Below are 57,671 nucleotides of genomic sequence, written 5' to 3'. Positions count from 1 at the left end.
TGGCGGCGCAGCCCCCGGCTTCTCGTCGGGCCAGGCGGTTGCCGCGATGGAACGGGCCGCCGCCACCGCTTTGCCCAGGGATTTCGGTTTCGAATGGACCGGCATCACCTTCCAGGAGCTCAAGGCAGGATCGATCGCGTCGGTCGTCTTCGGCCTCGCCATCGTCTTCGTCTTCCTGATCCTGGCGATGCAGTATGAGAGCTGGGCGATGCCGTTCATGGTGCTGCTGGCGGTGCCACTGGCCCTGTTCGGCGCCTTCGCAGCCCTGTTCTTGCGCGGCATGCAGATCGACGTCTACTCGCAGATCGGCTTCGTCATGCTGATCGGCCTCGCCGCCAAGAACGCGATCCTGATCGTCGAGTTTGCAAGGCGGCGGCGCGAGGAGGGACTGAGCATTGTCGACGCGGCAATGGAAGCTGCGCGGCTGAGGCTGCGGCCGATCCTGATGACGGCCTTCGCCTTCATCCTCGGCGTGCTGCCGCTGATGTTTGCGACGGGTGCGGGTGCGGCAAGCCGGCAGTCGATCGGCACCACCGTGTTTGGCGGCATGGTCGCGGCGACCATCCTGTCGCTGGTGTTCGTGCCAGTCTTCTACGCGGTCATCGAACAGCTGCGCGAACGCCGCGTGCGCAGCGAACCCAACGCTGCTCATGACCAGGACAATAATGAACCGACTGCCGAACCAGCGCCGATGCGCCTGGCCGAAGCAGCCGAATAGAATTGGAGACCAAAATGCGTAAATGGAAAATAGCTTTGGGAACGGCCGTCGCCCTGGGAGCGATCTCGGTGGCAAGCGTCCACTTCCTCGACATGGGCAATCTCAGCCTCAATGCCGGCACGGCGGCAGCGACGGCAGCACCTGCGGCATTCGTCATGCCGGTGCCGGTGACGAGCGTGGTCAAGAAGACGATCCCGATCTACCTTGACTACGCCGCCCGCATCGAGGCTATCCGCAGCGTCACCTTGCAGGCCCGCGTGCCCGGCTATCTGCAGGAGCAGACGGCTAAGGACGGCGCGGATGTGCGCCAGGGTGATCTGCTCTACAAGATCTCGCCTGACGACTTCAAGGCGGCTCTCGACCAGGCCAAGGCCGAAGTGCAGCGCGACCAGGCGAGCCTCGACTATGCGCGCTCCAATCTCGGCCGCGGCTCCGAACTCGCCAAGAGCGGTTATCTGGCCAAGGATGGGTTCGACCAGCGCACGAGCACCTTGCGTCAGGCCGAAGCGTCGCTTGCCGTCAACCAGGCGGCGGTGCGGACGGCCGAGCTTAATTTGAGCTACGCCGAAATCCACGCTCCGTTTGCCGGCCGCGTCGGCCGCAACCAGGCTTCGGTCGGCACGCTGGTCAGCGTCGCCGGCACGGTGCTGAACACGCTGGTGCAGCTCGACCCGATCTACGTCACCTTCAATCCGAGCGAGACGGATCTGGCCGAAATCGAACAGGCCCGGGCCGCCGGCCCGATCGAGGTCGAGGTGCTGCTGCCCGGCGAGACCGAAGCCAGCCAGAAGGGCGAACTCACCTTCATCGACAACACGGTCGACCACTCGACCGGCACGATTACGGCGCGCGCCACCATCGGCAATGCGAAGTTCTCGCTGCTGCCGGGCCAGTATGTCCGCGTGCGGCTGCACATCAAGCAGCTGCCCGACGCGCTGATGGTGCCGCAGGTGGCGCTGGGTTCGAGCCAGCTCGGCAAATATGTCTATGTCGTCGGCAAGGGCAACACGGTCGACCAGCGCATCGTCTCGCTCGGCGCGACCAGCGGCGACCTTGTGGCGGTGCTCAGCGGCGTTGCCGAAGGCGACCAGGTGATAACCGGCAATCTGCAGAAGATCGGACCAGGAATGCCGATCTCGCCGTTGCCCCAGGAGAAACCGGCCAGCTGATAACCCCCATCAGCCCCGGTCCTGCGGCGCCTTCGGCTTCCACGCCGAGGGCGCCGTTTTTTATGGAGCGCCGCACGCCGTTTTTGGAGTAACCGCAAGGCACAAGAATCCGGAACAGACATATTGTAGGATTGTCGACAATCTGCTTGTCTGTTTCCGGCTCTCACTGGAGTGACGGAATGGCCAAGCTGGACTTCAATCCGATCGCGGATACGACACGCCGAGCCGAGATCGTTGCGCTGTTGCGGCGGGCGATCCTGACCGGCCAGCTGGAACCCGGCCAAAAGCTGAACGAGCTGAGGATCGCTGAGCAGATGCGGGTCAGCCGTGCGCCGTTGCGCGAGGCGATGCGCGAGCTGGTGCAGGAAGGCATCCTGACCAGCATTCCCTATGCCGGCACCTTCGTCATCGATGTCACCGCCAAAGATATCGACGACGCCTATTCGCTGAACAAGGTGCTCGATGAATTCGCCATCGAGCGGACATGGAAGCTGCGCGACCAGCGCTTCTTCGATGAACTCGACCGCCGGCACGAAGCGGTGAAGCAGGCAACGCGCGCGCGCGACACCACCCGCCAGATCGAGACCGCACTGCAATTGCACGGGCTGATCTATGAATGGGCCGACAATTCGGTGCTGCTGGAAACCTGGCAGCGGCTGACCAGCCGGCTGCAAATGTACTTTGCCCTGCACCAGCGGGCCCGCAACGAGCCGGTGCCGGCCGAAGATCTCCACGAAACCTATGTGCGGCTCTTGAAGGGCGCCGACATGCGCGCTGCCCAGCGCCATGCGCGCGAGCATATCGACCTCGATTTCGAAGAGCTGCTTGCCTATGCGCGTGGCCTCGAGCAGCGGAACATCGAAGGGCTGACCCTCCTCAACGCCTAGAGACAACGGACAGACAAGTGCAGATCAAAACCATCAAGGCCTATCGCGTCGTGCAGCCCTTCGTGGACGGGCCCTACCGCATGTCCAAGGGGCGGGTTGCAGACTGCTTCGATGCGGTGATCGTCGCCATCACCTCCGACAGCGGCGTAACCGGCTGGGGCGAGATGGCGCCGCTCGGCAATTTCTATTCGGCCGCCTTTCCGGCGGGAACGCGTGCGGGCGTGGTCGAGATCGCGCCGCACCTGATCGGCCAGGACCCGCGTGGCCTCGCCGGCATCGGCCGATTGATGGATACGGTGTTCAAGGGCCATCCCTACATCAAGTCGGCGCTCGACATGGCCTGCTGGGATCTGGCGGCCCGGGCCGCCGACGTGCCGCTGGTGACCATGCTTGGCGGCCGCGAGAGCGACATGGCGGAGACCTACCGCGTCGTCACCCACGGCACGCTCGACCAGATGGCGGCACTGGCCAAAAGGATCATCGCGGAAGGCTGCCGGCGGCTGCAGGTCAAGGTCGGCGGCAATGTGCATGACGACATCGACAGGGTGAGCGCAGTCGCTTCGGCCGTGCCGAAAGGCACGGTGATTTTCTGCGACGCCAATGCCGGCTGGACACCCTACCAGGCGCGGCAGTTCGCCGATGCCACGCGCGGCATCGATTACACGTTCGAGCAGCCCTGCACGACGATCGAGGAGAACATGTCGGTGCGCCGCATGCTCGACAAGCCGATGGTGCTGGACGAGAGCGTCATCTCGCTCGAGGCGATGGTGGAAATCCACCGCCTGGGCGCCGCCGACGGGCTGACGCTGAAGATCTCGCGGCTTGGCGGCGTAACCAGGACAAGGCAAATCCGCGACGTCGCCGTCGATCTCGGTTTCATGATCACCGTCGAGGATACGGGCGGCGCCGAGATCGACACGGCGGCGATGGCGCATCTGTCGCTGTCGACGCCGGAAGAACGCCGGCTGCACGCCATCGCCTTCCATGAGTGGGTGACGGTGCGCACGGCCTCCAACGCCCCACCGGTCACCGGCAGCCACATGGGCATTCCCGACGGGCCCGGCCTCGGCATCGATGTCGTGCCCGACCTGCTCGGCAAGCCTTTCCTAGAGATCGGCTGAGATCAAGCGCAGCATGAACCTGTCACCCCACGAATCCTCCGTGGGAGATTTGGTCCTGCAGCCATTCTCCGATTTGCGGGTTGAAATATTTTTCAAATGGAAATAGGAATGTTCAAAATGATGATTTGACGCTGCGGCGCGTCATGACTGGAGGAAGCGATATGGCCCATCCGCAATTTGCAGCGGAACTTCTGCAGCGCGCTGAAGCCCAAGGGCCCATCACCATCGGACTCGCCGGCGCCGGGCAGATGGGCACCGACATCGTCGTCCAGGTGGCGCTGATGCCGGGCATGCGGATCGGTGCCATTTCCGAGGTGCGGCCGCAAGCGGCGATCGATGCCGCACTGCTCGCCGGCCATGACCGCTCCGACATCGTCCAGGCTGCGAACGCCTCTGCCATCGACCGCGCCATCGAGGCCGGCAAGATCGCTGTCACCGAAGATCTGCATGCGCTGGCCGCGGCCGGCCGCATTGATGTCATCATCGACGCGACAGGCAATCCCAACATCGGCACGCTGTTTGCGCTCGAAGTGATGAAGAACGGCAAGCACATCGTTATGCTCAATGTCGAGGCGGACATTACGATCGGCCGCTTCCTCAAGGAGGAAGCGCGCAAGGCCGGCGTGGTCTACACCGGTGCGGCCGGCGACGAACCCGCCTGCACGCTGGAGATCATCGGCTTCGCCAAGAGCCTCGGCTTCAACATCATCGCCGCCGGCAAGGGCAAAAACAACCCGCTCAAGATCGACGCCATGCCCGCCGACTACGAGAAGGAAGCGGCCGAGCGCAACATGAATGCGCGCATGCTGGTCGAGTTCGTCGACGGTTCCAAGACGGCGATCGAGATGGTGGCTATCGCCAACGCCACCGGGCTGGTGCCCGACGTGCCGGGCATGCACGGCCCGACGGCGACGCTGGAGGAACTGGCCAGCGTGCTTTGCCCGCGCGAGGATGGCGGCGTGCTGCACCGCAAGGGCGTGGTGGACTATTCTATCGGCAAGGGCGTGGCGCCCGGCGTGTTCTGCATCATCGAAACGAGGCATCCGCGCGTGCTGGAGCGCATGGTCGACCTCAAGGTCGGCAAGGGCCCCTATTTCACGATCTACCGTCCCTATCACCTGACAAGCCTTGAAGTGCCACTGTCGGCGGCGCGCGCCGTTGTCTACAAACGCGCCGACATGGAGCCCCTCGACCATCCGGTCGCCGAAGCGGTGGCGGTGGCCAAGAGCGATCTCGGCGCGGGCCAATCGCTCGGCATGATCGGCGAGAACGACTATCGCGGCTTCGCCATGACCTGGGAGGACGCCCGCGCCAAGGGCGCGCTGCCGCTCGGGATTGCCGAACGCGCCAAGGTGGTCAAGCCGGTCAAGACCGGCGACTTCCTTACCTATGAAAATTGTGTACCCGACGATTCGATGGTGATAACGCAGATCCGCCGCCGTCTAGACCAGTCGGATGGACAGTTTGTGACCAACGCCGCCTGAACCTTCGGGATCTCCCTGTGATGGACGATGTCGTTATCGGGATCGATGCCTCGACGACGGCGGTGAAGGCGATCGCCTTCACCGGCGACGGCGCGGAGCTGTTCCAGGCGCGCGAGGCCTATCCGCTGGCCAATCCTAAGCCCGGCCATTTCGAGCAGGATGCCGAACATTGGTGGGCAGCCCTTATCAGTGCGCTGAAGCAGGTTGCCGACAAGGTCGGCGCCGCGCGCGTGGCGGCAATTGCCATGGCCCATCAGCGCGAGACCTTCACCCTGATCGATCAGGCCGGCACGCCGCTCATCCCGGCGATCCTGTGGCTTGACGAGCGCGCCCGGCCTCAAGTCGCCAGGCTGTCGGCCGAGCTTGGCCGCGAGACGATCCGCGACTGGAGCGGCAAGCCGCCGGATCCGACGCCGGCGCTCTATGCCATCGCCTGGCTGGCCGAACACCAGCCGCAGGTGCTGGCCAACGCCGCCGCCCTGGTCGATGTTCATGGCTTCTTCGTTCACCGGCTGACCGCACGGCTGGTTACCAGCACGGCAAGTGCCGACCCGCTCGGCTTGCTCGATGTCGCGACAGGCGAATGGCACCCTGAGCTTGTCGCGGCTGCAGGGCTGCAGCCACGGCAGTTGCCGGCGCTGATCGGCCCAGGCGAAATCTGCGGCGGCCTTGCCGAAAGCATTGCCCAGCTGACTGGCCTCAAAGCGGGCACGCCAATTGTCGCCGGCGCCGGCGATGGCCAGGCCATGGGTCTCGGCATGGGCGTCTATGGTGCCGGCAGGAGCTATCTCTCGCTCGGCTCCGGCGTCGTCAGCGGCTGCTATTCCGGCACGGTCACCACATCGGACGCGTTTCGCACGCTGGTCTCGCCGACCGGCTCCGGCTTCATGCTGGAAACCGTGCTGCGCTCGGGCATGCAACTGGTCGACTGGATCGTGCGCACCACCGGCGCGTCTTCCGCGGCAGAACTGGAGAAGGGTGCGGTCGATGTTGCGGCCGGCGGCGACGGTCTTTTGGTCATGCCCTATTGGGCCGGCGTCATGAGCCCCTATTGGGATGGCGCGGCGCGCGGCGCCGTTGTTGGCCTGTCGCTCGACCATGAGCCCAGGCATCTCTTCCGCGCCACGCTGGAAGGCATCGCTTTGGAGCAGGCCATCGCCAGCGAGGCGATGGAGGCCGAACGCGGCGGCAAGCCGGGAGAGATGATTGCCGCCGGCGGCGGCACCAATTCGGCGCTGCTGATGAAGATCATGGCCAGCGTGCTGGAGCGGCCGCTGTTCGTGTCGCCGGTCAACGAGGCGGCGGCCCTTGGCGCGGCCATGCTGGCGGCTTCGGCGATCGGCTGGTTCGCCTCGGCGGAAGACGCCGCCAAGGCAATGGCGGCGGCGCCGGCCAGGCGTGTCGATCCGGATATGACGCTGGTGCCGGCTTACCGGGCGCGCAAGGCGATCTACCGCGACCTCTATCACGCGACACGCGACATCCACGCGCGGCTCGGTGCGATCTGAGTTCAAGCGCAGTTTGCCTGCGTGAGGCTCCCATGCCCAACCTGCCCAGCTTGCCGATTTTGCGTCCTGCCCGGCCAATGCTAGACTCATCGGGCTCATGAAAGCAGTATTTCACCTTGCCGCCCTGCCCTGGATTGTCGCGCTTGCGGCAGCTCCAATGACGGCGCGTGCGCAGGACGAGCCGCCCTTCGAGGTCACGCTCGACATGGACAATGACGGCAGGATGGATCGGGCCGCGATCGCGGCGGATCCCGACAGCGGGCTGGCGGATCTCTCGATCTATCTGGCTGCCGGCGAAGGAAAGCTCGATCCTTCGCGCAAGCCTGACTTTGTCAAAAAGGCGCTGACGCAGGACCGTATTCTCGGGCTCGAAAGCAAGGGCAAGGGATCGCTTGCCGTCACCTCGTGCTTCGGCTGCGGCGCCAACAAATCATGGGATGCGACGCTGACCATCGTCTGGCGCGGCGGTAAATTCCTTGTCGCCGGCTACAGTCGCGACTGGGACTGGAATGTGCAGAAAGCCGACGGCTCGGTCGAGACGACGCTGGGCGGCTGCGACATCAATTTTCTCACCGGCAGAGGCATTGCCTCAAAGGACCTGGACGACGGCAAACCGGTCGCGGGAAAATTCGTGCCGGTCGCGCTGGCCGACTGGTCGGACGACAGTCGTCCGGAGCCCTGCGAATTCTGACAAGCCCCGCGTGCTTCAGCGGTTGAGCAATCCCTTGGCCGCGTCCTCATCGGTGATCAGCACCGAAATCCTAGTATTGGCGAGCGCGGCGCGCATGACGGCGACCTTCTCCTGACCGCCTGACACCAGGATGATGCTCGGAATATCGGACAGATCCTGCAGCGGATAGGCGCAGACGCGACGGTTGACCTCATGGTCGACAGGGTGGCCCTCGGCGTCGATGAAATGGCACAAGAGGTCGCCGACCGCGCCGGCCGCCTGCAATTCCTCGAGTTCGCTCGGTTTGATGAAGCCGTAATTGGCGATCGGGCTGTCCTTGGAAAACGAGCCGACGCTGAGCACGGCGATGTTGGCGCGGCGCGCGCGGAAGACGACATCCTGAACGCTGCGCTGGCTCATGAAGGCATCGCGCTGTTCCGGCTTGTCGGCATAGACCGGCACCGGCAGCAAGAAACATTCAGCGCCGATCTTTTCGGCGAACTCCCAGGCGCTTTCGGTCGGGTTGAGCGGCTGCGCGTGGGTAAGGCCGCCGAGCATCGAGACAACCGTCGTCCTGGCGATCGGCCGCCTCGGCAGTTCGTTGATGGCGAATTTCAGGGTGCGACCCCAGCCCAGCGCAATGACGTCGCCGGCATTCACATTGTCGGCGAGATAGGCGGCAGCCGCGTGGCCGATCATCAGCGGCGCGTTGCTGCGATCAGCGGCCGACGGCACCACGACCGCCTGGCTGAGCCCGAAACGCTGCTTCAGGCTCTCCTCGAGCTGCACGCATTCGACGACACTGTCGCGAATGCGGAACTGCACGATGCCCTCCTCTCGCGCAGCGGAGAGAATGCGGTGCACCTTGATGCGGCCGACGCCGAGGATCTCGGAAATGCGCTCTTGCGTCAGACCTTCGACATAGTAATGCCAGGCAGCGCGGGCCTTCAGCTCGGCATCGGGGAAGCGCGAGGCCTTCTCATTTTCGACGGTCGCCATCTTTTGCCTCCCGCGGCCAGATTTCGGAAATCTTTTCCGCAAAGCGCCGCCTCTGGCTTCCCTAGGACAAACCGCCCGGTGGCGCAAACCTTCGCCGAATGGCGCAACGGCTCTTGACAATTTTCTAATGAACAGTTTAGCTGAACAAAATTGCATATCAAAGATAAATTGTTCACAGGGAGGTGCCTGGTGAACAAGAGTGGACGGCAGGCCATCGCCGTTTCGCTGACGGAGGAGACGAAGTGGCCGTGAGTAATGATGCAAGCGAGTCGAAGGCTGGCGAGTTGAAAGCCGCGCCCGGCGCTCAAGGTGTGACGGCCGCGAAGCTTTCGGCACTGTTTGCCGGAACCATGGGACCGCTGATCGGACTGCTGCTGCTCTGCCTGGCGCTGACGCTGACCACCGACACGTTCCTCACCGTGCGCAACATCCTCAACGTGCTCGACCAGATCACCGTGCTCGGCATCATGGCAATCGGCATGACGCTGGTGATCCTGATCGGCGGCATCGATCTCTCGGTCGGCTCGGTGCTGGCGCTGGCCGCCATGGTGATGGGCTTTGTCTCCCATCCCGACTATCTCAATCTCGGCCTTGCGGCCGGCGTCGTTGCAGCACTGGTCGTCGCCGGCCTTTGCGGACTGGTGTCCGGCCTGCTGGTGACCGTTACCCGGCTGCCGCCGTTCATCGCGACGCTGGCGATGATGTCGGTGGCGCGCGGCCTTGCCAACATGATCACCGACGGCTCGCAGATCGTCGGCTTTCCCGACTGGTTCACCAGCCTGTCAATCATCCGCCATTTCGGCTTCCTGTCGGTCACAGTCGGGGTGATGATGGTGCTGGCGATCGTCTTCGCCATCTTCCTCAACTACCGCGCCACCGGCCGCAGCCTTTACGCCATCGGCGGCAGCGCCGAGGTGGCGCGGCTCTCCGGCATTCCGGTGAAGTCGCTGACCAACTGGGTCTATGCCATCTGCGGCGTGCTTGCGGGTCTTGCAGGCATTGTGCTCGCCGCGCGGCTGGATTCGGTGCAGCCGAGTTCCGGCCTGGGCTATGAACTCGACACCATCGCGGCGGTGGTGATCGGCGGCGCCAGCCTCTCGGGCGGCGTCGGTTCGATCGGCGGCACAGCGGTCGGCGTGCTCATCATCGGCGTGCTGCGCAACGGCCTCAATCTGCTCGGCGTCTCGCCCTTCATCCAGCAGGTGGTGATCGGCGTGGTGATCGCGCTGGCCGTCGCCAGCGACACCTGGCGGCGCAGGGCGCGATAGAGAGCGGGGCACAATTGAGAATTCGCCCGGAACGTCCGGGCGATAGACGGATCGGTCGATCCGAAACTGGGATGTTCCAAGGGGCGCGATGCGCTGGCGGGACAGTTTGACTATCAACGGAGGAAACACATGCTGACCAAACGTTCATTGCTGCTTGCCGCGGCCGCCATCATTCCGCTGCTCGGGCTGACCGACATGGCCTCGGCCAAGGAGGCCAAGAAGCTTGGCCTCGCCGTGGCCAATTTGCAGGCCGACTTCTTCAACCAGATCAAGCAGTCGGTCGAAGCCTACGGCAAGGAAAAGGGCATCGAGATCGTCACCGTCGACGCCAAGGGCGATTCGGCAACGCAGGTCAGCCAGGTACAGGATTTGATCACGCAGAACATCGACGCGCTGATCTACATTCCGGCCGGCGCCACAGCCGCCACCGTGCCGACCAAGACCGCCAAGGCTGCCGGCATCCCGGTCGTCAATGTCGACCGCAACGCCGACGGCGCGCCCGGCGACACCTTCATCGCCACCAACAGCGTCGCCTCGGCGCAGGCGGTGTGCGACTACATCGCCAAGCAGGCCGGCGGCAAAGGCGAACTGATCATCATCCACGGCCAGAAGGGCACCACGCCGGAAGTGGATCGCTCGAAGGGCTGCGGCGAAGCGCTCAAGGCCTATCCCGATATCAAGGTGGTCGGCGAATTGTGGAGCGAAGGCTGGCACCAGGACGAAGGCTTCAAGCTGACGCAGGACCTGCTGCAGTCGCATCCCGATGTCTCCATCGTCATCGGCCAGGCCGATGCGCTGGCGCTGGGCGCGGCACAGGCGGTCAAGGTCGCCAATCCCGGCCACAAGGTCTGGGTCGCCGGCTTCGATGGCGACGTGGCCGCACTCAAGGCGCTGAAGGACGGCGTGTTCGACGTCACCGCGACGCAGCAGACGCAAGGCATGGGCCGGCTCGCCGTCGATGCGGCGATCAAGCTGGTGGCCGGCGAAAGCGTTCCGGCCGAGCAGCTGCAGGATGCGACGCTGACCACCAAGGACAATGTCGAACAGTTCATCGCCAAGCACCCGTAATAACCCGCACCGCTTAGAGAGAGCGCCACGATGTCTCCTGATCCTCGCCACAGCGAAAGCCCGCACAACGGGCTTTTCGTCAACGGCCTCTGCAAGAGCTACGGACCGGTCCAGGTTCTGGCCGATGCGAGCTTCGAGGTGCGGCCGGGCGAGGTTGTGGCGCTGCTCGGCGAAAACGGCGCCGGCAAGTCGACGGTGTCCAATATCATCGCCGGCTCGACCCGGCCCGACGCGGGCACCATCATCTGGCGGGGGAAGCCCTATTCCCCCGCCTCGCCCGCCGCCGCCATCGATGCCGGTGTGGGCATGATCCATCAGGAACTGAAGCTGCTGCCGGATCTGTCGGTGGCGGAGAACGTCTATGTCGGGCGCCTGCCGATGCGCGGCGGCCGCATCGACCGCGCAGCGATGAACGCCAAGGCCTCGGCGCAGTTGAAGCGGCTTGGCCTCGACGTCTCGCCCGAGCGCAAGGTGGGCACGCTGCGCATCGCCGCCCAGCAACAGGTCGAGATCGCCAAGGCGTTGACGCTCAATGCCGAATTGCTGATCTTCGACGAACCGACCGCAGCGCTTGGCGGCGAGGAAACGGAGCTTTTGTTCCAGCAGATCCGCAAGCTCAAGGCGGAGGGCATGTCCTTCATCTACATCAGCCATCGTCTCGACGAGATCGCGCAGATTGCCGACCGCGTGGTTGTGATGCGCGACGGACGCATCGTCGCCCGCCACGAACGCGCCGATATTCCCGTGCGCACAGTAGTGGAGCAGATGGTCGGCCGCTCGGTCGAGCGGATGTTCCCACACTTGACGCCGCCGCGCGAGGAGACGCTGCTCGAGGTCGACAACCTGTCCTCGCCGGAGAAGAGCTTCAACAACGTTTCCTTCTCGGTCAAAGCAGGCGAGATCCTCGGCATTGCCGGGTTGATCGGCGCCGGCCGCACCGAACTGGTGCGGGCGATCGCCGGCGCCGATCCGATCTCGTCGGGCTCGGTGCGCGTTGCCGGCAAATCGGTGCATCTCAGCGGGCCGGCGGCAGCGATCAAGGCCGGCGTCGTGCTGGTGCCGGAAGACCGTAAGGCGCAAGGCGTGGTGCTCGACCAGACCATCGGCGAGAATCTGGCGTTCGGCAATTTCGACCATGTCGCGCCGAAGGGCTGGGTGTTTCCGAAAGCGGTGCAGAAATTCGCCGAAGCCGGCATCGCAAGGCTCGGGGTCAAGGGCAAACCTGGCCAGGCGGTCAGCAAGCTTTCCGGCGGCAACCAGCAGAAGGTGATCATTGCCAAATGGGTGTCGCGACCGCCAAAAGTGTTCATCCTCGATGAACCGACGCGCGGCATCGATGTCGGCGCGCGTGCGGCTATCTACGACGTGATCGCCGACCTCGCCCGCTCCGGCATGGCGGTGGTGGTGGTCAGCTCCGACCTCGAGGAGGTGCTGGGGCTGTCGCACCGGGTGCTGGTGCTGAGCCGCGGCCGCCAGCGCGGCATTCTCGACCGCAGCGAGGCGAGCAATGTCGCGGTGATGGAACTCGCCACGAGCTGAGGACAGGAGTCGGAACAAAGCACAGCAGGTGGTATCCTCCCAAGGACCGGACCGCGCGGGGCGCCAGCAAAGACTGGCGCCCCTTCATTTCAGGAGGGGGAACAACATGAAACTATTCGATCTCAGCGGCGACGTAGCGCTGGTAACAGGCGCCGGCAGCGGCATTGGCCAGGCCATTGCCATCGGGCTCGCCGAAGCCGGCGCCGACATAGCCTGTTTCGGCCACTCCTCCAAGGGCGGGCTGGACGAGACGGCGCACAAGATTTCGGCACTTGGCCGCAAGGCGCTGGTGCTGACCGGAACGGTGACGTCGGAGGCCGATCTCGCGTCAGCGATCGAGCGCACCGAGAACGAACTCGGCGCGTTGACCATCGCCGTCAACAATGCCGGCATCGCCGGGGCCGAGCCGGCCGAGACGCTGCCGCTGGAAAAATGGCAGAGTATCTACGACGTGAATGTCAGCGGCGTGTTCCTGTCCTGCCAGGCCGAGGCGCGCGCCATGCTGACGCGGCGCAAGGGCTCGATCATCAACATCGCCTCGATCTCGGGCTCGATCGTCAATCGCGGCCTGACCCAGGCGCATTACAATTCGTCGAAGGCGGCCGTCATCCACATGTCGAAGAGCCTCGCCATGGAATGGGCCGATCGCGGCCTGCGCGTCAATGTGGTGAGCCCCGGCTACACGCTGACGCCGATGAACAAACGGCCTGAGGTCGCGGAACAGATCAAGATATTCGAGCGCGACACACCAATGGGCCGCATGGCGACGCCGGAAGAGATGGTCGGCCCGACCGTGTTCCTGGCCAGCCGCGCCGCGAGTTACGTCACCGGCATCGACCTGATCGTCGATGGCGGTTTTGTCTGCTGGTAAGGAGAAAAGATGCAGAAGCGTTTTGAAGGCAAGACTGCGGTCATCACCGGCGCGAGCGGTGGCATCGGCGCGGCGATGGCGAAGCGCTTCGCCGAGGAAGGTGCCGCGGTCGTGGTCAGCGCGATCGATGCCCGCGTCGAAGAGGTCGCCGCCGGCCTCAAAGCGGCTGGCGCCCAGGTCGCGTCGATGCGCATGGACGTGACCAACAAGGACGAGGTCACCGCGCTGTACGACCTCGCCGAGAAGGAATTCGGCCGCGTCGACATTTCGGTGCAGAATGCCGGCGTCATCACCATCGCCCGGATCGAGGCAATGACCGAAGCCGAGTGGGACAAGGTGTTGGCAGTGAACACCAAGGGCGTGTTCCTGTGCTGCCAGGAAGCGATCGCGCGCATCCGCAAGCATGGCGATGGCGGCCGGCTGATCAACACGGCATCGGGCCAGGCGCGGCAGGGTTTCATCTACACGCCGCACTATGCGGCGTCGAAGTTCGGCGTCGTCGGCATCACCCAGAGCCTGGCCAAGGAAGTAGCCAAGGAAAAGATCACCGTCAACGCGATTTGCCCCGGCATTATCGACACTGACATGTGGGCTTACAACGACGCCGCCTGGGGCAAGCTGATGGGTGACTACAAGCCCGGCGAGCTGATGGCCGAATGGGTGAAGAACATCCCGATGGGACGCGCCGGCAGCGGCGAGGACGTGTCCGGCCTGGTCAGCTTTCTCGCCAGCGACGACGCCACCTACATCACCGGCCAAACCATCAATGTCGATGGCGGCCTGATCATGTCGTGAACGTCAGCTCTGGCGGTTGGCAATCGACCAGTCTGAAATTCCGCAGTGCACAGGGCATCAGCCGTTGCGCCGCATGAACGTTGGTATATATAATTTCATCTCATGAAACGGCCTTGGCGGGGATGGGGCTCGCCGGCCGAGACCATGGGACCTTGATGGCTCGCACGTCTGAGAGCGCCGCTGGAGCGGCGATCGATCTGTTGACGATTGCTCACGCAGCAATCCATCCGATGCCATGACGCGGGCCCGCCCGGCATCACATAAACGCCAAGTCGAGCAACCATTTCGCCTGCGCAAGTTGCGGCTGCGGCACTGGCTTGGTGCGAACGAGCTTGCGTAACGACCCGCCTTTCCAACACAATCAAGAAAAGACGCAAGAAGGGAACGATCAAGAAATTTCCACATGGTTTGACAGGAGAACAAGCATGTCATTTCGCAGTGTGATTTCGAACCTATCAATGGGAGCCTTTGCGCTTGCCACCGCAAGTTCGCTTACATCGCCGGTCCAGGCAGCAGCACCCGAATCCAACGACCCGATCAAGATCGCGCTGTTCGACTGGACCAGCGTCAATCTCAACGCCAAGATCCTTGGCGGTATCCTCGAAAAGCTCGGCTATACCGTCGAATATCCGACAGCCGACTACCTCTCCAGCCTGACCACCGGTCTCACCAATGGCGACCTCGATGTCGGCCTGGAGTTCTGGGACACGACGGCCGGCGAGGCGATGAAGGCCTCCGACGCCACCGGCCAGACCGAGCGGCTGGGCAAGCTCGGGCCGAAGGCCAAGGAAGAGTGGTGGTTTCCCGAATATATGAAGGAGAAATGCCCGGGCCTGCCCAATTGGGAGGCGCTGAAGGACCCGAAATGCGCCGAGGCGTTCTCGACGGCGGAGACGGCGCCGAAGGGCCGCTATCTCGGCGGCCCGGTAACCTGGGAAGGCTTTGACGACGAGCGCGTCGAGGCGCTGAAGCTGCCCTTCACCGTCATCCATGCCGGCACCGACGCGGCGATGTTCGCCGAGTTGGACTCGGCCTATCAGCGCAAGGCGCCGATCATGCTGTGGATCTATTCGCCGCATTGGGCGCCGGCCAAGTACAAGGGCGAGTGGGTCGAATTCCCGGAGTATACGCCCGAGTGCTACACCGACCCGAAATGGGGCACCAACCCGGATGCCAAATATGATTGCGGCAAACCGCATGGCGAAATCTGGAAATACTCCTGGTCCGGCATGAAGGACAAATGGCCGGTCGCCTACAAGGTGGCCAAGGCGTACACGATCGATACCGATGAGCTCAACAAGATGAGCGGCGAGATCGACCTCGGCGGCAAGACGCCCGAAGATGTCGCCGCCGCCTGGATCGCCGCCCACGAAGCCGACTGGAAAGCCTGGGCGCAGTGATCGCCTGACTGGAAGCCAGACCCGGCCCTAGCGGCCGGGTCTTATCTCCATTTTCCAGAAGGACCATTGGATGACGGAAGCGACTGAACCGCAGGCAACTGGCACGCCCAAGGATGTGCGGCCGATAAAGCTTGCCTGCCGCAATGTCTGGAAATTGTTCGGGTCGAACGCGGCCAGCTTCATCCGCGAGCGTGACGGCAAGGCCAGCATGGCCGACATCGCCGCGGCCGGACTGGTCGGCGCGGTGCGCGCCGTCGATCTCGAAATCCGCCAGGGCGAGATTTTCATCATTATGGGGCTGTCCGGCTCCGGCAAGTCGACGCTGGTGCGCTGCATGTCGCGGCTGGTCGAGCCGACCCACGGCAAGGTCGAATTCGAAGGCAACGATCTGCTCAAGATTTCCGATTCGGCGCTGATCGAACTGCGGCGCCATCGCATGGGCATGGTGTTCCAGAATTTCGCGCTGCTGCCGCATCTGAACGTGCTGGAGAACATTGCCTTCCCGCTGAGTATCCAGGGCCAGGACCGGCCGACGCGCGAAGCGAGAGCGCGGGAGGTGATCGATCTCGTGGGCTTACGCGGCCGCGAGCATTTCTATCCGCGCGAACTCTCCGGCGGCCAGCAGCAGCGCGTCGGCATCGCCCGCAGCCTCGCGACCAAGCCGGAGATCTGGTTCCTCGACGAGCCGTTCTCGGCGCTTGACCCATTGATCCGCCGCGAGATGCAGGACGAGCTGATGCGGCTGCAGACCATGCTGCACAAGACCATCGTTTTCATCACCCATGATTTCGACGAGGCGATCAGGCTGGCCGACCGCATCGCCATCATGAAGGACGGCGAGGTCATCCAGATCGGCACACCGGAGCAACTGGTGGTCAATCCGGCGACCGACTATGTCGCCGAATTCACCCGGGATGTCGACCGCGCCAAGGTGATTTCGGCGCGCAGCCTGATGCGTGCCCTGGATGGCTCCGAGCATGGCGGCACGGTTTCGCCCGACGCCAGGATCGCCAGCTTCTCGGCCAGCATCGTCGCTTCGGGAAAACCGTTCGCGGTGGTCAACGGCAGCGGCAAGTCGATCGGCGAGGTGACGCCGCAAGCCGTGATCGGACTGCTGGCCGGCATCGACAAGCAAAGAGCCGGCGCATGACGGTGACTGCAAGCGCCAGCCAAACGAGGCCACCGGTTCAGCGCTGGCTGCTGATCTGGGCGCTGGCGCTGGCCGCCGTGCTGGTGGTATTCCTGCTGCAGGAGAGGCTGCCATGGGCGGTCGACTATCCGGCCGATGCGGTCGTTCCCGTCGCCGACTGGGTCAGTGCGCTGATGCGCTGGATCAAGTCGAACTTGTCCTGGCTGACCCGCTCGATCACTGCGGTGCTCGGCGTTCCCCTCGATTTCGCGCTCGACCTGCTGGCCAAGAATTTCAAGATCGGTCACGGTGCCGATGCCTATGTCCTGCCGCGCCTGTCCTGGATCGGCGTCTGCGTAGCCGCCTTCATCGCCGGGCACGCGGTGGGCGGTAGAAAACTCGGCATGCTGGTCGGCGGCTGCTTCCTCTACACCGCGCTGTTCGGCCAATGGACCAGCGCCATGCTGACACTGGCACTGATTTCCATCGCCGTGCCCTTCTGCATCGTCACCGGCCTGTTCGCCGGCATCTGGGCGTGGCGCAAGCCATGGGCCGAGCGGCTGATCATCTCCCCTGCCCTCGATTTGATGCAGACCATCCCGACCTTCGCCTATCTCATCCCGATGCTGCTTTTGTTCGGCAACAGCCCGGTCTCGGCGATGATCGCCACCGCCATCTTCGCCACGCCGCCGATGGTGCGGGCAACGATGCTGGGTCTGTCGCGGGTGCCGTCAGAGATCGATGATTTCTCAGAGATGGCCGGCTGCACGGCGCGGCAGAAATTGTGGCGCGTGCTGCTGCCATCGGCGCGGCCGACGCTGATGGTCGGCGTCAACCAGGTGATCATGCTGGCGCTCAACATGGTCATCATCGCCTCGATGATCGGCGCCGGCGGCCTCGGCTACGACGTGCTGCTGGCGCTGCGTGCGCTGAAGGTCGGCGAAGCGATGGAAGCCGGGCTCGCCATTGTGGCACTCGCCATCGGGCTCGACCGGTTGAGCCAAGCCATCGCCCACAAACAGGCGAAGGGCCACGTTCAACGGCAGGCGAACCAGAGCTTTTGGCGGCGCTATCCCAATCTGTCGCTGGCCATCGCCATCCTGGTCGTGACGACGCTGCTCGGCCTGTTCGTACCGGCATTCGCAGCGGTGCCGAAGGCGATCACCTTGACCACCGCGCCACTGTGGAAGGCGGCGGTCAGCTGGGTGACGATCAACTTCTTCGACGTGATCGAAGCGTTTCGCGTGGCGCTCATCCTCAATGTACTGAACCCGCTGCGCGCCTTCTGCGAAGGCTTTCCGTGGCTCGGCGCGGTGGCCCTGCTCGGCCTCGCCGGCTACCAGTTCGGTGGCCTGCGTCTCGCCGCCCTCGTCGCCGCGCTGACCGCCTTCTGCGCCGTCACCGGCCTTTGGGAAAAGACCATGGCGACGGTTTATCTCTGCGGCATCTCGGCCTTCATCGCCTGCCTGATCGGCATCCCGATCGGTCTGATGGCCGCGCGCAGCGACCGCTTCGAAAAGATCGTCACGCCCATCATCGACACGCTGCAGGTGCTGCCGTCCTTCTGCTTCATCATTCCCGTGGTGATGCTGTTCCGGGTCGGCGACGTCACCGCCATGATCGCCACGGTCGCCTTCGCCGTGGTGCCGGCGATCCGCTACACCAATCACGGCATCCGGCAAGTGCCGCCGGCGCTGATCGAGGCGGCGAAGGTTTCCGGCTGCACGCCGCGCCAGACCTTCTTTCGGGTACAATTGCCACTGGCGCTTCCCGAAATCATGCTGGGCGTCAACCAGACGATCCTGATGGCGCTGGCGATGATCATCATCTGCGCAATGGTCGGCACACGCGACCTCGGCCAGGAGGTCTTCATCGCGCTGTCCAAGGCCGATTCCGGACGCGGCATTGTCGCGGGTCTCGCCATCGCTTTCATCGGCATCGTCGCAGACCGGCTGTTCAATGCCTGGACGGCGAAGGCGCGGGCAAGACTAGGATAATTGTTGAATGTCCAATCCCGGCGAACCGCCTTTTGCCGTACTCGTCTTCGACATGGCCAAGACCGGCGAGCCGGACGGGGAGCACGTAGTTTCGGGGTTTGAGACGCTGGAGGCGGCGACGTCCTACGCCATTGCGCGGGTTCGCGCCTCGGTGGAGGAGTTGCGCGAGCCCGGCATCGCCACTGCAGAGCTTCGCCAGCTCTGGCACCTCTATGGCGAAGACTGTTCGGTGCTGAACGCCGGAGTGCGCGGCAGCGATCTACTCGACGATTTCATTGCGACGCCGTCGATGCCGGCCGAATGCAACTGGCAAGTTCTCGCGCCAAGGCTGCGCCGCTTCCGCGCCTCGCTGCTGATCTCCAACGGCAACAACGAATCCGTCTGGGCGGGCGGCTTCTTTCGCTCGACCTACAGGCTGACGCGAGACGGCCTCCTCGAGCGCTTTGGCGACGACGCCATTGCCGCCTTCAAGGCCAAGGGGATCGAGCCGGCGGAGCCGACGAAGCTCATGGTCGCCAATTACTTCGAGCTTCCCGACCCGCCCTACCCGCCGCCAGGCGTGACGCTGCGATCCTGGAAGGTCGAGGTCGGTTTCGTCTGCCATGACGTGAAGTTCGGCGGCGACGCCGCCGGAATCTTCGCCTGGCCGCAAGAGCCCACCGACTGGGCGCTCAGAACCATGCAGTTCCTGCTGATGGCCGACATGATGGCCATGCGCGGCGATGGCCCCGACTTGGCCAACGACTGCGAGATACTAACCGCCAAGGTGACCGAGACGGAGGCGCCTCCCGACTATCCGCTGGATTGAAGTGATGATCATCACCTGCCCCGTGGCCGGCACACGCGATCTCGGCCAGGAAGTGTTGGTCGCACTGTCCAAAGTCGCGGCATTGTCGCGGGCTGGCAACAACCTGCCATCGACATCATCGCGGTCGGTCTTCGACCCCTGAGCCGCGAAAGCTCAAGCACGGCTCGGATAGACGGTTTCGCCTCTTCTGGAGTTCGCCTCTTCTGGAAATGGCAGGCCGCGCTCCAGCTCTTGACTTTGACGCATTTTCGCGCGGAAAGCTGCTTCATCCTCGACCAGCCTGAGCTTGCTGCCGAATGCCCGATCAGCGCGAACCGCCTTTTACTGTCGTCGTCTTCGACATGGCCAAGACCGGCGAGCATGTGGTTTCGGGGTTTGAGACGTTGGATGCGGCTACGTCCTACGCGATTGCTCGGGTTCGCGCCTCGGTGGAAGAGCTGCGCAAGCCCGGCATCGCAGCAGCCGAGCTCCGGCGGCACTGGCATATCCATGGTGAGGATTGCACGGTGCTGAACGCCAATGTGCGCGGCAGCGATCTGCTTGACGATTTCATCGCGACGCCGGGGACACCGGCCGAATGCGACTGGCGGGCGCTGGCGCCACGACTGCGCCGTTTCTACGCCGCTGTGAACGTCTTCAACAACGATGGCAAATCTATCCGGGTCAGCGGCTTTTTCCGCGCGACCTACCGGTTATGGCACGCTGGCCTGCTCGCACGATTTGGCGACGACGCCATCGCCTCCTTCAAAGCCAAAGGCATCACGCCGGCAGTGCCGACGAGAGTCTCGGTCGACCATCACTTCGAGCAGCCCGATCCGCCGCGCCCGCCGCTCAGCGATATCAGGCCGTTGCTGTCGTGGAAGGTCGAGATCGATTTCGGATGCACCGATGTGAGGTTCGGCGCCAAAACCGACGGCGTCTTCGCCTGGCCCGAGGAGCCGACCGGCCGGGCACTCAACGACATGACACATCTGCTGATGGCTGACAGGCTGTCTATGTACGGCACCGGCCCGGAGGGTGCCTATTATAGCGAATTGGTGTGGGTCAAGGTGACGGAGACCGATGCGGCTCCCGACTACCCTCTGAATTGAAACTGGGCCGGTGCCGGCGCATTGTTTTGCATCACGCCGACCTATTCCGCCGCCACGCCCTTCACCTGGAGATAGCTTTCCATCGAGTCGTCCAGCGCCTGCAGCCAGGGCGTATGGTGCAATGGCGCCATGGTGCCGGTCATCAGCGAGCGGTAGGCGTGGTCGCGAAAGCTCATAATGTCTTCCGCCTTGTGGTGCTCCCATTCCATGAAGGTCTGGTTGACCGCCTCGACGTCGAAGCCGGGATAGTCGGTCTGGTCCATCAGTTCCTTGGTGTAGTCGCCCTGGAACCAGATCATCTGCTCGGCGTCTTCCAGCGTCTCTTCGCGTGCCCGCCACTTGGCGCCGTGCTCGGCCATCGCCTGTCCCGACGGCAGCTTGATGCGGCCCATGATGACGTCACGGGCGAACCAGGCCTGGGCGTCGAACATGTTGAAAGTGTAGAACTGGTCCTGCATGCCGATATAGGACAGTTTCGGGTTCTTCTCCCACACGACGCCCTCATAGAGCCCGTCCGGCCACATGCGGTTGGCGGTCTTCAGCTTCAGCTCTTCCGTGAGGAACGGGAAGGAATGCAGATAGCCGGTGCACAGGATGATGGCGTCGACATCTTTTGTGGTGCCGTCCTTGAAGTGCGCCGTCTTGCCGACGACCTTCTGCAGCAGCGGCACTTCCTTCCAGTTCTCCGGCCATTTGAACCCCATCGGCTTGGAGCGGTAGCTGGAGGTGATCGATCTGGCGCCGTATTTGTAGCATTGCGAGCCGATGTCCTCGGCAGAATAGGAGCGGCCGATGATCAGTATGTCCTTGCCCTTGAACTCCATGGCGTCGCGAAAATCATGGCTGTGCAGGATACGGCCGTTGAAGGTCGAAAAGCCTTCGAAATAGGGAACGTTGGGAACCGAGAAATGCCCGGAAGCGACGACGACATTGTCGAACTCTTCGGAGTAGGTGACGTCGTTGGTGCGGTCATGCGCGGTGACAGTGAATTTCCTGCTCTCGTCCGAGAAGGTGACCATGCGCACCGGGCTGTTGAAGCGCACCCATTTGCGCAGGCCTGATTTCTCGACGCGACCCTTGATGTAATCCCACAAAACGGCGCGCGGCGGGTAGGATCCGATCGGGCGGCCGAAATGCTCCTCGAACGTATAGTCGGCGAATTCCAGGCATTCCTTCGGTCCGTTCGACCAGAGGTAGCGGTACATCGAGCCGTGGACGGGGTCGCCATGCTCGTCGAGGCCGGTGCGCCAGGTGTAGTTCCACAGGCCGCCCCAGTCCGACTGCTTTTCGAAGCAGACGATTTCGGGGATCTCGGCGCCCTTGTCGGCAGCCGACTTGAAGGCCCTGAGCTGGGCCAGACCGGATGGCCCCGCTCCAATGACGGCAACGCGCGTTTTCATGGCAGGCCTCCCGGTGTCATTCGATTTTTGGAATTGCTCTTACGAAACAAATTTCACTCACAGGACAGTAATTGCCTCTTGGATGCTGTCAACAGGCCTTGTGGAGAAACCGCGTTTCGCCCCAGCGGATTTCCGGAAAAACGGATGACGGCGTAAATCCTGTTCGGACACCATTCGACTTAAGGGGCTTGCTGCGCGGTTGCGTTTCTGTATCGGCACCGAATATGTTCACCTGGAGTGAAATAATCATGGGGATTCGGAGGCGAGATGGCGAAGACAAGTTCCGATTCCAAGACTGCTTCGACAAGGGCAAAGCCACCGGCAAAGGCCTCCGTGGACGGAAAAACCATCCGCGCGCCGCTGACGCAGAATCCGCACGCCATTCGCGACACGCGCGAAAAAGTGCTGGAGGTGGCGATCGGGCGCGAGGTGCGCGCCTTCCGCAAGAAGCTCGGCATCACCGTCGCCGATCTCGCCGTCGCCACCGATATTTCGCTGGGCATGCTGTCGAAGATCGAGAACGGCATCACCTCGCCGTCGCTGACCACACTGCAGGCGCTGTCGAGGGCGCTCGGCGTTCCCGTCACCGCCTTCTTCCGCCGATTCGAGGAAGAGCGCAGCGCCGTCTTCGTCAAGGCCGGCGAAGGGCTAGATGTCGAACGCCGCGGCACCCGCGCCGGCCATCAATACAATCTGCTCGGCCATATCGGCTCCAACACCAGCGGCGTCGTCGTCGAGCCCTATCTGATTACGCTGACCGAGGATTCGGATGTGTTCCCGACCTTCCAGCATGAGGGCATGGAATTCCTCTATATGCTGGAGGGCGAGGTGGTGTACCGGCACGGCAGCAACCTCTATCCGATGAAGCCGGGCGACAGCCTGTTCTTCGACGCCGACGCGCCGCACGGGCCGGAGCAACTGACGAAACTTCCGATGCGGTATCTGTCGATTATTTGCTATCCGCAGAGCGCGGGGTAGTCGGACCGCCGCAGCCCGCTCACCCGGATTGCCCCGAGGGGAGAGGAGTCTGGCGTCAGCGCTGGCGATCTCTTCTCCGCTCGGGGAGAAGGTGGCCGCGCAGCGGCCGGATGAGGGGGCCTTTAGTCCGGCCCGAACCCCGGTGACGTCGCACTGCCATCATCCAGCTTCGACAGCCATTCCACCAATGTCGGCCGATACCGCGTCAGGCCCTTGTAGGTGGCCAGCTCTTCCGGCAAATCCCGGATCACCCGGTGCAGTCGCCTTGCCCATTTCGGCTGTGTCACCAGTTCGTCCATCTTGATCAGATAGCAGCGGATCGGGAAGACGATGCCGTTCGAGCGCGGCAGGCGCCAGAAGCTTTGCAGTTCGACGCGCAGATGCACCTTGTCGCCGACATTTTCGGGCGTCACCGTCGCGCGGTCCGGGCCCCATTTGTGGTAATTCTCCGGACTGGTGTCGAGGCGCGGGTTGATGGTCATCGTCCAGTTGAGACGCCGCGCCGGCTTGCCCTGCTGGATGTTGGTGAGGAACTTCAGCGCCCTGACGAAAATCCCCTTCTCATGCGCCAGCGGCACCGGCGCGTGCCATTCGAAGAAATTCATGCCGATGTCGAAATCGAGCGACCAGTCGGCCTGAGTGGTGACCATGCCGGCGTCCATCCAAAGATTGCCGTCGCGCTGATCGAGAATGCAGAAATCACCCTGGCTCTGGCGGGTGATGTACTCCATCGGCCCGTAAGGCAGTGTCGAGGTGTCGCCGAAGGTGAAGGTGTCGTCGATGCCGAGCGGCCGGTTGATCCAGCGCCAGCGGTCGCCGTCGCGGGTCAGGGTGAAATGCTCGGGATAGCCAAGTGCCTGTTGCTCCATCAAAAGTTCGAGCAGGTCCCAGCCGGCCAGCGTCATATGCGGCAGCGACTGGCAGCGCAGCGGATCGTCGGCCAGCACCAGTGCACGGTCCTGCATCTCGGCGACATAGTGCTCGTCGACGTCGATCAGGTTTTCCAGAACGCTGCCCTTGGGGCCAACCACATGCGGCTCGATGTTGACCGCATACATGTAGGCGTCTTCGTGGAACGGGAACGGAAACCGCCTGATGTGTTCCGGGCTGTTCCTGAAGGTGAAATCGTCGCGAAACGTTTCCTTGCGAAAGGTGATGCCCAAGCTGGCCTCCTATCTTTCCAGGACCAGCGACTTGCCTTCGAAGCGCGACACGCACGGCATGATCTTGCAGCCGGAACGATGGTCTTCCTCGCTGAGCCAGTGGTCGTTGTGGATGAACTTGCCGTCATACGAGACGACGTTGGTCTCGCACTGGCCGCAGACACCGCCGCGGCAGAGATAGGGCGGATCGACGCCGGCGGCCTCGATCGCTTCGAGCAGGCTCTGCTGCTCGCCGACGCGGATGGTCTTGCCGCTAACGGCAAGTGTGACGTCGAACGGCAGGCCGGGCTGGGGTGCCGCGAAATGCTCGTAGTGCACGGTCTCCGCCGGCCAGCCGAGAGCCGCAGCGCGCTCGCGCACCCAGTTGATCATGCCGGCCGGGCCGCAGACATAGAGATGGGTGCCGAGCGGCTGCGAGGACAAGAGACGGTCGAGTTCGATGCGCTCGTCGCGGTCGTCGTGATAGAGCCGGACGCGACGGCCATAGCGCTCCTGCAGCACATCGGCATAGGTGCCGAGCGAGGCGGTGCGGCAGGTGTAGTGCAGCTCGAAATTGCCGCCGGACCCGGCGAGCTGCGCGGTCTGCGCCATGAACGGCGTGATCCCGATGCCGCCGGCAAGCATCAGATGCTTCTTTGCCCTGAGGTCGAGCGAGAACAGATTGACGGGGTAGCTGACCACCATCTCCAGGCCAGGCTTGACGCTCCGGTGCATGAACAACGAGCCGCCGCGGCCGACATCGTCGCGGCGCACCGAGATGGTGTATTCGCGGGTGTCGAGCGGCGATCCCATCAGCGAATAGGGATTGAGCCTTGTGCGGTCGCCATCGCGCATCTCGACCACGACATGGGCGCCGCCGGAAAAGGTCGGCAAAAGCTCACCGTCACGGCGGCGGAAATGGAAGCGCGTCACCAGTTCGTTGACCGGGACGACGTCGCTGACGACGACATCGAGCTTGGTGGTGCCGGTGCTCATGGGAAGACCTCCTCTATGGGAGGGATCTCCGAGCGATCCTCGGCATTTATGCAGACGCCCTGGAATGCTGCCAGCCGTCGCGAATAATGATCGCGCACCAGAAGCAGCAGGCCGCAATGCGCGCAGGTGGCCGGCTGCGTCGTCACATTTTCGGTGATGCCTTTGCAATGCACGCACTGCATGCGCCGCGCCAATGAGCCGCGATGCTCGGTCTGCATGGAGGTATGATCGATGCCGGCTTCGAGCGCCACCTGCATGGCCTGGCCGATCAGCCCTTCGGTGCCGGCGAGATAGAGGCGCAGGCCCATATGCGCGTTGGCAAGCGTCTGCTTCAGCCGGGGCAGCAGGCTGGCGAAGGTTGGCGCGACATGAAATTGCGCGGACTTCAGTGCCTCAAGAGCGGCAACGTGCTTGCCGTCGGCCCCGGGAATGAAGACGATTTCGGCGCCGTCGAAGAAGCCGGGGGGCGCCGTCCTTGCCATATCGACGATCGCCAGCGCGCCTTCCGCATCCGCCACGAAAAGATGATGCTTGCCGGGCTGCGGGGACAGGGTTCCGTAAATGGGCCGGCTGATGATCGTTTTGGCTGCCATTCTCTACTTCGTACCTCGAAACCCCTCGCTGTCGATTGTGCCTCAGCCTTTCGCCGTGCGCTTGGTCTTTTTGGGATCGTCGAAGGGCAGAGGCTGCGCCGTCGCCCTGATCGAACCGCTCTTGTTGCGGATCTCGAGCTTGGTGTCCTTGACCGCGCAGTCGACGTCGAGGCGGGCGATGCCCATCGATTTCTCGACCAGCGGCGAATACATGGCGCAGGTGACCACGCCCACCTTTTTGCCGTCGCGATAGACCGGCGCGCCCTCATCCGCGGGTTGCTTGCCGTCGAGCAGCACGCCGTAGATCTTGAAGCGCTCCTTGCCCTTGAGGCGGTAATGCTCTTCGGCGCCGCGAAAGCCGGTCTTGCCGGGGCTGACGGTGAAGTCGAGGCCGAGCTCCCACAGCGTGTCGCCGGGGCCTTCGTTCTCGAACGGATATTTCTGCGAGTTGTCATAGGGATAAAACAGCAAATAACTTTCGACGCGCAGCATATCGAGCGTGGTGAAGCGGCACGGAATGATGCCGGCGCTCTTGCCCTCGTCGAGGATCCTGTCCCAGATCGTGCCGGCGTCCTGGCCGCGGCAGAATATCTCGTAGCCGCGCTCGCCGGTATAGCCGGTGCGCGAGATCATGACGGGAAAGCCGAACAGCTGCGTCTGCATATGATGGAAATAGTTGAGGTCGCGAATGCCCGGCACATGCTTTGAGAGATAGTCGACCGCGGTCGGTCCCTGCAGCGACAGGTCGTGCAGATTGTCGTCGAAGCGCAGCGATACGTCGCGGCCGACGGAAGCGCGCTGCAATTCCTCATGGCCGGTGCCGGAGCCGTGCACCACCATCCAGGCGTTCGGCCCGGTGCGGTAGAGGATGCAGTCGTCGGTGAATTTTCCGGCCTCGTTCAGCATGCAGGCATAGGCCGACTTGCCGGGATAGATCTTCTCCACGTCGCGCGTCGTTGCCAGGTCGATGAGGTGTGAGGCGTGCGGCCCGGTGATGTGAACCTTCTTCAGGCCCGACACATCCATCAGCCCGGCCCTGGTGCGGATGGCGGTGTATTCCTCGTCGGCGTCCTTGTCGTAGGTCCAGGCGGTGCCCATGCCGCTCCAGTCTTCGAGCTTCGAGCCTAACGCGCGATGGCGATCCGCCAGGGTCGAAAATCTCCAGGATGCCGTCATCCGCAAATCCTCCGTTCGAAAATTCTATTGTGTTCCCGGCTCCCTGCGCGGAGGCGGGAGCATTTGGTCGAATATTGATCGCAAACGTCCTGATGCCGCAATACCCGCAAGCAAATAATTTCATTGTCAGGCAAAATTCGCGGCTGGGGACAAACGGTTAACCCAACGTAAAATCGGCTTGACAATTGCTGGATTCGGCCCGAATTTATGAAAAAAATTTCACTCTGTTGAAAGAGGGCAGCGGGCGGCCAATTCGGGGTCGGGCGCTGGAAAAAGGGGAAAACCGATGTCAGACCTGCAGCAGCGCATCGAAGCGCTGTACCGTTCCGACCTGCGCGGATCCGCGCTGCTGATCATCTGCCTTTGGGCGACGATCCTCTTCGTGCTCGTCATGACATGGCCCTACATCCCGGACACCGGGATCAAGATCGTCGTCGCGATCGCGGCGGCCGCAGTGCTGATCTTCAACACGGCCGCCATCCTGGCGATGGTCAATCACTACAAGGAAGACAAGGACTTCATCTACGGTCTCGACATCAAGAACGCCGACGCGGCCCGCAGCCGCAAGTCCTGAAAACAGAACGTCCTGAGGGGTAGAAGACATGTCGCGCTACACGCCGCCGGAACAAGGCAAGGCCGGGCAGATTTTCGATATCGTGGTCGTCGTGGTCGCCATTTTCGTGGCGCTGTGGCTGCCATTGAAACTCGGCCTGGCGGGTGCGGCGAAATCCATCGACGCGCTCGATGCCAAGACCTGGGAAGCGTTGGGACAGAACCCGACCATGGCCTCGATCTGGGAAAAGCTCGGCTATACGCCGGAGACCGCGCACGACATCATCCAGAACCGCTTCCACTACATCATCGACTGGCCGACGCTGATCATCATGGCGGCGGTGCTGATCGGCTATTTCGTCTTCCTGTTCCGCGCCTCCGACCGCGAATATCGCGACGTCATCAACGAAAAGTTCGACGACAAGTAACGCCAGAGATTTTGGGGAAGCACGCTCATGTGGGTCGCACTCTCTTACGCATCGTGGGGCATCTCGGTCGTGCTTGCGCTGTGGATGCTCTACGACTGGTTCAAGATCGACACGACCTATTCCGAGGAGGTGCTGACTTCCTCGCGCGAAGGCGAGCTTGAAGCCGCTTCCGAAAAACACCGGATCTGAGTGGGGATTGAACAATGACGATCACGCTTGAACCGGCAATACACGGCGACAGAGTTTCACTGCTACGCGTGCTCGGCCCGGCCCATGTCTGGGCGCTTGGCGTCGGCATCGTGCTGGTCGGCGAATTCACCGGCTGGAATTTCTCGGCGGACAAGGGCGGCGCACTGGCGGCGCTGATCGTCTGCTGGGTGGTCGGGCTCTTGTACACTTCGGTCGCCATGATCGACTCCGAGGTGACATCGACGGTTGCCGCCGCCGGCGGCCAATACGCGCAGGCTAAGCACATTGTCGGGCCCCTGATGGCCTTCAACGTCGCGCTGTTCCTGGTCTTTGCCTACACCATGCTGGAGGTTTCGGACGCCATCCTGCTCGGCGACACCATCGTCGCCAAGGCCGGCGTCGAAGGGCTCACCCACAACTCCTTCATTGCCGCCACCATCGTCGTGCTGGCATGGCTGAACTATCGCGGCGTGCTGATGACGCTCAACGTCAACTTCGTCATCACGGCGATAGCCTATGTCTCGATCGTTATCCTGTTCTTCTCGGTCAGCCCCTGGACGCAGGGTGCTGTGCTGAAGCTCAACGAGCTGGTCACCCCCGGCAATGCGCTGCCCTATGGTTGGATCGGCGTCATCGCGGCCTTCCAGTTCGGCATCTGGTACTATCTCGGCATCGAAGGCACCACGCAGGCCGCCGAGGAAGTGCGCTCCCCGGCGCGTTCGCTGCCTTACGGCACCATGGCCGGCATGATCACGCTTTTGATCGCCGCCGCCATGACCTGGTATGTCTGCGCCTCGCTGATGCCCTGGGAGTACCTCGGTATCACCTATTATCCCTTGTGGGACGCCGGCAAGCTGACCGGCAGCCCGCTGCTGGAAAACCTGTTGTTCGTCGCCACGCTGCTCGCGGCACTGGCGTCGGCCAACGGCTGTATCAACGATGCGGCCCGCGCGTGGTTCTCGCTTGGACGCGACCGCTATCTGCCGACATGGTTCTCGGCCGTGCACCCGAAATACCGCACGCCCTATCGCTCGATCCTGTTCCTGTTGCCGATCGCGCTCGCCTTCGCCTTCATCGCCGACCTCAACCAGGCGATCACCTTCTCGATCCTGTCGGGCGTGCTGCAATACACCTTCATGAGCATAAACATCATGATGTTCCGCAAAAAGTGGCCGCTGGGCACGATCCGCCGCGGCTATACGCACCCGTTCCACCCGATCCCGGCCATCGTGCTGTTTTGCCTCTGCGTGGTGACCTTCTTTGCGATCTTCCTCGGCTACGGCACGCAGCTGATCGCCATGGTCGCCTTCTACTTCCTGATCTCGCTGTGGTTCCACTTCTACCGTTACCGCTATGTGCGCCGCGGCGACCAGTTCACCATGCCGTGGCCGAAGCCGCAGGGCTATTGACAGGAGAGGGCCTGCCGGTCTGGGCGGGCATGGCGTGACGAGGTGTCTGACGTGACGACAGCATTGCTGGCCGGGGCGGTCGCCGTGGCTCTCGTCCTGCACCTCGCCTGGCATACGCGCGCCAGCCGCAAAAAGGCCAAGGCTGATCTTGCAGCCGAGGCAGCCAGCATCCGGACCGTCATCACAGATGCGGTTGATGTCTCCGATGGCACAGCCGGCGTTGTCACCTGGGCCGGCACATGGAACGGACAGCGCGTGCAGCTGCGCACCATCGTCGACACGCTGGCAACGCGAAAGCTGCCGGCGCGATGGTTGAGTGTCACGATCACAGAGCCGGTTGCGGTGCCGGCGACCTTCGACATGATGATGCGGCCGGGCTCGCCGACGACCTTCTCCAATTTCGATCATCTTCAGCATACGCTGCCGAAGGCTCCGGGATTTCCGGCTGAAGCCGTGCTGCGAACCGACCTCAGGGCGGCGCGCTTTCCGCAGAACCTGATCGCCAGCCTTCTCGACATCTTTGCCGAAGGCCGCGCCAAGGAACTTTTGATCACGCCAAACGGCCTGCGCATCGTCTGGCTGCTGGCCGAGGCCGAGCGTGCCCGCTATGGCGTATTCCGCCAGGCAGCATTCGGCGCCACAAGGCTCGATCCGGCGCTGGTCGAAAGGTTGCTCACCTCGGCTTCGACGCTGCGCGACGCCATCAACAGACAGGAAAGGCAGGTGGCATGAACGCCCCCCTACCCCCACCGGCAAACCCCTATCTCGTGCTCGGCGCCGCAATCGTCTTGCCGGCCAGCGGCCACGTCATTCTGGGCGTGCCTGTGCGCGGCCTGCAATTCCTGTTCTTCATGGTGATCCTCGCCTGGGTGACAGCCAAGATCGCGCCGGCCGACGCCAGCTTCGTCGGCCGCCACGCCGGCGGCTTCCTGATCTATGCGCTGTCGATCCTCGACGCCTACAAAATCGCCCGCATCCGCACCGCCACATGGATTCACAGCGCCCGCGACGGCGGCGATAGTGCACAAGGCCGCATCGAGCCAGATACGTAACTACAGGAATATTTTTTTCATATGATTGAATTCGCACGACGCATTCGATACATCATCGTCTAGTGGTAACGCCGGGAGGCTGACATGTGTGGAATCGTCGGACTTTTTCTGAAAGACAAGTCGCTTGAGCCGCAGCTCGGCTCGATGCTGTCGCAGATGCTGATATCGCTCAGCGATCGCGGCCCCGACAGCGCCGGCATTGCCATCTATGGCGCGCCTTCCAGGAATGAAGCCAAGATCACGATCCAGTCGGCGAAGCCCGAGCGCGATTTCCGCGGCCTCGACGCCGAACTCGCCAAGGCCATTGGCGCGCCGGTGAGCATAGCGGTGAAGTCGACGCATGCGGTGCTCCGGACCGCGCCCGACAAGGTCGATGCCGCGCGCGAAGCGCTGCAGTCAATCCGCCCCGACGTGCGCATCATGGGCGCCGGCGAAGCGGTGGAAATCTACAAGGAAGTCGGTCTGCCGGAAGCGGTCGTCGACCGCTTCGACGTCCGCTCGATGACCGGCACGCATGGCATCGGCCATACCCGCATGGCGACGGAATCGGCCGTCACCACGATGGGCGCGCATCCGTTCTCGACCGGCGCCGACCAGTGCCTGGTGCACAATGGCTCGCTGTCCAATCACAACAATGTGCGGCGTGAGCTGGTGCGGGAGGGCATGAAATTCGAGACCGAGAACGACACCGAGGTCGCCGCCGCCTATCTCTCCTCGCAGATGGCGCATGGCAAGAACCTCGGCGAGGCGCTGGAAGGCACGCTGTCCGACCTCGACGGCTTCTTCACCTTCGTCGTCGGCACCAAGAACGGTTTCGGCGTGGTGCGCGATCCGATCGCCTGCAAGCCCGCCGTCATGGCCGAGACCGATCAGTATGTCGCGTTCGGCTCGGAATATCGCGCGCTGACCAAACTGCCCGGCATAGACAATGCGAGGGTCTGGGAACCGGAACCCGCAACCGTCTATTTCTGGGAGCATTGAGCCCATGCCGGCAACCAAACTTTCGAAGGCGGCGCAAGACCAGGCGTCCCGGGTCTTCGATCTTGATGTGTCGTCGCTGCGCGAGCTCAACCAGGCGCTGCACAATCTGACGCCCGGCTCCAACGAAACGGCGTGGGAAGTGCTGCACCCGAAGGGCAGCCATTCGGTTGCCGTCGGCGTCGACCAGCCTGTCAGCATCGATGTGCGCGGCAGCGTCGGCTACTACTGCGCCGGGATGAATGACGGCGCCGCGATTACCGTGCACGGCTCGGCCGGCCCCGGTGTCGGCGAAAACATGATGTCGGGTTCGATCGTCATCAAGGGCGACGCCAGCCAGTATGCCGGCGCCACCGGCAAGGGCGGGCTGCTCGTCATCGAGGGCAACGCGTCCTCGCGCTGCGGCATCTCGATGAAGGGCATCGACATCGTCGTGCACGGCAATATCGGCCACATGTCGGCCTTCATGGCGCAGTCCGGCAATCTAGTGGTGCTGGGCGATGCCGGCGACGCACTTGGCGATTCCATCTACGAAGCGCGGCTGTTCGTGCGCGGCAAGGTCGAAAGCCTGGGCGCCGACTGCATCGCCAAGGAGATGCGGCCCGAGCATATCGAACTGCTGCAGGGACTGCTCGACCGCGCCGGCGTCACCGGCGTCAAGCCGTCGGAATTCAAGCGCTACGGCTCGGCGCGCACGCTCTACAATTTCAATATCGACAACGCCGACGCGTATTGAGGCAGCATGACCTACAAGAACCCGCCGACGACGCCGCGCAAATCCGCGACCTTCGACGACTACACGCTTTCCGAAATCCGCCGCGCCGCGGCGACCGGCATCTATGACATCAGGGGCGCCGGGGCCAAGCGGAAGCTGCCGCATTTCGACGATCTGCTGTTCCTCGGCGCCTCGATCTCGCGCTATCCGCTGGAAGGCTATCGCGAGCGGTGCGACACCAGCGTCGTGCTCGGCTCGCGTTACGCCAGGAAGCCGATCGAGCTGAAAATCCCGATCACCGTTGCCGGCATGAGCTTCGGGTCGCTGTCCGGCCCGGCCAAGGAAGCGCTCGGCCGTGGCGCCACACTCTCAGGCACGTCGACCACCACCGGCGACGGCGGCATGACCGAGGAAGAGCGCGGCCATTCCAAGCAACTGGTCTACCAGTACCTGCCGTCGCGCTACGGCATGAACCCCAGGGATTTGCGCCGCGCCGACGCCATCGAAGTGGTCGTTGGCCAGGGCGCCAAGCCGGGCGGTGGCGGCATGCTGCTTGGCCAGAAAATCTCCGACCGCGTTGCCGAAATGCGCACGCTGCCGAAAGGCATCGACCAGCGTTCGGCCTCGCGCCATCCCGACTGGACCGGGCCGGACGATCTCGAGATCAAGATCCTCGAGCTGCGCGAGATCACCGACTGGGAAAAGCCGATCTACGTCAAGGTCGGCGGCGCCCGCCCCTATTACGACACAGCACTTGCGGTGAAGGCCGGCGCCGATGTCGTCGTGGTCGACGGCATGCAGGGCGGCACGGCGGCCACCCAGGAAGTATTCATCGAAAATGTCGGCCAGCCGACGCTTGCCTGCATCAGGCCGGCGGTGCAGGCGCTGCAGGATCTCGGCATGCACCGCAAGGTGCAGCTGATCGTGTCGGGCGGCATCCGCAATGGCGCCGACGTCGCCAAGGCGCTGGCGCTCGGCGTCGACGCGGTGTCGATCGGCACGGCAGCGCTCGTCGCGCTCGGCGACAACGACCCGCGCTGGGAGGCCGAATACAATGCGCTCGGCACCACCGCCGGGGCCTATGACGACTGGCACGAGGGTCGCGACCCCGCGGGCATCACCACGCAGGACCCCGAACTGATGAAGCGGGTCGATCCGGTCGCCGCCGGACGGCGGCTGGCGAACTACCTCAAGGTGATGACGCTGGAGGCGCAGACCATTGCGCGTGCCTGCGGCAAGAACAGCCTGCACAATCTCGAGCCCGAGGATCTCGTAGCCCTCACCATCGAAGCCGCCGCCATGGCCGGCGTGCCGCTGGCCGGCACCAACTGGATACCGGGGAAAAACGGCTTCTAAAAAACACATCAAAATAAGCGAGGAACTATAATGGGGAACGATCTCGCCGCATTCGCCAAAGAGAACGGCGTCAAATATTTCATGATTTCCTACACCGACCTGTTCGGCGGCCAGCGCGCCAAGCTGGTGCCGGCGCAGGCGATCGCCGACATGCAGAAGGACGGCGCCGGCTTCGCCGGTTTCGCCACCTGGCTCGACCTCACGCCGGCGCATCCTGATATGCTGGCGGTGCCGGATCCGGATTCGGTGATCCAGCTGCCGTGGAAGCCCGAGGTCGCCTGGGTCGCCGCCAACTGCATCATGGACGACAAGGAGGTCGAGCAGGCGCCGCGCAACACGCTGCGCCGGCTGATTGCGGAAGCCGCCACTGACGGTATGCATGTCAAGACCGGCGTCGAGGCTGAGTTCTTCCTGATCTCGCCGGACGGCAGCGTCATCTCCGACAAATACGACACGGCTTCAAAACCCTGCTACGACCAGCAAGCGGTGATGCGCCGCTACGATGTCATCGCCGAGATCTGCGATCATATGCTGGCGCTGGGCTGGAGCCCCTACCAGAACGACCATGAGGACGCCAACGGCCAGTTCGAGATGAACTGGGCCTTCGACGATGTGCTGGCGACCGCCGACAAGCACTCGTTCTTCAAGTTCATGGTCAAGTCGGTGGCGGAAAAGCACGGCCTGCGCGCGACCTTCATGCCTAAGCCCTTCCAGGGCCTGACCGGCAATGGCTGCCACGCCCATATTTCGGTGTGGGACAAGGCCGGCAAGGTCAACGTCTTTGCCGACAATGCGATGGAGCTCGGCCTGTCGGCCAAGGGCAAGAATTTCCTTGGCGGCATCATGAAACATGCCTCGGCGCTGGCCGCCATCACCAACCCGACGGTGAACTCCTACAAACGCATCAACGCGCCGCGCACCATTTCGGGCGCCACCTGGGCTCCGAACACGGTGACCTGGACCGGAAACAACCGCACCCACATGGTGCGCGTGCCCGGCCCCGGCCGCTTCGAGCTGCGGTTGCCGGACGGCGCCGCAAACCCTTATCTGCTGCAGGCCGTCATCATTGCCGCCGGTCTCGACGGCATCCGCTCCAAGGCCGATCCCGGCAAGCGCTACGACATCGACATGTACCAGAACGGCCACACGGTGAAAGGCGCGCCGAAGCTGCCGCTCAATCTGCTCGACGCGCTTCGCGAATACGACAAGGACAAATCGCTCAAGGCGGCGCTGGGTGAGGAATTCTCGTCGGCTTATCTAAAGCTGAAGCACCAGGAATGGAATTCCTATGCTTCGCACTTCACGCAATGGGAGCGCGACCACACGCTGGACATATAATCGTCCCCGCTGTGCGAGCGACCTCGGAATGACCCGATGAAATATTCGATCTTCTCGCTCGCCCGTGCTGCCCTTTCCGGCCACAAGAATTGGCAGCGCACCTGGCGCGATGCGGCGCCCAAGGACCACTACGATGTGGTGATCATCGGCGGCGGCGGCCATGGGCTCGCCACCGCCTGGTTCCTCGCCAGCGAGTTCGGCATCAGAAACGTCGCCGTGCTGGAAAAGGGCTGGATCGGCTCCGGCAATGCCGGCCGCAACACCACCATCATCCGTTCCAATTACGGCCTGCCCGGCAATACCGGCTTCTACGAGCTTTCGATGAAGCTTTGGGAGCGGATGGAGCAGGACCTCAACTATAACGCCATGGTCAGCCAGCGCGGCGTCCTCAACCTCTATCATTCCGATGCGCAGCGCGACGCTTATGCGCGGCGCGGCAACACCATGCGCATCAATGGCATCGATGCCGAACTGCTCGACCAGGCAGCGCTGAAGAAGATGCTGCCGTTCCTGAATTTCGACCATGCGCGCTTTCCCGTGCAGGGCGGCCTCCTGCAGCGCCGCGGCGGCACCGCGCGGCATGACGCGGTGGTCTGGGGCTATGCCCATGCGGCGAGCGAACTCGGCGTCGACATCATCCAGAACTGCGAGGTCACCGGCTTTGTCCGGGACGGCAACGGCAAGGTGACTGGCGTCGAGACGTCGCGCGGCAAGATCGGCGCCGGCAAGGTCGGCATGGCAGTCGCCGGGTCATCGTCGCGTGTCGCAGCGATGGCGGGCATGCGCCTGCCGATCGAAAGCCATGTGCTGCAGGCTTTCGTCTCGGAGGCGATCAAGCCGCTCATTCCTGGCGTCATGACCTTCGGCGCCGGGCATTTCTATGTCAGCCAGTCCGACAAGGGCGGGCTGGTCTTCGGCGGCGACATCGACGGCTATAATTCCTACGCCCAGCGCGGCAATCTGCCTGTGATGGAAGATGTCTGCGAAGGCGGCATGGCGCTGATCCCGATGATCGGCCGCGTGCGGCTTCTGCGCCAGTGGGGCGGCATCATGGACATGTCGATGGATGGCTCGCCGATCATCGACAAGACGCCGGTCGACGGGCTCTACCTCAACGCCGGCTGGTGTTATGGCGGCTTCAAGGCGACGCCCGGTTCCGGCTTCGTCTTTGCCCATCTGCTGGCGCGTGACGAAACGCACAAGGAGGCGGCGCTGTTTCGGCTCGACCGCTTCCGGACTGGCGCCATGATCGACGAAAAGGGCCAGGGCGCCCAACCGAACCTGCACTGAGGCTGGCGAGATGCGTATTGTCTGTCCCTTCTGCGGCGAACGCGAACTCGGCGAGTTCAGCTATCTCGGCGACGCCAAGCCGGCGCGGCCGGCGGCGGGTGCCGGCGAGGATGCTGTCTACGACTACGTCTATCTGCGCGACAATGTCGCCGGCGTGATGGCTGAGAACTGGTATCACGGCGGCGGCTGCCGGGCCTGGCTGAAGGTCACCCGCAACACGCTGACGCACGAGATCTCGGCGGTGGAGCCGGCGGCGGGCGCCGGGGCGAGGCAGGTGGCGACATGAGCTATCCTGTCGAAATCGTAGCCGTCGCGAAAAGCGCCAGCCCCCTACCTCCCCCTTGTGGGGAGGTCGGACCGCAGGTCCGGGTGGGGGTCGGTGCCGCGGCCCCCCCCCCCCCCCCGCGCCCGCCCCCCCCCCCACCCCCCGGGGGGGGGGGTGGGGGACCGGCGGGGGGGGGGGGGGGGCGGTGCCGCACCCCCACCCCGCTGCTGCGCAGCGACCCTCCCCACAAGGGGGAGGGTAAGGGGCGGCGCCATCCTTCGCCATGACACCATATGGATCAGAGGCTGGACATCGTGACCTCTCATCGTCTCTCATCCGGCGGTCTCATCGACCGTTCCACCCCCCTCACCTTCCGCTTCGACGGCACGACATTTTCCGGCTTCCAGGGCGACACGCTGGCGTCGGCGCTGGTCGCCAATGGCGTCAAGCTGGTCGGCCGCTCGTTCAAATACCATCGTCCGCGCGGCATTCTGACTGCGGGCTCGGAAGAACCCAACGCGCTGGTCGAACTGCGCACCGGCGCACGGCGCGAGGCCAACACCAAGGCCACGACGGCCGAACTGTATGAAGGCCTCGAAGCGGCAAGCCAGAACCGCTGGCCCTCGCTGCGCCACGATGTGATGTCGGTGAACCAGCTGTTCGCACCGATCTTCGTCGCCGGCTTCTACTACAAGACCTTCATGTGGCCGGCAAAATTCTGGGAAATGGTCTACGAGCCGGCGATCCGACGCGCCGCGGGTCTGGGTCGCGCGGCGGTCACCCCCGATCCGGATCACTACGACAAGGCCTGGGCGCATTGCGATGTGGTGATCGCCGGCTCCGGTCCGGCCGGTCTCGCCGCCGCACTCGCTGCAGGCCGCAGCGGTGCGCGCGTCATCCTGTGCGAAGAAGATTTTGCGCCCGGCGGCCGTCTGTTGTCGGATGGCGGCACGATCGACGGTCTGCCGGCCGCGGAGTGGCTGTCGCGCACACTGGCCGAGCTCAGCTCGATGCCGGATGTCCGCATCATGACCCGCACGACCCTTTTCGGCGTCTATGACGGCGGTACCTATGGCGCGATCGAGCGGGTCAACGATCATCTGCCGGTACCGCCCGAGCATCAAGTGCGCCAGCGCCTGTGGCGCATCGTGGCCAAGCGCTGCGTCGTCGCCGCCGGCGCGATTGAGCGTCCCATCGTCTTTGCCGGCAATGACACGCCCGGCGTGATGATGGCGTCCGCCATCCGCACCTACGTCACACGTTATGCGGCGACGCCGGCAAAGCGGATCGCGCTGTTCACCAACAATGAGGATGGCTGGCGCACGGTCGAGACGGCACTCGGCGCCGGGCTGCAGATCGCGGCGGTGATCGACGCGCGGCCTGACGTCTCGCCTGCCCATCGTTCTCTCGCTTCCATGAACGGCTTCACCGTGCTGCATGGTTCGGTCAGCGGCGTCGACGGCGGCAAGGACGGCGTAAGAAAAATAGCGGTGTCGCTGACCGGCGGCGCGCGCGCCGAGGTCGAGGCCGACGGGCTTGCCGTTTCCGGCGGCTGGAATCCGGCGGTCGGGCTCACCTCTTACCATGGCGGCCGGCCGAAATGGCGAGACGACATCGCCGCCTTCGTGCCGGACGGCGCGCCGCCCGGTATGGTCGCCGCAGGTGCGGCTAACGGCGACTTCGGGCTAGGCGCCTGCCTGCGCGCAGGTTTCGAGGCCGGCGCCGCAGCGGCGCGGGACGCGGGACGCAATGGCAATCCGGGCTCTGCAGCTGTTGCCGGCGACGAGTCCTTCTCACTGACCCCGCTCTGGCACGTCGCCGGCAAAGGCAAGGCCTTTGTAGACCAGCAGCATGACGTCACCGCGTCCGACATCGAGCTGGCGCAGCGCGAGGGTTTTGAATCGGTCGAGCATCTGAAGCGCTACACCACGCTCGGCATGGCGACCGACCAGGGCAAGACGTCCAATGTCGCCGGCCTCGCCATCATGGCGGCGGTGTCGGGCAAATCCATTCCCGAGACCGGCACGACCATCTATCGCCCGCCGTACGTGCCGGTCGCCATCGGCGCCTTTGCCGGCCACCATCGCGACGAAAATTTCCATGCGACGCGGCTGACGCCGTCGCATCACTGGGCGGCCGAACAAGGCGCGATCTTTGTCGACACCGGCCTGTGGAAGCGCGCGCAATGGTATCCGCGCGCGGGCGAGAAGGACTGGCTGGAATCGGTCACCCGCGAGGTCAAGGCGGTGCGCTCGGGCGTCGGCTTCTGCGATGTCTCGACGCTGGGCAAGATCGATGTGCACGGCCCCGATGCCGGCGCCTTCCTCGACCGCGTCTACATCAACACCTTCTCAAACCTTGCCGTGGGAAAAGCCCGCTACGGGCTGATGCTGCGCGAGGACGGCCTCGTCTATGATGACGGCACGACCTCGCGGCTGGCCGAGGACCATTATTTCCTCACCACGACCACGGCGAAGGCCGGGCTGGTGATGCAGCATCTCGAATTCTGCCGGCAGGTGCTATTCCCCGAACTCGACGTGCAACTGACCTCGGTCTCCGACCAGTGGGCGCAGTTCTCGATTGCCGGGCCAAGGACGCGAGACCTGTTGAAGGAAATCGTCGACCCTGCCGAGGACCTTTCGAACGAAGGTTTTCCCTTCATGGGCGTGCGCGAAGTCGCTTTGCGCGGCGGCATCAAGGCGCGGCTGTTCCGCATCTCCTTCTCCGGCGAGATGGCGTTCGAGATTTCGGTGCCGGCGCGTTACGGTGAAGCGATGGCACGCAATTTGATGCTGGCGGGAAAACCGTTCGGCGTGACGCCGTATGGCACAGAAGCCCTCGGCGTCATGCGCGTTGAAAAGGGCCATGTCGCCGGACCGGAACTGAGCGGCATGACGACCGCCGCCGATCTCGGCCTCGGCAAGATGATGTCGACCAAGAAGGATTTCATCGGTCGCGTCATGGCCGGCCGCGAGGCGCTGGTGGCGCCGGACCGGCAGGTCGTGGTCGGCATCAAGCCGATCGACAAGGCGCGCCGCCTGCGCTCCGGCGCGCACATCATCCCGAAGGGCCAGACGCCCGGGCCTGATAACGACCAAGGCTACGTCACCTCGGTCTGCTTCTCGCCGACGCTCGACCAGTGGATCGGTCTCGGCCTTGTCGAGCGCGGCCGCGAACGCATCGGCGAGATCGTCCACGCGCATGATCCGCTGCGCGGTGAAGACTATGATGTCGAGCTCTGCAATCCCGTCTTCTACGATCCCGATGGAGGGCGCCAGCGTGGCTGATTTTTCCTGGGATGTTCGTAGCCCGCTCGAGCGGGCACTTGTTGTCGGGCCTTACGGCGCGAACGGCAATGTCGGCGTGTTGCTGACCGAAATCCGCAATTTCGACCTGATCCAGGTGATGGCGCGGCGCGGCAAGGCGGGAGATTTGGCCAACGCTGCGAAGGCAAGCTTCGGTGTTGCGGCTCCTGAGACACCCAAGGCGGTGCAGACTTCGGATGCGACGCTGATCTGGTCGGGACCGGACCAGTTCTTCGTGCTGTTGAAGGGCGGCAAGCATGGGACTGAAGCACTCGCCCAGACGTTCGCGTCTTCCGCTTCGCTATCGGACCAGTCGCATGCGCGAGTGCTGATCAGTATCTCCGGTACCAAGGCGCGGGCGATGCTGGGCAAGCTGTCGTCGATCGATCTGCATCCCGATGCATTTCTGGTTGGGGCGGCTGCCGCGACCTCGATGGATCACACCAGCGTCACGCTCTGGCGCGGGAATGACCGGCCGGATGGGCAGGCGGTGTTCAACGTGCTGATGTTTGCGACATTTGCTGAAAGTCTGTGGCACACGATGCTGGATTCGGCGGCGGAGTATGGTGTCGAGATCGGGCATTCCGAGGATTTGGCGTAGCGCTTGTGCGCTTCTTCCTTCTCCCCTTGTGGGAGAAGGAAGATCGGCGCGTTAGTGCCGAGACGGATGAGGGGTGTTCCAGGGTACGCCAACGTCTCACCGCTGGAACACCCCTCATCCGTCGCCTGCGGCGACACCTTCTCCCACAGAGGGAGAAGGGGGAGCCAGCCTTGCCAAACGCAACTGCGCTGCTATTCTTGCAGCTAAAGTAATTTTACACACAGGCAAACTTGTTTCTCGAACCGCAAGGCTGAGATGAGCCAGTCGCCCTACCCTTCAGTGACAGCCGGGCCGCCCCGGCCAAGCCTCATCCTGCGGCCCGGCCAGATCGCGCTGCCGCCGGGCATGGAGCGGTATGCGGCCCCCGGTAACGGCGCGGTGCTGATCGATATCGAGGCCGGCGATACATTTGCCATCCGCAATGTCGAGGGCGGCCAGGCCTGCGAGCTTTTGGCCTGGGACAAGTCAGGCGCCACCGACCCCGCCATCTTCGGCGAAAAGTCCAATAGCAATGCCGCCGGGATCAAGGCGCTATTGGCCGAGGGCGACGATAGCCTCGCTTCCGTGCGCCGCGGACTCGAGCGCCGCCAGGTGCAGCTTGACCAGGCCAAGGCGGTGCGCGTCTTCGGCGGCGCCACGCCGGCAGGCACCGAGCAGGCCTTCACCGTCGCGCGCGATGGCGGCTTGCTGATTGCAGCGCCTAGCGGGCCGATGCTGGTCGACGGCCACGACACGGCAACGCCGCTCACCGTCATGGTGCGCCGCGCCACCGTGCGCCTGAAGACAAAGTCGCAGCTGGCCGATCCGCTTGCCGATCCGGTGCTCGATCTGCGCGTCCATTCGGCGACAGCCGAACCCTATTTCGTCAAGGCGGGCGACTACCTGCAGATCATCGATGTCGACGGCCGCCAGTGCACCGATTTCCAGTGCTTCTCGGCGCGCAAGCTGGACAAGGGGCTGGACCATCCGCTCGACGTAACGACCACGCGCACGCTGATGGGGTCGAGCTACCCGATGCCCGGCCTTCACTCGAAATATTACGACCAGGACATGGAGCCGTTGGTCGAGGTTATCCAGGACACATGCGGCCGGCATGACGCGTTCGCGCTGGCGTGTGCCGCCAAATATTACGACGACATCGGCTATCCCGGCCACACCAACTGCTCGGAGAATTTCAACCGCGCGCTGGCCGACAAGGGTGTCACCCCACGTGCCGGCTGGATGGCGATCAACTTCTTCTTCAACACGGCGATCGACGCCCATGGCGTCATGGTGTCGGATGAGCCGTGGTCGCGCGCCGGCGACTATGTCCTGCTCAGGGCGCTCACCGACATCGTCTGCGTCTCCTCCGCCTGTCCCGACGACACGACACCGGCCAATGGCTGGAACCCGACCGACATCCATGTGCGAACCTATTCCGGCCAACACAAATTCTCGCGAGCGATCGCCAGACGCATGACGCCCGATTCGGAACCGAAAATGACCCGCGAGACCGCCTTCCATTCAAGCTTCGCCAAGCACACCCGCAACTTCGTGGAATACCGGGGTTATTGGCTGGCCAATTCCTTCGCCAAGGAAGGCGCCATCGCCGAATACTGGGCCTGCCGGCAGGATGCCGTGATCATGGACCTGTCGCCGTTGCGCAAGTTCGAGGTCACCGGCCCGGATTCCGAGGCGCTGCTGCAATACACGCTGACCCGCGACGTCAAGAAGCTCGGCGTCGGCCAGGTCGTCTATTCCGCCATGTGCTACGAGCATGGCGGCATGATCGACGACGGCACGCTGCTGCGGCTCGGCAAGGACAATTTCCGTTGGGTCGGCGGCGACGACCTGTCCGGCGAATGGCTGCGCGACACCGCGAAAAAGCTTGGCCTCAACGTGCTGGTGCGTTCCTCCACCGATCAGATGCACAATGTCGCTGTCCAAGGGCCGAAGAGCCGTGACATTTTGCGAGAGGTGGTCTGGACCTCGCCGCTGCAACCGTCGATCGACGAACTCGAATGGTTCCGCTTCGCTGTCGCGCGCATCGGCGGCGGCAATGGCATTCCGGTCGTGGTGTCGCGCACCGGTTATACCGGCGAGCTCGGCTACGAAATCTGGTGCCACCCACGCGACGCCGAAAAAGTGTTCGATGCCATCTGGGAGGCCGGCCAGCCGCACGGGCTGAAGCCGATGGGCCTGCAGGCACTCGACATGGTGCGCATCGAAGCCGGGCTGATCTTCGCCGGTTACGAATTCTCCGACCAGACCGACCCGTTCGAGGCGGGCATTGGCTTCACCGTACCGTTGAAGGCCAAGACCGACGATTTCATCGGCCGCGAGGCTCTGATAAGGCGCAAGGAACATCCGCAGCACAAGCTCGTTGGCCTCGACATCGACAGCAATGTCGCCGTCGGCCATGGGGATTGCGTCCATATCGGCCGCGCCCAGATCGGTGTCGTCACCTCGGGCATGCGCTCGCCGGTGCTGAACAAAAACATCGCTCTGGCGAGGCTTGACGTCACCCACGCGGCAATCGGCACAGAGGTGGAGATCGGCAAGCTCGACGGTCATGCCAAGCGGCTGCCGGCGCGCGTCGTGGCCTTCGCCCACTACGATCCGCAAAAGACCAGGCCGCGATCCTGAGGGTTGCACCCCCGGCCCTTCGCAGGCTCAGGGCGTTCGAAGCTCGAAAGCAATTGGCTTTCCGTCCGCTACCGCGGACCGCTTCTCACCCCACAAGGGGAGAAGGACAAAGCGAGCGTTTCGCAACCGTGATGTGCACGACGCCACAAATCACTTGACGTGAAAGCGCGCCGGATCAATCTTCACTGTTAAGAAAAAAATACGACTGAGTGGAAACACTGGAGTCGTGCGGTCATGTACCGGGGAACAAGCTTCGCGAAGCCGAGGCATCACCGGCCGGGAACACAAAATGGGGAATTCAGACAGATGAGCACGATTACCACTGCCCTGGAGCAGCCCGCTGAAGGCAAGCTGCTCCGCAACATCGACTGGCGCGGCGCCTTCTGGGTGGCGAGCGGCGTTCCTGCCCTTGTCCTGTTTTCGATCGGCGGCATTGCCGGAACGACGGGAACGCTGGCCTTCGGGATCTGGATCGCTTCCATGATCATGGGCTTCCTGCAATCCTTCACCTATGCCGAGATCGCCGGCCTGTTCCCGAACAAGTCGGGCGGCGCCTCGATCTACGGCGCCACCGCCTGGCTGCGTTATTCCAAGTTCATCGCGCCGCTGTCGGTGTGGTGCAACTGGTTCGCCTGGTCGCCGGTGCTGTCGCTGGGCTGCTCGATCGCCGCCGCCTATATTCTCAACGCGCTGGCGCCGGTGCCGCTGTTCACCGAGGCGTCGCCGGACGTCGTCGCCTATATCGCGGCGCATGCCGGAACGGTGCCTGCCGACGCCATCGCCGCGGTGACCGCGGCGGCCACGCCGGCGATCCGCAACTGGACGCTGTTCAGCCACACGCTAGGTCCTGTCTCCTTCACCCTCAATGCCACTTTCTTCATCGGCGCGGTGCTGATGCTGATCATCTTCTCGATCCAGCATCGCGGCATTCTCGGCACCGCCAATGTGCAGAAGTATATCGGCCTCCTGGTCATCATCCCGATGCTGATCGTCGGTGTCGTGCCGATCGTCACCGGCCAGATCAACTGGGCGAACTTTTCGCCGCTGGTGCCGCTGGCGGCGGCTTACGCGCCGGAGCCCGGCTCGTGGAACATTGCCGGCTGGACGCTGGTGCTGGGCGGCATGTTCATCGCCGCATGGTCGACCTATGGTTTTGAGACCGCCGTCTGCTACACATCGGAGTTCAAGAACCCGGGCACCGACACGTTCAAGGCGATTTTCTATTCCGGCCTGCTCTGCATGCTTCTGTTCATCCTGGTGCCCTTCACCTTCCAGGGCGTGCTGGGCCTCAACGGCATGCTGGCGACGCCGATCGTCGACGGCTCGGGTGTCGCCGATGCACTGGCCGGCATGGTCGGGGGTGGCGCATTGATCCACAGCCTCTTGGTGATGCTGATGATCCTGGCGCTGGTGCTGTGCATCATGACGGCAATGGCCGGCTCGTCGCGCACGCTCTACCAGGGCTCGGTCGATGGCTGGCTGCCGCGCTATCTCAGCCACGTCAACGAGCATGGCGCGCCGACGCGCGCCATGTGGACCGATCTCGTCTTCAACCTGATCGTGCTGGCCATCGCCTCGGCCGACGCGACGAGCTTCTTCTTCATCCTCGCCGTGTCGAACTGCGGCTACATCATCTTCAACTTCCTCAACCTCAATGCCGGCTGGATCCACCGCATCGACAACGGCCACATCAACCGGCCTTGGAAGGCGCCGAGCTGGCTGCTCGGCCTCGGCGCCATCTTCGCCTATGTAAACGCCATCTTCATGGGCGCCGGCGCCAAGGTGTGGAACCCGATGGCGCTCTGGGCCGGCCTGATCACAGCCGCCTTGATCATCCCGGTGTTCTGCTACCGGCACTACGTCCAAGACAAGGGCAAGTTCCCCGACCACATGCTGGCCGACCTCGGCATGGCGGGCGCAGACCTCTCGGTCAAAAAGGCAGGCATGCTGCCCTACCTGACGCTGGTCGCCGGCGTGGTGGTGATGCTGCTCGCCAACTGGTACTTCGTCATCTGAAAGTGATGGCTTGAAAAGAATGGGCGCGCTTCGGCGCGCCTGTTTCTTTTTATGGCAGGACGTCAGCCGGCCTTGCGAATGGCCCCTTCGGAGCCTTCGAAGAACCGGTTCGGCGGCCGCTTCAGGCCGAGATTCTCGCGCAAGGTGGTGCCCTCATACTCGCGCCGGAAGAGCTTTCGCCGCTGCAGCTCGGGCACCACCTTCTCGGCGAAGTCGTCGAGCCCGGCTGGCAGATAGGGGAACATGACGTTGAAGCCGTCTGACCCTTCGGCAAACAGCCATTCCTCCATCGAATCGGCGATGGTTTTCGGCGTGCCGACGAAAGCAAGGCCGGAATAGCCGCCGAGCCGCTGCGCCAGCTGGCGGACGGTCAAAGTCTCTCGGCGCGCCAGCTCGATGACGCGCTCACGGCCGCTCTTCGAGGCATTGGTCTCGGGGATTTCGGGCAGGGGCGCGTCGGGATCGAAGCCGGATGCGTCGTGCCCTAGCGCGATCGACAGCGAGGCAATGCCGCTCTCGTAATAGACCAGGCTGTCGAGCTTGGCGCGTTTGGCCTGTGCTTCCTCGACACTGTCGCCGACGATGACGAAGGCGCCGGGCAGGATCTTGATGTCGTCGCGCGAACGGCCGAGCTTCTCGGCCCGGCTTTTGACATCGGCAAAGAAGCGCTGCCCGGCCGCCAGATCGGAATGGGCGGCGAAGATCACCTCCGCCGTTTCGGCTGCCAGCTGCCGCCCGGCCTCAGACGCGCCGGCCTGGACGATGACCGGCCAGCCCTGCACCGGCCGCGCAATGTTGAGCGGGCCGCGCACCGAGAGATGCTCACCCTTATGGTCGAGCACATGCAGCTTCGCGGGATCGAAATAGAGCCCGCTCTCGGCGTCGCGGATGAAGGCGTCGTCGGCAAAGCTGTCCCAGAGGCCGGTCACCACATCGTAGAATTCCCGCGCATTGTGATAGCGCTCGTCGTGCTCGACATGCTCGTCGAGGCCGAAGTTCAGCGCGGCGTCGGGATTGGATGTGGTGACGATGTTCCAGCCGGCGCGGCCGCCGCTGATATGGTCGAGCGAGGCGAAGCGACGGGCAATGTGATAGGGCGCGTCGAAGGTCGTCGATGCGGTGGCGACAAGGCCGATATGATCAGTGACGGCGGCGAGCGCCGACAGCAGCGTGAACGGCTCGAACGAGGTCACCGTGTGGCTGCGCCGTAGCGCCTCGATCGGCATGTTGAGAACGGCCAGATGGTCGGCCATGAAGAAGGCGTCGAACTTCGCCGCCTCAAGCGTCTGCGCGAAGCGCTTCAGATGGGCGAAGTTGAAGTTGGCATCGGGATATGAGCCGGGATAGCGCCAGGCCCCGGTGTGAAGACTGACCGGACGCATGAAGGCGCCGAGCCGCAATTGCTTATTGTCTACCATGGGATGATCACCTGATGCGAATGAGCGTTGCCGCTCCGATATGTAAGCAGGATCGGACGGCTTTGCCGTCCTGGAAAGGAATTCTGTTTTGCAAAACCGGCGCCGCGAAGCATTTTCATACAGGTGGCCGTTCAACCTATTTTGATGAACCCGCCTGGTGTTGAGATACTTGCCTGGGTGCTCGGTGCCACCGGCAAGGAGAAAGCCAGAACGCCGCACGTCAAGCGTACGGCGTTCCAGCATTTTCCAAGGAAGATCCTGTGCCCCAGCAGCGCCTACTCGGCGGCCAGCGCCAGTGGCGGCCTGTCATTGTCCTGCACCGCCTCATCAGCCGGCTTCCTGCCTTTCTTCGGCTCGCGGCCGAAGAACAGCGCGTAGCCTGCCGGCAGCACCAGGATGGTGAGTACGGTGGCGACGAGGATGCCGCCCATCATGGCGTAGGCGAGCGGTCCCCAGAACACCGCACGCGAGATTGGGATCAGCGCCAGCACCGCCGTCATCGCCGTCAGCACGATTGGCCGGAAACGGCGCACGGCCGAGCCGATGATGGCCTCCGATCGGTCCATCCCCCTGGCGATGTCCTGATCGATCTGGTCGACCAGGATAATCGAGTTGCGCATGATGATGCCGAGCAGCGCGATGACACCGAGGATGGCGACGAAGCCGAACGGCGCGCCGCTGATCAACAGAGCCGCCGCCGCACCGATGATGCCGAGCGGACCGGTGGCGAGCACGAGCATCGCCTTGCCGAAATGCTGCAGCTGGATCATCAGGAGCACGACGATGACGGCCAGCATGATCGGCGCCTTGGCGGCAATCGAGGCCTGGCTTTCGGCGGAATCTTCCGCACCGCCCTGGATCTCGATCTTGTAGCCGGGCGCCAGGCCGGCGCGCATGCCCTGCATGTCATTGTAGAGCTTGGTGACGACGTCGTTCGACTGCACGCCATCCGGCAGCGTGGCGCGCACCGAGATGGTCGGCAGGCGGTCGCGCCGCCATTCGACGCCCTGCTCGAGCACCGGCACCACCTTGGCCACCTGCGACAGCGGCACGAAGCCGCCGAAATCGGTCGGGATATAGACCGAGTCGACCGAGGACAGCAGGCTGCGGCTGGCGTCCGGTTCGCGGGCGACGATGGAAACCGTCTCCTCGCCATCACGGAAGTCATCGAGCGGCGCGCCGGACATCGCTGCCTGCAGCATCTGGCGGATGCGTTGCGAGGTGACGCCAAGAGCACGGGCGCGGTCCTGGTCGATGATCAGCTTCATCGCCGGTACCGGCTCCAGCCAGTCGTCATGGACGGCGCCGAGCAGCGGATTTTCGGCGAATTTCGCCTTCACCTGGTCGGCGATGCGGCGCACCTCCTGGCGGTCCGGACCCATGATGCGCATCTGCACCGGCCAGCCGGTCGGCGGGCCGAGGAACAGACGGTCGACCTTGGAACGGATCGAGGGGAAATCCTGCGCCAGGATTGAGCGCAGCTTGAGGATCAGCCGCTCGCGTGCCGGCTCGTCATTGGCCATCACCAGAAGCTGCGCATAGTTCGGATTGCGCAATTGCTGGTCGAGCGGCAGGAAGAAGCGCGGCGCGCCTTCGCCGATATAGGTGGCGATGAAGCGCTTGTCCTTGTCGTCCATCATCCGGGCTTCCAGCGCCTTGGCCTGCGTCTCGACTTCCTTGATCGAGGTTCCCTCAGGCAACCAGAGATCGACGAGGATTTCCGGCCGCGAGGATTGCGGGAAGAAGTTTTGTGGGATGAACTGGAACGCCCACAGGCTGGTGGCGAAGGTGACCAGCGTCATCACCAGAACGATGATGCGGTGGCGCACCGCCCAGCCGACCGTGGCGCGCAGCCGCCGGTAGAAGCCGGTGTCGAAGGCGTCATGATGGTTGCCGGCATGCTTGCGCTGCTTGAGGATCATGTAGCCCAGCCACGGCGTGAAATAGACGGCGACGAACCACGACACGACGAGCGCGATGCCGACGACATAGAACAGCGTGCGCACATATTCGCCTGCGGTCGAGGCGGCGAAGCCGACCGGGATGAAGCCGGCGATGGTGATCAGCGTGCCGCTCAGCATCGGGAAGGCGGTCGAGGAATAGGCGAAGCTCGCCGCATCGATCTTGACCAGCCCCTCTTCCAGCTTGCGCTCCATCATCTCGACGACGATCATGGCGTCGTCGACCAACAGCCCGAGCGCGATGATCAGGGCGCCGAGCGAAATGCGCTGCAGATCGATGCCGAGCTCGTACATGATGGCGAAGGTGGCGGCCAGCACCAGCGGAATGGCAATGGCGATGACCAGGCCGGAACGCCAGCCGATCGACAGCAGCGAGACAGCAAGCACGATCAGCAGCGCCTCGCCGAGCGCCTCCATGAACTCGTTGACGGCGTCCTTGACAACCTCGGGCTGGTTGGAAATCTGGTCGACCGCAACGCCGTAGGGCAGCGCTTCCTCAAAGCGCTTGTAGGTCGCCTCGACATCCGTGCCGACGTCCCTGACGTTAAAACCCTTGGCCATGACGACGCCGACCTGGACGCTTTCGTGGCCGTTGAAGCGGTACTTGCGCTGATAGGGATCTTCGAGACCGGAACTCACGGTGGCAATATCGCCAAGACGTGTCACCTGACCACCGGCGCGCAGGCGCAATTCCCTGATGTCGGCAGCCCTGGTGACATCGCCCTCGACCGAGATGCGCACCGAGCGCAGGCCGGTGTCGACGGAGCCCGCCGGATCGACATTGTTCTGGCCCTTGATGGCGTTCTGCAGGTCGGTCAGCGTCAGGCCGCGTTCGGCCAGGGCCTTGGACGAGACGTCGATATAAAGCTTCTCCGGCTGGTCGCCGATGATGACGGCCTTCTCGACGCCCGGCGTCGTCAGCAGCATGTCGCGAGCCTGGGTGGCGAATTTCTTCAGCTCCGGATAGCTGTAGCCGTCGCCGCCGATCGAGTGCAGGGTGATGAAGGTGTCGCCGAACTCGTCGTTGAAATAGGGCCCGAGCAGGCCTTGCGGCAGGTCGCCGGAGATGTCGCCAACCTTCTTGCGCACCTGGTAGAAGGCGTCCTTCACCTCCTCTGCATTGGTGTCGCCCTTGATCTGGACGGTGATGATGGCGCTGCCGGCGCGGGTGTAGGAACGGACGAAGTCGAGGTGCGGCGTTTCCTGCAGCTTGCGCTCGATCTTGTTGACGACCTGGTCTTCCATCTCCTGGATCGAGGAGCCCGGCCAGATCGCCTGGACGACCATGACGCGGAAAGTGAAATCGGGGTCTTCCTTCTGGCCCATGCGCATCAGGCCGAGCGCGCCGGCAATGATGATCAGACCGAACAGGAAGCGCGCGATCGAGGGATGGCCGATGGCCCAGCGCGAAAGATTGAAAGGCTGCTTTTCAGTGCTGTCGGTGGTGGTCATCGGCGTCAGTCCAATTCGTTGATCGTGCGCGCATGCGCTTTGCATGCAGCTAGGATATTCCGATGCTGGCTTCCGGGCGGCGAGGCTTTCCGAGCGGAGAGACACTCATCGCGGTGGGACGCGCGGATCGATGCGGGGGAACTCGATCTTGGCGTCTCGACCATCGGGCGCTCGCCGCCCGGAAACCCTGAATTCGCTTGCCCAGCCCTTTCGCCGAAGCGACGATCAAGCCGGCTTCATGCCTGCGGTCAGCGCAGGGCCTTTGCGGCATCGCCTTCCGCAGAGGCGGCCTGGACCGCATCGCCGGCCAGCTTGACTTTGAGATTCTCGGTCATGAACTGGGTGCCGGCGGCAACGACGACATCCCCCGGCTTGAGCCCGTCGGCGACGCTGACGCCGTCGGCGGTGAACTCCGCAACCTTGACCAGGCGCTCGTGCACCGTCTCGCCGGCGCGGTCGACGGTCCAGACAATCTTGCGACCATCCTTTTCCGCAAGCGCGCTGAGCGGGATCGACACCATCTCCTGCTTCTTGGCCACCGAGGCCTCGATGTTGGCGGTCATGCCGAGCAGCACGCGCGGGTCGTCGGGCAGCGAGACGCGGACGGCAAAGGTGCGCGACTGCTGGTCGGCGCTGCCGGCGACTTCACGCACTTTGCCGGAGAGCGCCAGCGCGTCATCGGACCAGAAGCTGGCCTTGACGTCCTTTCCCGGCTTGAAGGCGGCGATGTCCATTTCGGGAACCGCGATCAGCACTTCCTTTTCGCCGTCGACGGCAACGGTCATCACAGGCGTTCCGGCGCCGACCACCTGGCCGACATCGGCCGAGACCGCCGTGACGATGCCGTTCTCGCTCGCCTTGAGATCGGTGTAGACGACCTGGTTCTGCGCCTGGGCAAGGGTAGAGCGGGCGGCATCGCGCGTCGCTACCGCCTGGTTGTAGCTCAGCGTCGCCTGTTCGAGCTGCGACTTGGAGGTGAAGTTCTTGGCAAAAAGCTGTTCGGCGCGCTTGCGGGACAGATCGACCGTCTCGACCTGCCGCTCGGCGGCGTCGAGGCTGGCCTTGGCGCTCTTGACCGACAACTCATAGTCCGTGGGATCGATACGGGCTAGCACATCGCCTGTCGTCACATGCTGGCCGATGTCGACCAGACGCTCAGTGACCTTGCCCGAGATGCGAAAGCCGAGGTTCATTTCGGTACGGGCTCGCACCGAGCCGGAATAGGTGAGTTCGCGACTCTTTTCGGCCTGGCCGATCTCGACCACCTTGACCGGACGGATGATGTCCTGGACCTCGGTCTTCTCCTGGCTGCAGGCGGCGAGCCCGAGCGTGGCGACGATCAGGCCGGCGACCGGCAGCTTGCGGATGATGGAACTGGACAAAGACACTTTCGTACTCCCGACTGGAGATGAACGGTCGACACCGGCGCCCGGCGGGCGGCGGCTATTACTTCAGAGCCTTGATCGCGTAATCGATGAGATCGTCGGGCATCGCCCGATTGGTCTTGGCAAGGCACTGCGCCACCATTTGCGGGTGGCACAGAATGACGGTGGCGGCGCCGAAGCAGCGCGATGCGATGACCGGATCCTGGTCGGCAAACTCGCCGGCCTCGATGCCCTCGCGGATGACCTCGGCAAACAGGTCGTGAATGCTGTCGATATGCTTGTCGATGACGCCCCAGTCGCGCTCGAGCGCGACGATGACCATTTCGTGGACCTTCTGGTCGTCGAGCATGACTTCCAGCGTCATCTTGTACTGCGCATGTACGTAGCGGCGCAGCCGCTCCTCGGCGCTGATCGGCAACCGGGAAATCTCGTAGGCCATGTTGTAGCTGGCGAGGAGCATGCGGCCGCAGACGGCCTGGTGGATTTCGACCTTGGAGGCGAAGAAACGGTAGATATTGGCCGGCGACATGCCGAGTTCGCGGGCGATGTCGGCGACATTGGTCTTGCCGTAACCATAGTGCCGGAACAGGCGTTCGGCACAGTCGAGAATGCGGGTGACATTCTCCTGGCGGGTGGAGTCGGCCATTATGCTGGCGGCTTCGGACATGGCTCTCTGTCGATTTATGAGTGACGAATTTCAACTTTCGTCAGTCGTAAATCGAAAAGAGGGAAGTGTCAATGCGAATTCGACGTACGCGTATAATTTGGTGACAGAGGGTGTGCGCGAACTCGACCTTGCGCGTGCCGTTGCGCTCTGGAACTAAGATCCCTTCGCCATTTCCCGCAGCTGAAACTTCTGGATCTTCCCCGTCGATGTCTTCGGGATCTCGGCAAAAATCACCGCCTTCGGCACCTTGAAGCGGGCGAGCAGCGCGCGGCAGTGTTCGATGATCTCGGCCTCGCTTGCCACCTTGCCGGGCTTCAGCTCGACATAGGCGACCGGCACCTCGCCCCATTTGTCGTCTGCCTTGGCGACGACGCCGCAGGACGCCACGGACGGGTGTTTGTAGAGGGCTTCCTCGACCTCGATCGATGAAATGTTCTCGCCGCCGGAGATGATGATGTCCTTGGAGCGGTCCTTGAGCTGGATGTAGCCGTCGGGATGCATGACGCCGAGGTCGCCGGAGTGGAACCAGCCGCCGGCGAAAGCCTCGTCGGTCGCCTTCCTGTTCTTCAGATAGCCCTTCATGACGATGTTGCCGCGGAACATGACCTCGCCGATGGTCTCGCCGTCGGCCGGCGTCTTCTGCATCGTCTCCGCGTCCATCACCGTCAGGCCTTCGAGTGCGGCATAGCGCACGCCCTGCCTGGCCTTTCTGGCGCTGCGTTCGCCCTTGTCGAGACCGTCCCAGGCGGTGTGCCATTCGTTGACGACCGCCGGGCCATAGGTCTCGGTCAGGCCGTAGAGATGGGTGACGGCAAAGCCGGCATCGGCCATGCCTGACAGCACGGCTTCCGGCGGCGGCGCGGCAGCGGTGTTGAAGGTAACGGTCTGCGGGAAGTGGCGCTTGTCCTCATCGCTGGCGTTGATGAGCACCGACATGACGACCGGCGCACCGCAAAGATGTGTGACGCCGTGGTCGGCGATGGCATCGTAGATCGGCTTCGGCCGCACCCAGCGCAGGCAGACATGGGTGCCGGCCTGGACGGCCATTGTCCATGGGAAGCACCAACCATTGCAGTGGAACATCGGCAGCGTCCACAGATAGACGGCGTGCTTGGCCATGCCGGCATGGATGGTGTTGGTGTAAGCCATCAGGGCAGCGCCGCGATGGTGGTAGACGACGCCCTTCGGATTGCCTGTCGTGCCGGAGGTGTAGTTGAGCGAGATGGCGTCCCATTCGTCGTCGGGCATCGACCAGGCGTAGCCCTGGTCACCGCCGGCGACGAACGCCTCATAGTCGATCGCGCCGATGCGCTCGCCCTTGGGATAGGGTGCATCGGCGGCATAGTCGGGATCGTCATAGTCGATGACCAGCGGCTTCACCTTGGCCAGTGCCAGTGCCTGTTTGACGACAGCAGCGAATTCGCGGTCGACGATGAGCACCTTGGTCTCGGCATGGTCGAGCTGGAACGCGATGACGGCGGCATCGAGCCTTGTGTTGAGCGAATGCAGCACCGCTTTGGCCATCGGCACGCCGAAATGCGCCTCCAGCATGGGGGGCGTGTTGGACAGCATGACGGTCACCGTATCACCCTTGCCGATGCCGCGCTTCGACAGAGCCGAGGCGAGCTTCAGCGAGCGCTGCCAGAAGGTGCGATAGGTGATGCGCTGGCTGCCATGGATGATGGCGACATGATCGGGATAGGTGCTTGCCGCCCGCTCCAGATAGGTGAGCGGCGTCAGCGGCTGATGGTTGGCGGCGTTCTTGCCGAGATCCTGCTCGTAGGGACTGCCCATCCCGTGCTCCCCGAATTTTCATTGTTGAGAACTTCTAACCACAGCTTCCCGCCACGTCACCATCGGCGATTCCCGACCGGGCACATTTGGCGCAATGATCGTCCAGATTCGATGGGCAAAGAGGTATCGTGTACCCACGCCAGTTTGACTTTTGTCGAGAGCCGTGAATAATGTCAGCCGAGGAGACGGCATGGCGATCCGACCGGCAGAACAGCTTATCCACAAGGCCGCATGGCTCTATTATGCCCATGGCCTGCGCCAGGACCAGGTCGCCAGCCAGCTTAACATCTCCCGCGCCTCGGTCGCCATGTATTTGCGCAAGGCGCGCGAGACCGGCATCGTCAACATCTCGACCTCGACGCAGCTGTTCACCGACGACGTGCTTGCGCGCCAGCTCGAGGACGCGCTCAAGCTTGATGCGGTGTGGATCGCGCCGGAGAATGCCTATGTCGTCGACCCTTCGACGGACGTTGCGGTGCTGGCGGCGGGCGTCTTTCTCGAACTGGTCAAGAAGGGCGACCGGATCGGCGTCGCCTGGGGCCGCACCGTCTACACTATCGCCGACGTCATGTCCTATGCCGACCTGCAGGACGTCACCGTTGTGCAGCTCTGCGGCAATCTCGGCGCGCCCTACTCCTACCGTCCCGACCAGTGCACGATGGAGATCGCCCGGCGGCTCAACGCCAAGGGCCTCAATTTCTACGCGCCGCTGGTGCTGACAACGGAATTGCTGGCGCATGGGCTGCGCGCCGAACCGGTGATCCGCGAACAACTGGCCGATATTGCCAACTGCGATCTGGCGCTCTATTCGGTCGGCACCGTCGACGCCGACAGCCATGTCGTCAAATGCGGCGCGCTCAGCCCCGGCGAGATGGGGCTGTTGCGCGAAGCGGGCGCCGCCGGCGTCGTTGCCGGCCAGATCATCGATGCCGCCGGCAAGGCGCTCGACTGCAGCTACAACCGCCGCGTCATCTCGGCCTCGCTGTCGTCACTGCGCCAGATCGAAAAGCGGCTGATGGTGGTGCAGGAAGACAGCAAGTTCGAACCGCTGCTCGCCGCGCTCGCCGGCGGGCTCTGCACGCATCTCGTCGTCGGCGCCAGCATGGCGCGGCGGCTGCTCGACCATGCCGGAGCCAGTGCGGGGGCAAAAAAGGCTTCCTGACCAACGAAATCCCAGCAGCCGGCGCATTGTCATCAAGGCGTCGCGGTACTCCTGTTCACAGCAACATCAAAGACAGCAAAGCGGACATAGCGACATGAAGAACCTTTGGAATGACGACGACGCGGAAAGACTGGTGGCCGACTATGCGAAAAAGGGCGTGGCCCGCGACCTCGCGTTGCGCGTCTACACCACCCGGCTGCTCGGCGGCGAGCCGCGGCTGGTGCTGCATGGCGGCGGCAACACTTCCTGCAAGACCAAGGCCACAGACCTCGTCGGCGACGAATGGGACGTGCTGTGCGTCAAGGGCAGCGGCTGGGACATGGGCGTGATCGAGCCGCAAGGCCTGCCGGCGGTCAAGCTCGGCGCGCTGCTGAAGGCGCGTGCGCTGGCCAGCCTCGCCGACGAGGACATGGTGGCGCTGCAGCGGGCGAACCTCATCGACCCCGCCTCCCCCAATCCATCGGTCGAGACGCTGCTGCACGCCTTCCTGCCGCATAAATTCGTCGACCACACGCATTCGACCGCGATCCTCGCCATCGTCGACCAGGCGGACAGCAAGGCGCTGATCAAGACCGTGTTCGGCGACAAGATGGGGTACGTGCCCTATATCAAGCCCGGCTTCGACCTCGCCAAGGTGGCCGCCGATGTCTACGACGCCGACCCCAGCGTCGAAGGCCTGATCCTCGACAAGCATGGCATCTTCACCTTCGGCGACGATGCGAAGCAGGCCTATGACCGCATGATCCATTATGTGAACGTGGCCGAAGACTATGTGGCGAAGAACGGCAAGCCGAAGCCAGCGAAAGCCGCACTGCCGGCCAAGCTCGCAACGCCGGCAGCGATCGCGCCGATGCTGCGTGGCGCGGTGGCGGTGGCGCGTGGCGAAGGCCGCTTCGACCGCATGATCAGCGATTTCCGCACTTCGGACGCCATCGTCGATTTCGTCAACTCAGCCGGCATTGCAGACTATGCCGGACGCGGCGTGTCGACGCCCGATCTGTCGATCCGCATCAAGACCGGACCGATGGCGGTTCCGGCGCCAGACGCCGACAAGGCCGGCGACTACAAGGCCGTCATCAAGAGCCATGTCGACGCCTTCGCCAACGACTATCGCGCCTATTTCGAAACCAACGATGCGCTGGACGACGTCCAGCGCACCATGCTCGACCCGATGCCGCGGCTGACGCTGGTGCCGGGCCTCGGCATGTTCGGCCATGGCCGCACGCTGAAGGATGCGAAGATCGCATCTGATGTCGGCGAGATGTGGATCGAGGCGGTGCGCGGCGCCGAGGCCGTCGGCAGTTTCCATCCTCTATCGAAGGCCGATCTCTTCCCGCTGGAGTACTGGTCGCTTGAGCAGGCCAAGCTCGCCTCCAACAAGCCGAAGCCGCTGACCGGCCAGGTGGTGCTGATCACCGGCGGCGCCGGCGCGATCGGTGCAGCGACGGCAAAACTGTTCGCCGCCAATGGCGCGCACGCCGTCGTCGTCGATCTCGATGCGGCCAGGGCGGCCGAGGCGGCAAAGGCAGCCGGCAACAATTCCATCGGCGTCGGCGCCGACATCACCAACCCGGCCGAGATGCGCGCCGCCTTTGACAAAGCTGTCGCTGTCTATGGCGGCGTCGACATTCTGGTCTCCAACGCCGGTGCCGCCTGGGAAGGCCGCATCGGCGAGCTCGACGACGCGCTGCTGCGCAAGAGTTTCGAGCTCAACTTCTTCGCCCACCAGTCGGCGGCGCAGAACGCGGTGCGCATCATGCTGGAACAGGGCACCGGCGGTGTGTTGTTGTTCAACACATCCAAGCAGGCGGTCAACCCGGGTCCGAAATTCGGCGCCTATGGTGTGCCGAAGGCGGCGACGCTGTTCCTGTCCCGGCAATATGCGCTCGACTACGGCGCGCACGGCATTCGCTCCAATGCGGTCAACGCCGACCGCATCCGCTCCGGCCTGTTGACCGACGCGATGATCGCCAGCCGTTCCGGCGCGCGCGGCGTGTCGGAGAAGGAATACATGTCGGGCAATCTGCTCGGACAGGAGGTGACGGCAGAAGACGTGGCGCAGGCCTTCCTGCATCACGCGCTGGCCGAGCGCACCACCGCCGATGTGACCACGGTCGACGGCGGCAACATCGCCGCGGCGCTACGCTGAGGATATAAAGACGTGCCCTTGGGCGGTCCGTCGTTTCACGAAAATGACGAACCGCTCCATCTCTTGGTCTTGGCGCGGTTCCAGACGGAAAATCGTTTCAACACTTTGTGCTGAAAAACTGCTTCAACCGGTCAAAATCCCACTCCAATCGTTCGCTTATTGCTCCACCAGTTTCAGGGAGCGCCTTGTGTTTCGCATGCGCGCTCCAACCCTGATCCTTGGTGGAGTTTGTCTATGGCAGCGAAAAGACTTCGTATCGGCGTGCTGTTCGGCGGGCGCTCCGCCGAGCATGAGGTTTCGCTGCTTTCGGCGACCAATGTCATGGCCGCGCTGGATCCGGCAAAATACGACGCCGTTCCGATCTTCGTCACCCGCGAGGCGCAATGGCAGCTGAGCCACTTCAAGGACGGCGCGCTGGCGACACCGTCTGATGGGACGCAGCTTTGCCTGGCTAGTGCCGGGTGGTCATGGCCGGATGCTGGCGATCCCCGCCAAGAGCTTCGTGCTTGCTGGGTCGTGCCTGTTTTTCGGCGAGTGCGCGTTTCATGAGCGCCTTCCCCCACTCCGTCGCCGCTTCGCGGCGCCACCTCTCCCCCTCCGGAGGGAGAGGAAGGGCGCCAGCTGGAATAAGGTCGCGCCTTTCCTCTCCCCCGTCGATCGGGGGAGAGGTGGAGAGGCGAGAGAGGGGGGGTGGGGGGGGGCCGCGGCGCCACTTAGCGTGGGGGTTTGGCCGAACTGCCGGGAGGGGGCGCGGGGG

General features: G+C 63.6%; 48 protein-coding genes and 1 pseudogene (1 of these 49 running past the window's edge). 38 read left to right on the top strand and 11 right to left on the bottom strand.

Annotated features, from left to right (window positions below; translation table 11 throughout):
* From NKI15_RS25770 to NKI15_RS25740, 7 genes are all read left to right on the top strand, one after another.
* Positions 1-718: the 3' portion of an efflux RND transporter permease subunit gene (locus NKI15_RS25770; protein WP_352521258.1), read on the top strand. Its footprint begins 2,471 nt before the window's first position; 718 of the gene's 3,189 nt are visible here — the last part of the coding sequence; the start codon falls outside the window, past its left edge; its stop codon occupies positions 716-718.
* A gap of 14 nt (positions 719-732) precedes the next feature.
* A complete protein-coding gene (locus tag NKI15_RS25765; protein ID WP_023740662.1) occupies positions 733-1,887 on the top strand; it encodes an efflux RND transporter periplasmic adaptor subunit in 1,155 nt (384 codons plus the stop codon).
* Between the two features lie 179 nt (positions 1,888-2,066).
* Complete coding sequence (locus NKI15_RS25760) at positions 2,067-2,774, top strand: GntR family transcriptional regulator (protein ID WP_352521257.1); 708 nt, start codon at positions 2,067-2,069, stop codon at positions 2,772-2,774.
* A 17-nt stretch (positions 2,775-2,791) separates the two neighbouring features.
* A complete protein-coding gene (locus NKI15_RS25755; protein ID WP_023729287.1) occupies positions 2,792-3,895 on the top strand; it encodes a mandelate racemase/muconate lactonizing enzyme family protein in 1,104 nt (367 codons plus the stop codon).
* A gap of 161 nt (positions 3,896-4,056) precedes the next feature.
* Positions 4,057-5,379: an NAD(P)H-dependent oxidoreductase gene (locus NKI15_RS25750; RefSeq protein ID WP_023668524.1), complete on the top strand. Its 1,323-nt coding sequence runs from the start codon at positions 4,057-4,059 to the stop codon at positions 5,377-5,379.
* 20 nt (positions 5,380-5,399) lie between these two features.
* Complete coding sequence (locus NKI15_RS25745; RefSeq protein ID WP_352675653.1) at positions 5,400-6,887, top strand: xylulokinase; 1,488 nt, start codon at positions 5,400-5,402, stop codon at positions 6,885-6,887.
* Positions 6,888-6,984: 97 nt separating this feature from the next.
* A complete protein-coding gene (locus tag NKI15_RS25740) occupies positions 6,985-7,578 on the top strand; it encodes a hypothetical protein (protein ID WP_352675650.1) in 594 nt (197 codons plus the stop codon).
* A 15-nt stretch (positions 7,579-7,593) separates the two neighbouring features.
* On the opposite strand, the gene NKI15_RS25735 is transcribed toward NKI15_RS25740, so the two are convergent.
* On the bottom strand, positions 7,594-8,556 hold the full coding sequence (locus tag NKI15_RS25735; protein ID WP_023668527.1) for a sugar-binding transcriptional regulator: 963 nt from the start codon (positions 8,554-8,556) through the stop codon (positions 7,594-7,596).
* Positions 8,557-8,840: 284 nt separating this feature from the next.
* Here NKI15_RS25735 and NKI15_RS25730 point away from each other — a divergent pair, with 284 nt between their 5' ends.
* From NKI15_RS25730 to NKI15_RS25680, 11 genes are all read left to right on the top strand, one after another.
* A complete protein-coding gene (locus tag NKI15_RS25730) occupies positions 8,841-9,824 on the top strand; it encodes an ABC transporter permease (protein ID WP_502895742.1) in 984 nt (327 codons plus the stop codon).
* Between the two features lie 129 nt (positions 9,825-9,953).
* Positions 9,954-10,892 carry a sugar ABC transporter substrate-binding protein gene (locus NKI15_RS25725; RefSeq protein WP_023684414.1) on the top strand — a complete coding sequence of 313 codons (939 nt, stop codon included), beginning with the start codon at positions 9,954-9,956 and terminating at the stop codon, positions 10,890-10,892.
* A gap of 30 nt (positions 10,893-10,922) precedes the next feature.
* Entirely contained in the window at positions 10,923-12,431 is a 1,509-nt protein-coding gene (locus NKI15_RS25720) for a sugar ABC transporter ATP-binding protein (RefSeq protein ID WP_023815212.1), read from the top strand.
* Positions 12,432-12,537: 106 nt separating this feature from the next.
* On the top strand, positions 12,538-13,302 hold the full coding sequence (locus NKI15_RS25715) for an SDR family oxidoreductase (protein WP_352887343.1): 765 nt from the start codon (positions 12,538-12,540) through the stop codon (positions 13,300-13,302).
* A gap of 9 nt (positions 13,303-13,311) precedes the next feature.
* Positions 13,312-14,097 carry a glucose 1-dehydrogenase gene (locus NKI15_RS25710; protein ID WP_023709923.1) on the top strand — a complete coding sequence of 262 codons (786 nt, stop codon included), beginning with the start codon at positions 13,312-13,314 and terminating at the stop codon, positions 14,095-14,097.
* Positions 14,098-14,522: 425 nt separating this feature from the next.
* Complete coding sequence (locus NKI15_RS25705; protein WP_023709924.1) at positions 14,523-15,497, top strand: ABC transporter substrate-binding protein; 975 nt, start codon at positions 14,523-14,525, stop codon at positions 15,495-15,497.
* 70 nt (positions 15,498-15,567) lie between these two features.
* Complete coding sequence (locus NKI15_RS25700; RefSeq protein WP_023709925.1) at positions 15,568-16,647, top strand: quaternary amine ABC transporter ATP-binding protein; 1,080 nt, start codon at positions 15,568-15,570, stop codon at positions 16,645-16,647.
* On the top strand, positions 16,644-18,623 hold the full coding sequence (locus NKI15_RS25695) for an ABC transporter permease (RefSeq protein ID WP_352514466.1): 1,980 nt from the start codon (positions 16,644-16,646) through the stop codon (positions 18,621-18,623). The genes NKI15_RS25700 and NKI15_RS25695 overlap by 4 nt, the downstream gene beginning before the upstream one ends.
* Positions 18,624-18,630: 7 nt before the next feature.
* A complete protein-coding gene (locus tag NKI15_RS25690; protein WP_352514465.1) occupies positions 18,631-19,431 on the top strand; it encodes a hypothetical protein in 801 nt (266 codons plus the stop codon).
* A 4-nt stretch (positions 19,432-19,435) separates the two neighbouring features.
* Complete coding sequence (locus NKI15_RS25685) at positions 19,436-19,573, top strand: hypothetical protein (RefSeq protein ID WP_023726364.1); 138 nt, start codon at positions 19,436-19,438, stop codon at positions 19,571-19,573.
* Positions 19,574-19,727: 154 nt separating this feature from the next.
* Positions 19,728-20,522, top strand: a complete 795-nt coding sequence (locus NKI15_RS25680) for a hypothetical protein (protein ID WP_023687067.1) — start codon at positions 19,728-19,730, stop codon at positions 20,520-20,522.
* Between the two features lie 41 nt (positions 20,523-20,563).
* Here the strand turns inward: NKI15_RS25680 and NKI15_RS25675 are convergent, their stop codons facing one another.
* Complete coding sequence (locus NKI15_RS25675; protein ID WP_023709929.1) at positions 20,564-21,922, bottom strand: trimethylamine monooxygenase; 1,359 nt, start codon at positions 21,920-21,922, stop codon at positions 20,564-20,566.
* Positions 21,923-22,189: 267 nt separating this feature from the next.
* Here NKI15_RS25675 and NKI15_RS25670 point away from each other — a divergent pair, with 267 nt between their 5' ends.
* Entirely contained in the window at positions 22,190-22,900 is a 711-nt protein-coding gene (locus NKI15_RS25670) for a helix-turn-helix domain-containing protein (RefSeq protein ID WP_023687066.1), read from the top strand.
* Between the two features lie 122 nt (positions 22,901-23,022).
* Here the strand turns inward: NKI15_RS25670 and NKI15_RS25665 are convergent, their stop codons facing one another.
* Genes NKI15_RS25665 through NKI15_RS25650 form a run of 4 tightly spaced genes read right to left on the bottom strand, consistent with a single transcriptional unit; the run spans position 23,023 to position 26,807 of the window.
* Positions 23,023-24,063: a heme-dependent oxidative N-demethylase family protein gene (locus NKI15_RS25665; protein WP_023687065.1), complete on the bottom strand. Its 1,041-nt coding sequence runs from the start codon at positions 24,061-24,063 to the stop codon at positions 23,023-23,025.
* A 9-nt stretch (positions 24,064-24,072) separates the two neighbouring features.
* On the bottom strand, positions 24,073-25,038 hold the full coding sequence (locus NKI15_RS25660; protein WP_023687064.1) for a PDR/VanB family oxidoreductase: 966 nt from the start codon (positions 25,036-25,038) through the stop codon (positions 24,073-24,075).
* Positions 25,035-25,631, bottom strand: coding sequence for a dimethylamine monooxygenase subunit DmmA family protein (locus tag NKI15_RS25655; protein ID WP_023668542.1), 597 nt, complete (start codon positions 25,629-25,631; stop codon positions 25,035-25,037). The genes NKI15_RS25660 and NKI15_RS25655 overlap by 4 nt, the downstream gene beginning before the upstream one ends.
* Positions 25,632-25,673: 42 nt before the next feature.
* Positions 25,674-26,807, bottom strand: coding sequence for an aminomethyl transferase family protein (locus NKI15_RS25650; protein ID WP_023668543.1), 1,134 nt, complete (start codon positions 26,805-26,807; stop codon positions 25,674-25,676).
* Between the two features lie 286 nt (positions 26,808-27,093).
* Here NKI15_RS25650 and NKI15_RS25645 point away from each other — a divergent pair, with 286 nt between their 5' ends.
* The 16 genes from NKI15_RS25645 (at position 27,094) to NKI15_RS25570 (ending at position 44,926) form a co-directional block, all read left to right on the top strand.
* Positions 27,094-27,381 carry a hypothetical protein gene (locus NKI15_RS25645; protein ID WP_023684429.1) on the top strand — a complete coding sequence of 96 codons (288 nt, stop codon included), beginning with the start codon at positions 27,094-27,096 and terminating at the stop codon, positions 27,379-27,381.
* A 28-nt stretch (positions 27,382-27,409) separates the two neighbouring features.
* Positions 27,410-27,787, top strand: coding sequence for a hypothetical protein (locus NKI15_RS25640; protein WP_023668545.1), 378 nt, complete (start codon positions 27,410-27,412; stop codon positions 27,785-27,787).
* Positions 27,788-27,814: 27 nt separating this feature from the next.
* A complete protein-coding gene (locus tag NKI15_RS25635; RefSeq protein WP_023668546.1) occupies positions 27,815-27,976 on the top strand; it encodes a hypothetical protein in 162 nt (53 codons plus the stop codon).
* 14 nt (positions 27,977-27,990) lie between these two features.
* Positions 27,991-29,385, top strand: coding sequence for an APC family permease (locus NKI15_RS25630; RefSeq protein ID WP_023668547.1), 1,395 nt, complete (start codon positions 27,991-27,993; stop codon positions 29,383-29,385).
* 42 nt (positions 29,386-29,427) lie between these two features.
* Positions 29,428-30,117 carry a hypothetical protein gene (locus tag NKI15_RS25625; protein ID WP_352511556.1) on the top strand — a complete coding sequence of 230 codons (690 nt, stop codon included), beginning with the start codon at positions 29,428-29,430 and terminating at the stop codon, positions 30,115-30,117.
* The gene (locus NKI15_RS25620) at positions 30,114-30,437 is read left to right on the top strand and encodes a hypothetical protein (protein WP_352514464.1); all 324 of its coding nucleotides are present in this window, start codon (positions 30,114-30,116) and stop codon (positions 30,435-30,437) included. Before NKI15_RS25625 ends, NKI15_RS25620 begins: the two co-directional genes overlap by 4 nt.
* 84 nt (positions 30,438-30,521) lie before the next feature.
* Positions 30,522-31,418, top strand: coding sequence for a class II glutamine amidotransferase (locus NKI15_RS25615; RefSeq protein ID WP_023668550.1), 897 nt, complete (start codon positions 30,522-30,524; stop codon positions 31,416-31,418).
* 4 nt (positions 31,419-31,422) lie between these two features.
* Positions 31,423-32,151 (top strand): GltB/FmdC/FwdC-like GXGXG domain-containing protein, encoded by a 729-nt coding sequence (locus NKI15_RS25610; RefSeq protein WP_023668551.1) that lies wholly within the window; start codon positions 31,423-31,425, stop codon positions 32,149-32,151.
* Positions 32,152-32,157: 6 nt separating this feature from the next.
* On the top strand, positions 32,158-33,486 hold the full coding sequence (locus NKI15_RS25605; protein ID WP_023804356.1) for an FMN-binding glutamate synthase family protein: 1,329 nt from the start codon (positions 32,158-32,160) through the stop codon (positions 33,484-33,486).
* A gap of 30 nt (positions 33,487-33,516) precedes the next feature.
* Positions 33,517-34,824 (top strand): type III glutamate--ammonia ligase, encoded by a 1,308-nt coding sequence (glnT, locus tag NKI15_RS25600; RefSeq protein ID WP_023726360.1) that lies wholly within the window; start codon positions 33,517-33,519, stop codon positions 34,822-34,824.
* 36 nt (positions 34,825-34,860) lie between these two features.
* Positions 34,861-36,114 (top strand): sarcosine oxidase subunit beta family protein, encoded by a 1,254-nt coding sequence (locus NKI15_RS25595; RefSeq protein WP_023819021.1) that lies wholly within the window; start codon positions 34,861-34,863, stop codon positions 36,112-36,114.
* A 10-nt stretch (positions 36,115-36,124) separates the two neighbouring features.
* A complete protein-coding gene (locus NKI15_RS25590) occupies positions 36,125-36,400 on the top strand; it encodes a sarcosine oxidase subunit delta (RefSeq protein ID WP_352514462.1) in 276 nt (91 codons plus the stop codon).
* 272 nt (positions 36,401-36,672) lie between these two features.
* Complete coding sequence (locus tag NKI15_RS25585) at positions 36,673-39,666, top strand: sarcosine oxidase subunit alpha (protein ID WP_352514461.1); 2,994 nt, start codon at positions 36,673-36,675, stop codon at positions 39,664-39,666.
* On the top strand, positions 39,659-40,285 hold the full coding sequence (locus NKI15_RS25580) for a sarcosine oxidase subunit gamma (RefSeq protein WP_023687059.1): 627 nt from the start codon (positions 39,659-39,661) through the stop codon (positions 40,283-40,285). The genes NKI15_RS25585 and NKI15_RS25580 overlap by 8 nt, the downstream gene beginning before the upstream one ends.
* Before the next feature lie 255 nt (positions 40,286-40,540).
* Positions 40,541-42,910, top strand: a complete 2,370-nt coding sequence (locus tag NKI15_RS25575) for a trimethylamine N-oxide demethylase (protein WP_023701513.1) — start codon at positions 40,541-40,543, stop codon at positions 42,908-42,910.
* Positions 42,911-43,216: 306 nt separating this feature from the next.
* On the top strand, positions 43,217-44,926 hold the full coding sequence (locus NKI15_RS25570) for a trimethylamine N-oxide permease (protein ID WP_023684441.1): 1,710 nt from the start codon (positions 43,217-43,219) through the stop codon (positions 44,924-44,926).
* Positions 44,927-44,988: 62 nt separating this feature from the next.
* Here NKI15_RS25570 and NKI15_RS25565 read toward each other — a convergent pair whose 3' ends face one another.
* The 5 genes from NKI15_RS25565 to NKI15_RS25545 all read right to left on the bottom strand — a co-directional run bounded on the left by NKI15_RS25565 (position 44,989) and on the right by NKI15_RS25545 (position 53,603).
* Positions 44,989-46,344: an LLM class flavin-dependent oxidoreductase gene (locus NKI15_RS25565; RefSeq protein WP_352514459.1), complete on the bottom strand. Its 1,356-nt coding sequence runs from the start codon at positions 46,342-46,344 to the stop codon at positions 44,989-44,991.
* Between the two features lie 275 nt (positions 46,345-46,619).
* On the bottom strand, positions 46,620-49,757 hold the full coding sequence (locus NKI15_RS25560; RefSeq protein ID WP_023729265.1) for an efflux RND transporter permease subunit: 3,138 nt from the start codon (positions 49,755-49,757) through the stop codon (positions 46,620-46,622).
* A 248-nt stretch (positions 49,758-50,005) separates the two neighbouring features.
* Entirely contained in the window at positions 50,006-51,145 is a 1,140-nt protein-coding gene (locus NKI15_RS25555; RefSeq protein ID WP_031243088.1) for an efflux RND transporter periplasmic adaptor subunit, read from the bottom strand.
* A gap of 58 nt (positions 51,146-51,203) precedes the next feature.
* Positions 51,204-51,809: a TetR/AcrR family transcriptional regulator gene (locus tag NKI15_RS25550; protein WP_023668564.1), complete on the bottom strand. Its 606-nt coding sequence runs from the start codon at positions 51,807-51,809 to the stop codon at positions 51,204-51,206.
* Between the two features lie 153 nt (positions 51,810-51,962).
* Positions 51,963-53,603 carry an acyl-CoA synthetase gene (locus tag NKI15_RS25545; RefSeq protein WP_023684444.1) on the bottom strand — a complete coding sequence of 547 codons (1,641 nt, stop codon included), beginning with the start codon at positions 53,601-53,603 and terminating at the stop codon, positions 51,963-51,965.
* 190 nt (positions 53,604-53,793) lie between these two features.
* Between NKI15_RS25545 and NKI15_RS25540 the strand changes: the two genes are divergently transcribed.
* The 3 genes and pseudogenes from NKI15_RS25540 to NKI15_RS25530 form a co-directional block, all read left to right on the top strand.
* Positions 53,794-54,765: a sugar-binding transcriptional regulator gene (locus NKI15_RS25540; protein WP_023696641.1), complete on the top strand. Its 972-nt coding sequence runs from the start codon at positions 53,794-53,796 to the stop codon at positions 54,763-54,765.
* A gap of 94 nt (positions 54,766-54,859) precedes the next feature.
* On the top strand, positions 54,860-56,914 hold the full coding sequence (locus NKI15_RS25535; protein ID WP_352887330.1) for a bifunctional aldolase/short-chain dehydrogenase: 2,055 nt from the start codon (positions 54,860-54,862) through the stop codon (positions 56,912-56,914).
* A gap of 234 nt (positions 56,915-57,148) precedes the next feature.
* Positions 57,149-57,407: pseudogene (locus NKI15_RS25530) on the top strand (D-alanine--D-alanine ligase A); the annotation flags it as partial.
* Between the last annotated feature and the right edge of the window lie 264 nt (positions 57,408-57,671).

Source organism: Mesorhizobium sp. M0862 (genome assembly GCF_040319795.1).
Lineage (GTDB): Bacteria > Pseudomonadota > Alphaproteobacteria > Rhizobiales > Rhizobiaceae > Mesorhizobium.
The sequence above is the reverse complement of the archived record's forward strand: the minus strand, read 5'-3'. Positions and strand labels throughout refer to the sequence as shown.

Excerpts from the sequence above, each read along its gene's own strand:
- NKI15_RS25765 (WP_023740662.1), top strand. The coding sequence starts at position 733 with ATGCGTAAATGGAAAATAGCTTTGGGAACGGCCGTCGCCCTGGGAGCG.
- NKI15_RS25760 (WP_352521257.1), top strand. The coding sequence starts at position 2,067 with ATGGCCAAGCTGGACTTCAATCCGATCGCGGATACGACACGCCGAGCC.
- NKI15_RS25750 (WP_023668524.1), top strand. The coding sequence starts at position 4,057 with ATGGCCCATCCGCAATTTGCAGCGGAACTTCTGCAGCGCGCTGAAGCC.
- NKI15_RS25745 (WP_352675653.1), top strand. The coding sequence starts at position 5,400 with ATGGACGATGTCGTTATCGGGATCGATGCCTCGACGACGGCGGTGAAG.
- NKI15_RS25740 (WP_352675650.1), top strand. The coding sequence starts at position 6,985 with ATGAAAGCAGTATTTCACCTTGCCGCCCTGCCCTGGATTGTCGCGCTT.
- NKI15_RS25735 (WP_023668527.1), bottom strand. The coding sequence starts at position 8,556 with ATGGCGACCGTCGAAAATGAGAAGGCCTCGCGCTTCCCCGATGCCGAG.
- NKI15_RS25725 (WP_023684414.1), top strand. The coding sequence starts at position 9,954 with ATGCTGACCAAACGTTCATTGCTGCTTGCCGCGGCCGCCATCATTCCG.
- NKI15_RS25720 (WP_023815212.1), top strand. The coding sequence starts at position 10,923 with ATGTCTCCTGATCCTCGCCACAGCGAAAGCCCGCACAACGGGCTTTTC.
- NKI15_RS25715 (WP_352887343.1), top strand. The coding sequence starts at position 12,538 with ATGAAACTATTCGATCTCAGCGGCGACGTAGCGCTGGTAACAGGCGCC.
- NKI15_RS25710 (WP_023709923.1), top strand. The coding sequence starts at position 13,312 with ATGCAGAAGCGTTTTGAAGGCAAGACTGCGGTCATCACCGGCGCGAGC.
- NKI15_RS25705 (WP_023709924.1), top strand. The coding sequence starts at position 14,523 with ATGTCATTTCGCAGTGTGATTTCGAACCTATCAATGGGAGCCTTTGCG.
- NKI15_RS25700 (WP_023709925.1), top strand. The coding sequence starts at position 15,568 with ATGACGGAAGCGACTGAACCGCAGGCAACTGGCACGCCCAAGGATGTG.
- NKI15_RS25695 (WP_352514466.1), top strand. The coding sequence starts at position 16,644 with ATGACGGTGACTGCAAGCGCCAGCCAAACGAGGCCACCGGTTCAGCGC.
- NKI15_RS25690 (WP_352514465.1), top strand. The coding sequence starts at position 18,631 with ATGTCCAATCCCGGCGAACCGCCTTTTGCCGTACTCGTCTTCGACATG.
- NKI15_RS25685 (WP_023726364.1), top strand. The coding sequence starts at position 19,436 with ATGATCATCACCTGCCCCGTGGCCGGCACACGCGATCTCGGCCAGGAA.
- NKI15_RS25680 (WP_023687067.1), top strand. The coding sequence starts at position 19,728 with ATGCCCGATCAGCGCGAACCGCCTTTTACTGTCGTCGTCTTCGACATG.
- NKI15_RS25675 (WP_023709929.1), bottom strand. The coding sequence starts at position 21,922 with ATGAAAACGCGCGTTGCCGTCATTGGAGCGGGGCCATCCGGTCTGGCC.
- NKI15_RS25670 (WP_023687066.1), top strand. The coding sequence starts at position 22,190 with ATGGCGAAGACAAGTTCCGATTCCAAGACTGCTTCGACAAGGGCAAAG.
- NKI15_RS25660 (WP_023687064.1), bottom strand. The coding sequence starts at position 25,038 with ATGAGCACCGGCACCACCAAGCTCGATGTCGTCGTCAGCGACGTCGTC.
- NKI15_RS25655 (WP_023668542.1), bottom strand. The coding sequence starts at position 25,631 with ATGGCAGCCAAAACGATCATCAGCCGGCCCATTTACGGAACCCTGTCC.
- NKI15_RS25650 (WP_023668543.1), bottom strand. The coding sequence starts at position 26,807 with ATGACGGCATCCTGGAGATTTTCGACCCTGGCGGATCGCCATCGCGCG.
- NKI15_RS25645 (WP_023684429.1), top strand. The coding sequence starts at position 27,094 with ATGTCAGACCTGCAGCAGCGCATCGAAGCGCTGTACCGTTCCGACCTG.
- NKI15_RS25640 (WP_023668545.1), top strand. The coding sequence starts at position 27,410 with ATGTCGCGCTACACGCCGCCGGAACAAGGCAAGGCCGGGCAGATTTTC.
- NKI15_RS25635 (WP_023668546.1), top strand. The coding sequence starts at position 27,815 with ATGTGGGTCGCACTCTCTTACGCATCGTGGGGCATCTCGGTCGTGCTT.
- NKI15_RS25630 (WP_023668547.1), top strand. The coding sequence starts at position 27,991 with ATGACGATCACGCTTGAACCGGCAATACACGGCGACAGAGTTTCACTG.
- NKI15_RS25620 (WP_352514464.1), top strand. The coding sequence starts at position 30,114 with ATGAACGCCCCCCTACCCCCACCGGCAAACCCCTATCTCGTGCTCGGC.
- NKI15_RS25615 (WP_023668550.1), top strand. The coding sequence starts at position 30,522 with ATGTGTGGAATCGTCGGACTTTTTCTGAAAGACAAGTCGCTTGAGCCG.
- NKI15_RS25610 (WP_023668551.1), top strand. The coding sequence starts at position 31,423 with ATGCCGGCAACCAAACTTTCGAAGGCGGCGCAAGACCAGGCGTCCCGG.
- NKI15_RS25605 (WP_023804356.1), top strand. The coding sequence starts at position 32,158 with ATGACCTACAAGAACCCGCCGACGACGCCGCGCAAATCCGCGACCTTC.
- glnT (WP_023726360.1), top strand. The coding sequence starts at position 33,517 with ATGGGGAACGATCTCGCCGCATTCGCCAAAGAGAACGGCGTCAAATAT.
- NKI15_RS25595 (WP_023819021.1), top strand. The coding sequence starts at position 34,861 with ATGAAATATTCGATCTTCTCGCTCGCCCGTGCTGCCCTTTCCGGCCAC.
- NKI15_RS25590 (WP_352514462.1), top strand. The coding sequence starts at position 36,125 with ATGCGTATTGTCTGTCCCTTCTGCGGCGAACGCGAACTCGGCGAGTTC.
- NKI15_RS25585 (WP_352514461.1), top strand. The coding sequence starts at position 36,673 with ATGGATCAGAGGCTGGACATCGTGACCTCTCATCGTCTCTCATCCGGC.
- NKI15_RS25575 (WP_023701513.1), top strand. The coding sequence starts at position 40,541 with ATGAGCCAGTCGCCCTACCCTTCAGTGACAGCCGGGCCGCCCCGGCCA.
- NKI15_RS25570 (WP_023684441.1), top strand. The coding sequence starts at position 43,217 with ATGAGCACGATTACCACTGCCCTGGAGCAGCCCGCTGAAGGCAAGCTG.
- NKI15_RS25565 (WP_352514459.1), bottom strand. The coding sequence starts at position 46,344 with ATGGTAGACAATAAGCAATTGCGGCTCGGCGCCTTCATGCGTCCGGTC.
- NKI15_RS25560 (WP_023729265.1), bottom strand. The coding sequence starts at position 49,757 with ATGACCACCACCGACAGCACTGAAAAGCAGCCTTTCAATCTTTCGCGC.
- NKI15_RS25550 (WP_023668564.1), bottom strand. The coding sequence starts at position 51,809 with ATGTCCGAAGCCGCCAGCATAATGGCCGACTCCACCCGCCAGGAGAAT.
- NKI15_RS25545 (WP_023684444.1), bottom strand. The coding sequence starts at position 53,603 with ATGGGCAGTCCCTACGAGCAGGATCTCGGCAAGAACGCCGCCAACCAT.
- NKI15_RS25540 (WP_023696641.1), top strand. The coding sequence starts at position 53,794 with ATGGCGATCCGACCGGCAGAACAGCTTATCCACAAGGCCGCATGGCTC.
- NKI15_RS25535 (WP_352887330.1), top strand. The coding sequence starts at position 54,860 with ATGAAGAACCTTTGGAATGACGACGACGCGGAAAGACTGGTGGCCGAC.